The 57,671-nt window shown below is 44.5% G+C and carries 45 protein-coding genes and 1 tRNA gene (1 of these 46 cut by a window edge); 17 read left to right on the top strand and 29 right to left on the bottom strand.

Annotated features, from left to right (window positions below; translation table 11 throughout):
• Positions 1–24: 24 nt before the first annotated feature.
• From E7Z59_RS00660 to E7Z59_RS00625, 8 genes are all read right to left on the bottom strand, one after another.
• Positions 25–1,026, bottom strand: coding sequence for an XdhC family protein (locus E7Z59_RS00660; RefSeq protein WP_136334364.1), 1,002 nt, complete (start codon positions 1,024–1,026; stop codon positions 25–27).
• Positions 1,019–2,155 (bottom strand): vWA domain-containing protein, encoded by a 1,137-nt coding sequence (locus tag E7Z59_RS00655; RefSeq protein WP_136334363.1) that lies wholly within the window; start codon positions 2,153–2,155, stop codon positions 1,019–1,021. Before E7Z59_RS00655 ends, E7Z59_RS00660 begins: the two co-directional genes overlap by 8 nt.
• Before the next feature lie 29 nt (positions 2,156–2,184).
• On the bottom strand, positions 2,185–3,057 hold the full coding sequence (locus E7Z59_RS00650) for an AAA family ATPase (RefSeq protein ID WP_136334362.1): 873 nt from the start codon (positions 3,055–3,057) through the stop codon (positions 2,185–2,187).
• 67 nt (positions 3,058–3,124) lie between these two features.
• Complete coding sequence (locus tag E7Z59_RS00645; protein ID WP_136334361.1) at positions 3,125–3,595, bottom strand: SRPBCC family protein; 471 nt, start codon at positions 3,593–3,595, stop codon at positions 3,125–3,127.
• 90 nt (positions 3,596–3,685) lie between these two features.
• The gene (locus E7Z59_RS00640; protein ID WP_136334360.1) at positions 3,686–6,052 is read right to left on the bottom strand and encodes an aerobic carbon-monoxide dehydrogenase large subunit; all 2,367 of its coding nucleotides are present in this window, start codon (positions 6,050–6,052) and stop codon (positions 3,686–3,688) included.
• A gap of 18 nt (positions 6,053–6,070) precedes the next feature.
• Positions 6,071–6,562 (bottom strand): (2Fe-2S)-binding protein, encoded by a 492-nt coding sequence (locus tag E7Z59_RS00635; RefSeq protein ID WP_136334359.1) that lies wholly within the window; start codon positions 6,560–6,562, stop codon positions 6,071–6,073.
• 7 nt (positions 6,563–6,569) lie between these two features.
• Positions 6,570–7,439 (bottom strand): FAD binding domain-containing protein, encoded by an 870-nt coding sequence (locus E7Z59_RS00630; RefSeq protein WP_136334358.1) that lies wholly within the window; start codon positions 7,437–7,439, stop codon positions 6,570–6,572.
• Between the two features lie 373 nt (positions 7,440–7,812).
• Positions 7,813–8,994, bottom strand: coding sequence for an NTP transferase domain-containing protein (locus E7Z59_RS00625; RefSeq protein WP_136334357.1), 1,182 nt, complete (start codon positions 8,992–8,994; stop codon positions 7,813–7,815).
• A 126-nt stretch (positions 8,995–9,120) separates the two neighbouring features.
• Between E7Z59_RS00625 and E7Z59_RS00620 the strand changes: the two genes are divergently transcribed.
• Positions 9,121–10,305 carry a cysteine desulfurase family protein gene (locus E7Z59_RS00620; RefSeq protein WP_136334356.1) on the top strand — a complete coding sequence of 395 codons (1,185 nt, stop codon included), beginning with the start codon at positions 9,121–9,123 and terminating at the stop codon, positions 10,303–10,305.
• Positions 10,306–10,307: 2 nt separating this feature from the next.
• Here E7Z59_RS00620 and E7Z59_RS00615 read toward each other — a convergent pair whose 3' ends face one another.
• Complete coding sequence (locus E7Z59_RS00615) at positions 10,308–10,550, bottom strand: type II toxin-antitoxin system ParD family antitoxin (RefSeq protein WP_136334355.1); 243 nt, start codon at positions 10,548–10,550, stop codon at positions 10,308–10,310.
• Positions 10,551–10,636: 86 nt separating this feature from the next.
• On the bottom strand, positions 10,637–11,746 hold the full coding sequence (locus tag E7Z59_RS00610) for an XdhC family protein (protein ID WP_136334354.1): 1,110 nt from the start codon (positions 11,744–11,746) through the stop codon (positions 10,637–10,639).
• A gap of 152 nt (positions 11,747–11,898) precedes the next feature.
• Here E7Z59_RS00610 and moaA point away from each other — a divergent pair, with 152 nt between their 5' ends.
• Genes moaA through E7Z59_RS00595 form a run of 3 tightly spaced genes read left to right on the top strand, consistent with a single transcriptional unit; the run spans position 11,899 to position 14,570 of the window.
• Entirely contained in the window at positions 11,899–12,891 is a 993-nt protein-coding gene (gene moaA, locus E7Z59_RS00605; RefSeq protein ID WP_136334353.1) for a GTP 3',8-cyclase MoaA, read from the top strand.
• Between the two features lie 4 nt (positions 12,892–12,895).
• The gene (locus E7Z59_RS00600; RefSeq protein ID WP_136334352.1) at positions 12,896–14,110 is read left to right on the top strand and encodes a molybdopterin molybdotransferase MoeA; all 1,215 of its coding nucleotides are present in this window, start codon (positions 12,896–12,898) and stop codon (positions 14,108–14,110) included.
• Between the two features lie 4 nt (positions 14,111–14,114).
• A complete protein-coding gene (locus E7Z59_RS00595) occupies positions 14,115–14,570 on the top strand; it encodes a hypothetical protein (protein WP_136334351.1) in 456 nt (151 codons plus the stop codon).
• An 873-nt stretch (positions 14,571–15,443) separates the two neighbouring features.
• On the opposite strand, the gene E7Z59_RS00590 is transcribed toward E7Z59_RS00595, so the two are convergent.
• Both E7Z59_RS00590 and E7Z59_RS00585 read right to left on the bottom strand, forming a co-directional pair.
• Positions 15,444–17,318, bottom strand: coding sequence for a DUF3604 domain-containing protein (locus E7Z59_RS00590; RefSeq protein ID WP_136334350.1), 1,875 nt, complete (start codon positions 17,316–17,318; stop codon positions 15,444–15,446).
• Positions 17,319–17,576: 258 nt separating this feature from the next.
• A complete protein-coding gene (locus E7Z59_RS00585; protein WP_136334349.1) occupies positions 17,577–17,975 on the bottom strand; it encodes a hypothetical protein in 399 nt (132 codons plus the stop codon).
• A gap of 453 nt (positions 17,976–18,428) precedes the next feature.
• Here E7Z59_RS00585 and E7Z59_RS00580 point away from each other — a divergent pair, with 453 nt between their 5' ends.
• The 3 genes from E7Z59_RS00580 to E7Z59_RS00570 all read left to right on the top strand — a co-directional run bounded on the left by E7Z59_RS00580 (position 18,429) and on the right by E7Z59_RS00570 (position 23,045).
• On the top strand, positions 18,429–19,874 hold the full coding sequence (locus E7Z59_RS00580; protein WP_136334348.1) for an MltF family protein: 1,446 nt from the start codon (positions 18,429–18,431) through the stop codon (positions 19,872–19,874).
• 282 nt (positions 19,875–20,156) lie between these two features.
• Positions 20,157–21,683, top strand: a complete 1,527-nt coding sequence (locus tag E7Z59_RS00575; protein ID WP_136334347.1) for an arylsulfatase — start codon at positions 20,157–20,159, stop codon at positions 21,681–21,683.
• Between the two features lie 576 nt (positions 21,684–22,259).
• Entirely contained in the window at positions 22,260–23,045 is a 786-nt protein-coding gene (locus E7Z59_RS00570; protein WP_136334346.1) for an alpha/beta fold hydrolase, read from the top strand.
• A gap of 87 nt (positions 23,046–23,132) precedes the next feature.
• Here the strand turns inward: E7Z59_RS00570 and E7Z59_RS00565 are convergent, their stop codons facing one another.
• The 3 genes from E7Z59_RS00565 to E7Z59_RS00555 all read right to left on the bottom strand — a co-directional run bounded on the left by E7Z59_RS00565 (position 23,133) and on the right by E7Z59_RS00555 (position 27,511).
• Positions 23,133–24,152 (bottom strand): MBL fold metallo-hydrolase, encoded by a 1,020-nt coding sequence (locus E7Z59_RS00565; protein ID WP_136334345.1) that lies wholly within the window; start codon positions 24,150–24,152, stop codon positions 23,133–23,135.
• A 277-nt stretch (positions 24,153–24,429) separates the two neighbouring features.
• A complete protein-coding gene (locus E7Z59_RS00560) occupies positions 24,430–26,802 on the bottom strand; it encodes an alpha/beta hydrolase family protein (RefSeq protein WP_136334344.1) in 2,373 nt (790 codons plus the stop codon).
• Between the two features lie 636 nt (positions 26,803–27,438).
• Positions 27,439–27,511: transfer RNA gene (locus E7Z59_RS00555), tRNA-Phe, on the bottom strand.
• Positions 27,512–27,626: 115 nt separating this feature from the next.
• On the opposite strand from E7Z59_RS00555, the gene E7Z59_RS00550 reads away from it, so the two are divergent.
• The 7 genes from E7Z59_RS00550 (at position 27,627) to E7Z59_RS00520 (ending at position 35,346) form a co-directional block, all read left to right on the top strand.
• On the top strand, positions 27,627–28,361 hold the full coding sequence (locus tag E7Z59_RS00550; RefSeq protein WP_136334343.1) for a type III pantothenate kinase: 735 nt from the start codon (positions 27,627–27,629) through the stop codon (positions 28,359–28,361).
• Complete coding sequence (locus E7Z59_RS00545; protein ID WP_136334342.1) at positions 28,354–29,622, top strand: hypothetical protein; 1,269 nt, start codon at positions 28,354–28,356, stop codon at positions 29,620–29,622. Before E7Z59_RS00550 ends, E7Z59_RS00545 begins: the two co-directional genes overlap by 8 nt.
• A gap of 14 nt (positions 29,623–29,636) precedes the next feature.
• Positions 29,637–31,004, top strand: a complete 1,368-nt coding sequence (locus E7Z59_RS00540) for a tetratricopeptide repeat protein (protein ID WP_136334341.1) — start codon at positions 29,637–29,639, stop codon at positions 31,002–31,004.
• A 1-nt stretch (position 31,005) separates the two neighbouring features.
• Complete coding sequence (gene lptC, locus E7Z59_RS00535) at positions 31,006–31,566, top strand: LPS export ABC transporter periplasmic protein LptC (RefSeq protein ID WP_136334340.1); 561 nt, start codon at positions 31,006–31,008, stop codon at positions 31,564–31,566.
• A gap of 119 nt (positions 31,567–31,685) precedes the next feature.
• On the top strand, positions 31,686–31,877 hold the full coding sequence (locus tag E7Z59_RS00530; RefSeq protein WP_136334339.1) for a DUF6526 family protein: 192 nt from the start codon (positions 31,686–31,688) through the stop codon (positions 31,875–31,877).
• Between the two features lie 3 nt (positions 31,878–31,880).
• Positions 31,881–33,152: a hemolysin family protein gene (locus tag E7Z59_RS00525; RefSeq protein WP_136334338.1), complete on the top strand. Its 1,272-nt coding sequence runs from the start codon at positions 31,881–31,883 to the stop codon at positions 33,150–33,152.
• An 88-nt stretch (positions 33,153–33,240) separates the two neighbouring features.
• Positions 33,241–35,346, top strand: a complete 2,106-nt coding sequence (locus E7Z59_RS00520) for a peptidylprolyl isomerase (RefSeq protein ID WP_136334337.1) — start codon at positions 33,241–33,243, stop codon at positions 35,344–35,346.
• 69 nt (positions 35,347–35,415) lie between these two features.
• Here E7Z59_RS00520 and E7Z59_RS00515 read toward each other — a convergent pair whose 3' ends face one another.
• Both E7Z59_RS00515 and E7Z59_RS00510 read right to left on the bottom strand, forming a co-directional pair.
• Positions 35,416–36,357, bottom strand: coding sequence for a GYDIA family GHMP kinase (locus E7Z59_RS00515; protein WP_136334336.1), 942 nt, complete (start codon positions 36,355–36,357; stop codon positions 35,416–35,418).
• A gap of 5 nt (positions 36,358–36,362) precedes the next feature.
• A complete protein-coding gene (locus E7Z59_RS00510) occupies positions 36,363–37,688 on the bottom strand; it encodes a hydroxymethylglutaryl-CoA reductase, degradative (protein ID WP_136334335.1) in 1,326 nt (441 codons plus the stop codon).
• An 806-nt stretch (positions 37,689–38,494) separates the two neighbouring features.
• Here E7Z59_RS00510 and E7Z59_RS00505 point away from each other — a divergent pair.
• Together E7Z59_RS00505 and E7Z59_RS00500 are read left to right on the top strand one after the other, a co-directional pair.
• Entirely contained in the window at positions 38,495–40,705 is a 2,211-nt protein-coding gene (locus E7Z59_RS00505) for a S9 family peptidase (RefSeq protein WP_136334334.1), read from the top strand.
• A gap of 16 nt (positions 40,706–40,721) precedes the next feature.
• Positions 40,722–42,278 carry a peptide MFS transporter gene (locus E7Z59_RS00500; protein WP_136334333.1) on the top strand — a complete coding sequence of 519 codons (1,557 nt, stop codon included), beginning with the start codon at positions 40,722–40,724 and terminating at the stop codon, positions 42,276–42,278.
• Here E7Z59_RS00500 and E7Z59_RS00495 read toward each other — a convergent pair.
• Genes E7Z59_RS00495 through surE form a run of 5 tightly spaced genes read right to left on the bottom strand, consistent with a single transcriptional unit; the run spans position 42,275 to position 47,036 of the window.
• Complete coding sequence (locus E7Z59_RS00495; protein ID WP_136334332.1) at positions 42,275–44,248, bottom strand: ComEC/Rec2 family competence protein; 1,974 nt, start codon at positions 44,246–44,248, stop codon at positions 42,275–42,277. The two genes, E7Z59_RS00500 and E7Z59_RS00495, sit on opposite strands and share 4 nt — an antisense overlap.
• 30 nt (positions 44,249–44,278) lie before the next feature.
• Positions 44,279–44,845, bottom strand: coding sequence for a C40 family peptidase (locus tag E7Z59_RS00490; RefSeq protein WP_242015653.1), 567 nt, complete (start codon positions 44,843–44,845; stop codon positions 44,279–44,281).
• A 20-nt stretch (positions 44,846–44,865) separates the two neighbouring features.
• On the bottom strand, positions 44,866–45,978 hold the full coding sequence (gene lpxB / locus E7Z59_RS00485) for a lipid-A-disaccharide synthase (protein WP_136334331.1): 1,113 nt from the start codon (positions 45,976–45,978) through the stop codon (positions 44,866–44,868).
• 10 nt (positions 45,979–45,988) lie between these two features.
• Positions 45,989–46,270 carry a hypothetical protein gene (locus E7Z59_RS00480; RefSeq protein ID WP_136334330.1) on the bottom strand — a complete coding sequence of 94 codons (282 nt, stop codon included), beginning with the start codon at positions 46,268–46,270 and terminating at the stop codon, positions 45,989–45,991.
• On the bottom strand, positions 46,263–47,036 hold the full coding sequence (gene surE / locus E7Z59_RS00475; RefSeq protein ID WP_136334329.1) for a 5'/3'-nucleotidase SurE: 774 nt from the start codon (positions 47,034–47,036) through the stop codon (positions 46,263–46,265). Before surE ends, E7Z59_RS00480 begins: the two co-directional genes overlap by 8 nt.
• Positions 47,037–47,281: 245 nt before the next feature.
• Between surE and E7Z59_RS00470 the strand changes: the two genes are divergently transcribed.
• Complete coding sequence (locus tag E7Z59_RS00470; protein WP_136334328.1) at positions 47,282–49,396, top strand: carboxy terminal-processing peptidase; 2,115 nt, start codon at positions 47,282–47,284, stop codon at positions 49,394–49,396.
• Positions 49,397–50,033: 637 nt separating this feature from the next.
• Here the strand turns inward: E7Z59_RS00470 and rodA are convergent.
• The 7 genes from rodA to E7Z59_RS00435 all read right to left on the bottom strand — a co-directional run.
• Entirely contained in the window at positions 50,034–51,305 is a 1,272-nt protein-coding gene (gene rodA, locus E7Z59_RS00465; protein WP_136334327.1) for a rod shape-determining protein RodA, read from the bottom strand.
• Positions 51,302–53,287: a penicillin-binding protein 2 gene (mrdA, locus tag E7Z59_RS00460; RefSeq protein ID WP_136334326.1), complete on the bottom strand. Its 1,986-nt coding sequence runs from the start codon at positions 53,285–53,287 to the stop codon at positions 51,302–51,304. Before mrdA ends, rodA begins: the two co-directional genes overlap by 4 nt.
• On the bottom strand, positions 53,284–53,793 hold the full coding sequence (locus E7Z59_RS00455) for a rod shape-determining protein MreD (protein ID WP_136334325.1): 510 nt from the start codon (positions 53,791–53,793) through the stop codon (positions 53,284–53,286). The genes mrdA and E7Z59_RS00455 overlap by 4 nt, the downstream gene beginning before the upstream one ends.
• Positions 53,783–54,613 carry a rod shape-determining protein MreC gene (mreC, locus tag E7Z59_RS00450; protein WP_136334324.1) on the bottom strand — a complete coding sequence of 277 codons (831 nt, stop codon included), beginning with the start codon at positions 54,611–54,613 and terminating at the stop codon, positions 53,783–53,785. Before mreC ends, E7Z59_RS00455 begins: the two co-directional genes overlap by 11 nt.
• Positions 54,614–54,628: 15 nt before the next feature.
• Positions 54,629–55,657, bottom strand: a complete 1,029-nt coding sequence (locus tag E7Z59_RS00445) for a rod shape-determining protein (protein ID WP_136334323.1) — start codon at positions 55,655–55,657, stop codon at positions 54,629–54,631.
• Between the two features lie 53 nt (positions 55,658–55,710).
• On the bottom strand, positions 55,711–57,243 hold the full coding sequence (gene purH / locus E7Z59_RS00440) for a bifunctional phosphoribosylaminoimidazolecarboxamide formyltransferase/IMP cyclohydrolase (RefSeq protein WP_136334322.1): 1,533 nt from the start codon (positions 57,241–57,243) through the stop codon (positions 55,711–55,713).
• A gap of 101 nt (positions 57,244–57,344) precedes the next feature.
• Positions 57,345–57,671, bottom strand: partial view of a GAF domain-containing protein gene (locus tag E7Z59_RS00435; protein ID WP_136334321.1) — the 3' portion only. It continues 129 nt past the right edge of the window; the window shows 327 of its 456 coding nt (coding positions 130–456); its start codon lies beyond the right edge, outside the window; the stop codon is at positions 57,345–57,347.

Genomic DNA, 57,671 nt, shown 5'->3' with positions numbered 1-57,671 from the left:
CCACTCCCGACTCTCTACTCTCGACTAACGATTCATATACTGCTCCGGGTTCTTCTCAAAACTCACCTTACACCCATCACAACAGAAATACACCTTCTCATCCTTGTATTCGATCACGTGTTTGGGGTTCTTTTTGGATACAGGTACCCCGCAAACGGGATTGATATAATAGTCTTCTGCGAATTGTTCATTCACAGGCTCTTGAGCTGTTTCCATCTCTTCGCTTTCGCAGCGAGAGCCATAGCCTGTATTTGCCTTTCGGAAATCAGCGATCACATCGGCCAGGATGCTGATAGCTACTTCACTTGCCAGTTTGGCATTGATGTCTATACCAACAGGGCTTCGCAACTGGTTGATCCGTTCTTCCGGAATCCCTGCGCTGGTAAGGTAGGTCTTTATGTCATCCGACTTTTTAGCGCTGGCTACAAAGCCTACATACTTCGCATTGGTTTCCAGTGCCTTTTTCACCGAAAGCTCATCGTCTTCTCCCTGGGTGGTGACGATGATATAGGTGTTGGTGAATTTCTTGATCGTACTAAAGTCAACATGATCTTCCAGGCGCTGGGCAGAAGGAAACATTTGCACATCGGCATCGGAGGCCATGACGGTTACCCTGAAATCGGCAGCTGAGGCCAATTGCACCAGTTTACGGGCTATATTGCTTTTACCGACTACTATGAGTTCAGGTTGGGGTATTACGGGTTCTATCATAATTTCTACGGTTCCTTTACTTTGGCAAGACATAACATATTCTTTGTAGGTAGGCGTTTCTTTAGACCCGCCTTCAGGTGATATGCGAACTCTTCGGTAGCGTTTGGTCTTTATCACTTCCAGGGCTTCTTTGATCACGATACCCCGCACACAACCGCCGCCGATCCATCCGATGAGTTCGCCGGTTTCCAGAATAATAGCCTTGTCGCCCACCTTCCCGGAGCTTGGAGCAATGCGATCTACTACCTGGGCAATGGCAAAATCATCGCCTTCAGCCAGGTGTTTTTCTATCTGTAAAGCAAGTTCGTTAAACATCCATTAGTATTTTTTCAAGTTTTAATAAGCTGTCCAGGTTATGTGCCGATTCGAAAGCATCGAGATGCGGCATTACGTTCACGATACCCGTTTGAATGGGTTGGTATCCCTGCGTTCCCTTTAAGGGATTAAGCCATACCAGGGTCTTACACTTTCTCTTGATGGTTCGTACTGCTTCTTTAAGTTCGGCTACATTTCCGGTTTCCAGGCCATCGCTTAAAATGACCACCACATGTTTTTGGCTCAAAAACTTGCTGCCGTATACCGAAAGAAATTCGGTAAGCGAGGCGCCTATCTTTGTGCCGCTCGACCAGGATTGTACATTTTTCCCGATCTCTTTTAAGATCTCCAGCTCGTTATTTTGCCGCAACATGGGGGTTACGTGGGTGAGCTCTGTACTAAAGGTAAAGAACTCCAGGGTCTTAAAGTATTTTTTTAAGACCAAAATATAGCGCAGCAGGTAATAACTGTAGGTGTCCATAGATCCGCTTACATCCAGTATAAAAACGACCTTCCGTTTCTCTTTCCGTTTTCTCTTACGGGATAATTCCAGTAGAAGTCCCCCTTTAGAAATACCGTGCCTGATAGTATTTCGGATATCGATCTGTCCGCTGTTGGCACTTTCCAGCCTGCGCTTAAAGCGCATGCTCATTTGGTGAAAGAGTTCTTCGGCCAGTTCTTCGAACTTCTCTTTGTCGCCAACATCTACTTTTGAAAAATCGGTCATTCTTAGCCTCAGCGATTCATTGGCTCCAACGGTCTGCTTGGCTTCTTCCTGCTCCACCTTTTTTTTCGGGATCTTGAACTCCGTTCCCAGGAAGATAACCGTATCAACATCCTTTTCTTTTTTAAGCTGCTTGACCTGCTTTTTGCGTTGTTCCAGTTTTTCTTCGTAATACCGGCTCCAGAAGCGATCAAACATCTCATCAAAGCGGTCGTAGTGTTCTTTACGCTTGCAGAATATGGCCTTCAGGCTGTACTGAAAGAGCTTTCGGTCAAGCGCATATCCTCTTGAAGCGATCTCAAAAGCATCTCTTGTTTCCTGCGGACCGAGCATGAACTGTCTTTCTCGACAATACAGGGTAAAGTCGATAATACGTTCTTTGAATGTTTTATTTACAGCCTGCAATAGAAAATGATTTGGAGGATTAATAATGATCAGTCTATTGGTACAAGGAATTCCTGCACCGATCGGTTGGTTACGAATTCAACATCATCTTTGTGCTTGAGTACGCTTCCAATGGTGGTCTTGACGATCTCGTCGGTGATATTTTTCTGATTCATCAGCAATAGGGTCTTGGCCCAATCCAGTGATTCTGCTATGCCCGGGGGTTTGTGAAGGCTGGCTTTACGCAGATTATGGATAAAGGTAACCACCTGGGTGGCCAGTTGCTCGTCAATATCAGGGAGTTTTTTACTGATGATCCGGATCTCTCCGATCTTGGTGGGGAAATCTACCCAATGGTATAAGCACCTTCTCCTGAGTGCATCGCTGAGTTCCCGGGTTCTGTTGGAGGTCAAGATAACCAGGGGTTTTGTTCTGGCGGTGATGGTGCCAAGCTCGGGAATACTGATCTGAAAATCGGAGAGCAGCTCCAGCAGATATGCCTCAAATTCCTCATCAGCCCTGTCGATCTCATCGATCAGCAACACCACAGGTTTGTCAGCACTGATAGATTGTAATAGGGGGCGTTTCAAGACATAATCCATTCCGAAGATCTCCTTTCCCAGGGTCTTTTTATCGGTTTCCTGTTCAAACAATTTTATGTGAAGCAATTGTTTTTGGTAGTTCCACTCATAGATGGAGGTACTCACATCCAACCCTTCATAACACTGCAAGCGTATCAGGTCGGTACCGAGGTGTTGTGCCAGGGTTTTGGCCAGAACGGTTTTACCTACTCCCGGGCTTCCTTCCAGCAATAAAGGCTTCCCCAGGTTCTTTAACAGAAAAACAGAGGTGGCAAGCGCTTCATTCAGGATGTAGTCATGCTTATAGAAGTCCTTTATCAGATCGTCAATTTCTTTATTCAAGGCCCTTAAATTTAGAAAGCTATGCCATTTTATAGCATAGCTTTACTGTTATTAAATGGAGAAGTCATTATGCTGTAGCCTCGGCCTCTGCTAACTTCTTGGTGAAATTAGATGCAAACTGCTTAAAAAGCTGGTTGGATACCGTGGTAATAAGACGGGATCCGAACTGGGCTATTTTTCCGTTGATGGTCACATCCATCACAGAGTCAAGTTTTGTACCTCCGTCGTCTGCATCAGCGAGGTTAATGGTCATCATCATCTCGGCATTTCCTTTTCCTTTAGAGTCAACCCCGTCTCCGGTAATGATGATCTTACGGTTGTCTTTGTCGATCTCTTTATAGTAGATATCGGCATCGTACTGAACGCCCATCGGGCCGAACTTCATTCCTACTTTCCCCTTGTAGTGGTTGTCGCCCACTTTTTCATCAACTGATACCCCTGGTACGCAGTCCATAACTTTTTGAGGGTCTATCAGGTGTTCCCAGACCAGGTCGTTACCCTGGGGGACTTCAAAAGATTTTTCCAATTGTGTTTTCATAGTGCTTTTATTATTCCTGTATAGGAGTTTGTGTTATTTAAGCCCGGCCCGCTAATTCGAATCAGCGGGCCCTGACTCTGTGCTATAGCTTTACGCCTTTTGTTTTGCTTCCTGGATGGCATCCCACACTTTTGATGGGGTGATTGGAATATCCAGGTGTTTAATGCCTAATGGATAGAGGGCATCAATGATCGCATTGGCAATGGCAGGAGGCGCACCAACCGTTGGCGACTCTGCCACTCCTTTTGCTCCCAGCGGATGGTGAGGTGAAGGAGTAATGGTATGCCCGGTTTCCCACTTAGGCGACTCTACTGCTGTTGGTACCAGGTAATCCATGAAGGTACCGTTCAATACGTTTCCTTCATCATCATACTGAATGCCCTCATACATGGCAGGGGCTATTCCCTGTGTCAAGCCTCCGTGTACCTGTCCTTCAACGATCATGGGGTTGATAATATTCCCGCAATCGTCAATGGCAACGAATCGTTTCACATCAATGGCACCTGTTTCCTCATCAACCTCTACCACACAGATATAGGCGCCGTTCGGGAAGGTCAGGTTTGGTGGGTCATAGTAATGGGTGGCCTCAAAGCCCGGTTCCATTCCCGGAGGAATATTGGTGTATGAAGCAAATACCACTTCCTGTATGGTCTTCGACTTTTCAGGAGCACCCTTTACGGAATACTTACCAACTTCCCATTCAATATCTTCCTCACTCACCTCAAGAAGGTAAGCGGCGATCTTTTTACCCTTATCAACAAGCTTACGGGCAGCGATGGCTGCGGCTGCACCTGCAGTAGGAGTACTTCTACTGGCGTAGGTTCCTAATCCGTAGGGTGCCGTGTCAGTGTCTCCTTCTTCGATCTCAATATCGGAGTAGGGGATACCCAGCTCTTCTGCCAGGATCTGGGCATAGGTGGTTTCGTGTCCTTGTCCCTGCGACTTGGTACCGAAACGGGCCAATGCTTTTCCTGTTGGGTGTACCCTGATCTCTGCACTGTCGAACATGGCGATCCCCAGAATGTCGAAGTCTTTAGAAGGACCGGCTCCAACCACCTCGGTAAAGGTGCTGATACCGATACCCATGAGTTTCCCTTGGGCGCGTTTTTCGGCCTGCTCTTTTTTATAGTCGTCATACCCCAGCATGTCCATGGCTTTCTTGAGGGTAGCGTGGTAATCGCCACTGTCATAACTCCAGCCAAGGGGAGAGGAGTAAGGGAACTGCTCTTTCTTAATAAAATTTTCAAGGCGTAACTGGGCGGGATCTTTGCCGATCTCTGCGGCCAGCTTATCTACCATACGTTCTATGGCGTGCACCGCTTCTGTTACACGGAAGGAACAGCGATAGGCAACTCCTCCCGGAGCTTTATTGGTATACACTGCATCCAGTTCTGCAAAAGCGTGTTCGTAATCGTAAGACCCCGTACAAATGGAGAACATTCCTGTAGGATACTTTGACGGGTTAGCCGAAGAATCGGTATACCCATGATCAGCCAGGGTCGACACCTTAAAGGCCTGGATCTTTCCGTCTTTGGTGGCGGCAAGCTCGCAGTCCATATGATAATCACGGGCAAACCCGTTAACCAGGTTCTCCGAACGGTCTTCGATCCATTTCACCGGTTTTCCGATCAGGAAGGTTGCGGCAATAGCGATCACGTAACCGGGATACACGGGTACCTTACCTCCGAATCCTCCTCCGATATCCGGAGCAATGATCCTGATCTTTTCTTCTGACAATCCAACGTGTCCTGCCACCAGGGCCACGATGGTGCGAATGGCATGAGGTGCCTGTGAGGTCAGGTAGATCAGCATTTTTTCGGTGACCTTATCATAGGAAGCCACGACCCCGCAGGTTTCAATAGAAGCTACGTGAATCCTTGGTAAATGAATGCGCTCTTTTACCACCACATCGGCCTTGGCAATGGCCTCTTCTGTTTTGGCCTTGTCGCCGCGTTCCCAGTGATAAATATGATTGTTTTCCTGTCCTTCCTTATCCGGTCTCAACAAAGGTGCATCTTCATCCAATGCCTTAAATGGGTCTACTATAGCTTGCATGGGTTCGTACTCTACTTCCACCGCTTCGGCACCATCAACGGCAATATAGCGATCGGTAGCGATCACGGCACAAACCTCCTGAGACTGGTGCATGATCGTATCGGTAGGAAGTACCATTTGTGAGTCAGAGAGCAGGGTAGGCATCCAATGCAGATTGTATTGGGCCAGGTCTTCTCCCGTAATTACAGCAAGTACCCCGTCAATGGCCAGGGCCTTGTCTTTGTTAATGCTTTTGATCTTGGCATAGGCGTAAGGGCTACGCACCATAACCATATGCAGCATGCCGGGTAATTTTACATCATCTACATAATTTCCCTTACCGTGTAAAAACCTGGCATCTTCTTTTCTTTTTATAGAGTGGCCCATTCCGCCAACCTCCGGTGATGTTTTACATGAGAACATAATTTCTTTTTTAAGAGGTTAAACAGTGGTTTCTTTTTCTTTCTTCATTTCCTGGGCAGCCTGCTGTACAGCCTTAACGATATTGTTGTACCCGGTACACCTGCAGAGATTCCCTGAAATACCCCAGCGAATTTCTTCTTCTGTCGGGTCGGGATTGTTCTTCAACAGGTCAATTGAACGCATGATCATACCCGGGGTGCAGAAGCCGCAGTGTAAGCCGTGCTGATCGTGAAAGGCCTGCTGCAGCGGATGGTTGGTACCGTCTTCTGCAATCCCTTCTATGGTGGTGATGTTGGCGCCGTCAGCTCTTACAGCCAGGTAGGTACATGATTTTATGGATTTACCATCCAGTAAAATGGTGCAGGCCCCGCAGTTGGAGGTGTCGCAACCAATATGGGTTCCGGTCATGTCGAGATTTTCTCTGATAAAGTGAACAAGGAGCAAGCGGGAATCTACCTCGGCAGAAACGCTTTGTCCGTTGATCGTCATGGTGATATTGTGTTTTGCCATTTCCGTATTACTTTCTTGCCCTTTCCAGAGCTTTATTCAACATTCTTTTAGTGATCGTATTTACTATGGAGCGCTTATAGGCTTCTGAACCTCTCAGGTCTGAATCGGGTTCACAATCTTCACTGGCGATCTTTCCAACTTCTTCGATCAGTTCATCGGTGATTTTATTGCCGCGCAAAACTTCCTCTCCTCTTTCCAGACGCATCGGCATCGGACTCAGATTGGTTAAACCTATCCCAACTTCTGTGCATACGCCGTTATCATCCAGTTCAATATGAACAGCTACTCCGGCAGTTGCATAATCTCCTACTTTACGTTCAACCTTGTGATAGGCACCACCGCTATTGGGTTTGGCCTTCGGGATCTGGATTTCCGTGAGTATATCTCCCGGTTCAAGAGCCGTCATGTAAAAACCGTGAAAAAACTCATCTACCGGGATAGATTTTTCTCCATCCGGACCATGGGCTATAAAAGTGGCCCGTAATGCGAGCATCAGGGCCGGTTGGTCATTGGCAGCATCACCGTGGGCAATGTTTCCACCTATGGTTCCGCAATTTCTCACTGAAGGATCCGCTGTTAACCATACTGCATCCCCGAATATCGGATACTTACTTTTCAGAAGATCGTTGTGTTCCAACTCTGTTTGTGTGGTGAGTCCGCCGATCTTTAAAACATCTCCATCCTCTTTGATGTAAGAGAGGCCCTGGAGTTTACTGATATCAATAATGTCTTGGGGAGAGGCGAAACGAAGCTTCATCATGGGGAGCAGACTTTGTCCGCCCGACATGTATTTAGCTTCTTCGCCCAATTCTTGTGACAAGGCGATAGCTTCCTCTATCGTAGATGCCTTGTGATAATTAAAAGGTGCAGGGATCATAGAAATTAATTATGTGTTTAACGATTTTTTTCCTAACGAAGTGAACCCTAAGTTATTAAGAAAAATACCAACCCATTAATAATTACTATAAAAAAATCACAAATCCTTATAAATTTTAACTATCGATTAAATATTTGATAATTGCAAATAATACTTACAGATAATTCTGTATTCTCAAGCCTGTATAATCTTACTATCCCTCTCCCTCCGGGAGGGGGTGGCGCAGCCGGGGGAGGACCGAGCGTAAAAAAAAGGTCTGGTAGACCTTTTTAGCGAACCTGCCTGACGGCAGCCAGGGGGGCCAGATGGCGCGCTGGGCCAGGGTGGGGTGGTTGCAGGGTGGTTCCCGGGTACTCCTCAAGAGCGGAGTGAATTATAATTGACTTTTTTGTAACATCCCCAACGCCTTCTCCCGTTCATCCATCGTATTGGCATTCAGAAGCACTTCTTCATTTTCAAGCTTAACGACCTTTACGTCATTATTGATCAATACTTTACGGGCACAGGAATACCCCATAGACATATAGTGAAGCAGCACCGGGTAGGCCCGGGGTTCCCAGATAGTAATAAGGGGTTCCGGGAAGCCGGTTTCAGAATTGTAGAAGCAGGTGGCTAGTTTTGAAGGGTCACGTTGAGCTACCAATTTTTCAAGGGTGCTCTTATTTAAAAGAGGGACATCACAGGCCACGGAGAACCAGGCGGCATTGGGGTCTTGTTGAAAAGCCGAAAGGATGCCTCCATAGGCCCCCAGGTGTAAAAAAGTATCCGGTAAGGCAGTTGGAAAAAGTTCAGCCTGTTCCTCCCGGCAGGAAACATAGGTGGCCTCACATAGTTCTGCCAGCTCTTCCTTGAGGTATAGGTGTTGAGGTTTCCCGTGATAGTCTAAAAAGGCCTTGTCGACTCCCATCCGGGTACTTTTGCCCCCACCCAGGATCAATCCCTTGATCTTCGGTAACCGATCTATAAGGAAATTCGCTACCAGTTTCTTCATCCCGGCCCGGTCATCGATAGTAACAACCGGCAACTCCTTGTAATTAGGAATTAACTCTTTTATATATTCAGGTAATTCTCCTTTCTCTTCCTCACCCTCCTTCGTGCTCCGAAGCTTTGGCGAGGGAGTAGTCTCCAAACTCACTAAACCGATCACATGCGTCAGCTGTTCTTTTCTCTTTTCCAGCTTTGCTTCTTTTGAAGGATCAATGATCACAAGCTGATGCATTCCCTTTTCGTGATTTCCATTGACCATTGTAAGATGAGAAGCATTGAACATGGCAGAACGTTCAAAATCGGATACCCCGGCAGAAACATCCAACCGGTGATAGGAGATCTTATTGGTAAACTCCCAGGAAAATACTGATGGAGTGGTTTCTTCGTTTAGTGGAGATTTATGGTCCGCATCAATATAGGCGGCATCGCACAGATCTGATATTTCCTCAGCGATCATCCGGGCGAGTTTCCCTATCCGGTGGCAATTGCTTCCCAAAATGCTGATCTCATGTTGTCCGTACACCCCCTTATAAGGTTTTGTTAATTTGCTGTGTTGTTGATGCTTCATGTCTTGTGAATCCTGATAATTTTCTGAACTTTAACATTGGATTTATAAACCGCAGATGAAGTTAAAAAGAATGCTGCTAATAAAATCCTATAGAATTACTAATTTATCGGGCAACAAGCTTTAGGTATGACCTCAAAATACACCCGGATATATGCAGATTACAATGCTACCACACCCTGCGATCAGCGGGTGGTAGATACCATGATGCCTTATTTCAACATGCATTTCGGAAACCCATCCAGCAGTCATCATGCTCATGGGTGGCTGGCCATGGACGCCATTGATAGCGCTTCAGAAACTCTTGGTACTGCCCTGGGCGTATCCCCCGGAGAATTGGTATTTACTTCAGGATCTACAGAGAGTATTAACAGTATTCTCAAAGGATTGTATCTGAAAGGAAGAAGCAAAAGAAACCATATTATCACCTCGAAAGCGGAGCACAAGGCAGTGCTGGATACCTGCCAGGCGCTGGAGGCTGAAGGAGCTAAGGTTACTTACCTGGACGTGACCGCCAATGGCCTGGTGGATACGCAGCAATTAAAGCAACATATATCAGACACCACCCTGGTGGTGGCGATCATGCTTGCCAATAATGAGACCGGGGTGATACAACCTTTACAGGAGATCTCAGAGCTCTGCAAAACATACGGCAGCTTTTTGTTTTCTGATGCTACCCAGGCGTTGGGAAAAATCCCATTAGACGATTTCTTTGACCATGTTGATTTTGCCTGTTTCTCTTCCCACAAGGTATACGGTCCGAAAGGAGTAGGACTGACCTATATTAAAGATGGTAATGAGAAATTCCTCGAGGCCTTTATGCATGGGGGCGGACAGCAACGGAAGCTTCGCGGAGGTACCTATAATACCCCCGGAATCGTTGGTATGGCAAGGGCTGTCGAATTATCGGTTAAAAACTTGGAAGTAGAATTTGCAAGGTTGAGGGGGTTGAGGGATCAACTCCAGGAAGGTTTATCAGCAATAGAAGAAACCGTAGTCAATGGTGCAGCTGCTTCGAGATTACCTAATACTCTGAATGTATCATTTAAGTATGTGGATGGGGAAGGATTATTGCGCGCCCTGAGCAAGCAGGTGTCTGTGTCCAACGGTTCTGCCTGTAACTCGGCCAATGTGAATCCATCTCATGTGCTGACCGCTATGGGTATTCCTGAAGTGCTCGCCTTTTCAAGCATTCGCTTCAGCCTGGGGCGTTATACTACACAAGAAGAGGTGGAACAGATCATCGCCATTGTTTCCCGGGAGGTGGCCGCCCAACGGGAAGCTAATATTCTATGGGAGAGAAGGAAGAGGTAAGTTTATTTGAGTCTACTATGCAGCCTTTTAAGATGAGCTGCGGGGTCAAAATTTTCAATAAAGCCGCTTTCTTCCCCTATCTCAAGCGCTTTAATTAATTCGCTTTCCTTTTTTTCTTCACGTTCGAGTAATCTTAAGGCCGAGCGGATCACTTCACTTGCAGAACTGTAGCGCCCGGATTTAATCTCTTCCTTGATGAATGCTTCAAAATGATCACCAAGTGATATGGAAGTGTTTTTTCCCATGATGAAAAGGTATTTAACTGAAAATACCAAATCTTGGTATTTGTAGCAAGTATTTTGAAACGATCTAACCTGAGAATGCGGAAATATCAATACCGCTCATGAATAGGCTCCTGCTTTTCGCGAAGCATCCCGCCTTTTTTTCCGGAGAATACACTGAGGATCTCAGCGAAAATACTGGCAGCGATCTCTTCGGGAGTATTGGCACCGATCTCTAATCCGCAGGGTGCATAGATACGTTCCAGCTGTTCGGGTGTAAGCGGAGTGCCGCGATCTTCCAGTTCATTCACCATCTTTTTAAACCGTTTCTTTGGGCCCAGGCTGGCGATATAAGGGGTTGGCGAATTAACAAGGTTTATTAAATTCCTCAGGTCGGTTTTGTAGTCGTGTGCCATGAGTACCACGGCGGTTCTGTCGTCTATAAGAGGCTGTTCGGTATCATCTTTCTGATACAGGTCTTTTACAGCCCCCAGTTTATCCTTACGAAGTTTTTGTAGCTTCCCTACCAGGCTCACCTCCCAATCCATTACCTCCGCCAGGTTGATCATAGGATATACATCGTAATTATCCCCATAGATGGCTAAGTGAAATTGTGGGGGTATCAATTCGATGAAGGCACTTACAGACAAGGCGTTGAGGTTATAATGATAGATCTTTGATCTTTTAGAATCAAGAACGGTTTGGATATCTTTTTCCAAGGAAGCTTTCAGAGCTTGATGTTCAAAGTTCTCCAAGGTTTGTGTTGCCGTATCGTAATACCAGTTTTGTCCGAGCGCAATCACATCAGGGGTATTGGTGGCTGTGACCGTTACCAGGATATGGGCTTTTCGCGATGCTACACAGCGTTGCAACAGGTTCAGGGTGTTACCTTCCTGTGTGATCGGGGTAATAAGCACATCGATGACCCCATTACACCCTAAACCAACGCCGATCTGATTCTCATCGTCTTTTGAGGTGTCATAGGTTACGATGGAAGGCTCTTTTTTGAGGATGGCGATCTGTGAACGTTGCAGGGCATCGCCTTCCAGGCAGCCTCCGCTGATACCGCCCTCAAAGGTACCGTTCTCGAAAACGATCATTCGTGCCCCTTCCCGGCGATAGGAAGATTCTTCGACCCGTACCACCTGGGCGATGGCACACTTTTCTGTTCCCTGGCCGTAAGAATCATAGAGTTGTAATATAGATTTGATCTCTTTCATAACTTGCAATTTTCTTTGAGAAGCGGGTTATATTCGAATTAACTATCTCCATATAATGAAATAGTATTGCAGTAATTAGCTATAATGCAGTATCTTCACAGGTACAACCTTCTTTTTGATAAAAATATAAAATTACCTGCTAAATATTGAGCATGATGAAATTAAAGGACGGATTCGATAGAACGATTGACTATGTGCGCATAGGGGTGACCGATCGTTGTAATCTGAGATGCTTTTATTGTATGCCCAAGGAAGGTATTCCTTATGAACCCAAGGCTCATTTACTAAGTTATGAGGAGATCGTTCGTATTTTGAACGTGCTGGGGCAGTTAGGATTTCAGAAGGTACGTTTTACGGGCGGAGAGCCCTTTTTGCGGAAGGATTTTATCACCCTCCTGGAAAAAACGCATGCGTTGAATTACTATCCCAATATTTCGATCACTACCAACGGAACTTTTATTGTTAAGCATATTGAAAAGTTAAAAGAACTGGGCATTACCACGCTCAATCTAAGCCTGGATTCTTTGGATGCGGAACGATTCAAACAGATCACCAGGCGTGACGATTTTGAAAAGGTCATACATGCCTTTCACACCCTGATCGACCAGGGGTTTAATCTGAAGATCAATGCGGTGGTCATGAACGGGATCAATACCCGCGATATTTTACCTATGGCTGCCCTGGCAGAGCAATACCCGGTGAGTGTTCGATTTATTGAAGAGATGCCTTTTAATGGCGGTTACAAGCAAAATAAGACCGTTTACAGTGCAAAAGACATTCTGAATACCTTACAAGAACAGTACCCCACGCTGACCCGAAAATCAGGGAATCATGGAGATACTTCTACCAACTATGCCGTTGACGGTTTTGCCGGTGATGTCGGGATCATTCCTGCTTTTTCACGTACTTTTTGCAATACCTGTAACCGACTGCGTATTACCCCTAAGGGAGAGATCAAGACCTGTCTCTATGATGGTGGTGTATTCAGTATTCGCGATTTTATACGTTCGGGGGTTACCGATGAAGCTTTGGCCGAAAAGTTTATGGAACTGGTAAAAATAAAACCCAAAGATGGTTTCGCCGCTGAACAAGAAAAAGGTAAGTCGCTCATCAGAAAAGAAAGTATGAGTACCATCGGGGGGTAAAACCATGGAAAAAACATTTATTACATATCAAGAAGCCTTAAAGATCCTGGAGGAGAATAAGACGTCTTTTCCGGTCGCCGAGGTGTCTATTCACGATGCCGGCGGATTATTTCTGGCAGAAGACCTGGTGGCCGACAGGGATTTTCCTCCTTACCACCGGGTCACCATGGATGGAATCGCTATTCGCCACCGCACCTTTGAAAACGGTACAGTTTCCTTTCCTATTCAGGATGTGGCTCCTGCCGGGGCCCCTCAAAAAACTTTGCAGGATGCCAATGCCTGTATCGAGGTGATGACCGGAGCCATTTTGCCCAAGGATGCTGATACGGTGATCCGATATGAAGATCTGGAGATCAGTAATGGGTCGGCAACGATAAACGTCGATGCGGTGACCAAACGACAGAACATTCACTTTAAAGGCATTGATATTACCGAAGAAACCGTGATCAAAAATGCAGGAGAACGCATCTCCAGTGCCGAGATCAACGTGGCTGCCGCGGTAGGTAAGGATACCATCAAGGTGCGAAGAATGCCTAAAACGGTAATCGTTTCTTCGGGAGATGAGTTGGTGGATGTACATGAAAAACCGTTGGCGCATCAGATCAGAAGATCAAATGTATACGGTATTAAGAATACCTTGAAAGAATGGGGTATTCCGGCAGACTTAAAACATCTTCCTGATGAAAAGGAGGAAATGGAAAAGATCATTTCCGGACTGTTGGAAGCTTATGATATGCTGGTGATCACCGGTGGTGTTTCTAAGGGAAAGTTCGATTTCCTGCCGGAGGTACTCACCAAACTCGGAGTGGAAAAGCAATTTCACAAGATACAGCAACGCCCCGGAAAGCCGTTTTGGTTCGGTAAGAAGGATGAGAGCACCCACATTTTCGCCCTTCCCGGAAACCCGGTTTCGGCCTTTGTGTGTTTATATGTATATATCCGGTTCTGGCTGCAAAAGTCACTGGAGGTTGTAGATGGTCCCGTCTATGCCAAACTGACCGAGGATGTGATCTTTAAACCCGAGCTGATCTTCTTTACCGAGGCAAAGATCAGTTATGATCAGGAGGCCACCTTATGGGCTACCCCGGTCTTCGGAAACGGTTCAGGTGATTTTGTCAACCTGGTAAATACCGACGGATTTTTAGTGCTCCCACAGGAAAAGAACCTGTTTAAAAAAGGAGAAGTCTATCCCTTTATACCCTACCGAATGAAATTATAATGTAATGAAACCCGAAAAGACATCCTGTTGTAATGCTGAAAAGGCCGTGGCCGTAAAAAATGCCCCCACCTTTAAAAGCGGATTTATGTCTTTTTTGTCTACGGCGTTAATTATTATCATCCCGAAATGTCCGTTTTGTATCGCCGCCTATGCCGGATCCATACTGATGTTCTTCGATATTGAGATCATGGCCCTGCAACCCATCGTTGATCATGGAAAACCGGTCTTGGGTCTTATTATCATCGCCCTGATCGCTTTTAATTACAACGTAAAAAAATCAAAGGTGGCTTTGGGTATCGCCCTCGCTGCCATGACCGTTTTACTGCTCACCACCTACGGCAAGGTCTATATTGTTCCTGAATGGATGATCTACCTGGCCTTTTTCTTCGCGGCCTGGTACAACGGGAATTTTAAGTATTTCTATAGTTTTTTACGTAGAGGTAGACAGGTAAGCAGGTAGGCGGGTAAGCAGGTAAGAACGTCATTGCGAGGCAGACCTTCGGTCTGACGTGGCAATCTCCCTATTATTAAACGGAATAATAAATTTGACCGCCTTCGTCTTCGCGAGTTTTCCCTCATGGGGCAATGTGGCGATCTTTCAGTTTTACCTTAATGCTAAAAAAGAATTCATCATCTTATCAATGCGGTTCAATAGAAACCGTAATTATCCCCTCCTTTTAAAGGAGGGGTGGCGAAGCCGGGGTGGTTAATCCCGCTTCGGCGGGATGTGGCGATCTCCTGAATTAGAGTACTGAAGGTACTTCGGTTTAAGAAGCCCTCCCCGAGCTGTTATAAAAATCAACTGCTAAGTGTAGGCTCCCCCATCCGTCTTCAGGCCATAGCCTGAAGCCACCTTCCCCTGGGAGGGGAAGGTGAATTAATTACCCCTGGCAGACTTTCATGCATAAGGACCCTAACGAGAATTGGTGTTGAAGGATACATTACCCTTCCCCTTTTAGGGGAAGGTGATCACGCTTCCAGCGTGATCGGAAGGGGTGGTAAGTTGCACCACAAATTTTATGAAGGTAAAACCAAAGCTGGATGGGGGCTTCTTATACCTGATCTAAAAGAGCTTCAGAGTAAACTTCGGGAGACCTGTCTGCCGCGGCCTGCCAGGCAGGTCGCCACAGGCCTGCTTTCGCCTACGCGCCAGCTGGCTCCTTCGCTAAAATGGTTCACTGAACCATTTCTTCACCCTCGGCCCTGCAAAGACGTGTTATTTTAACTCTTGGTGTAACTCGTCCCCCGTCCCCCGTACCTCGTAACAAAAAAACCCGGCAAGCAGCTTATTTCCACCAACCGGGTCTTTTATCTTTACTCTTGATTCCTGGCTCTATTCCGCAGGAGTATACCATATCGGACTGCTCCAGGCGCGTTCCTGGATACTTACAGGAAGATCATCTCTTAATTCTCTGCCCAAGGCCTTGGCATCATAGGTGCTCCATCTCGGGGTCGGGATCTCTAACACCCGTGCGTAATACACGGCATAAAGAGATGGATCAAAATCCGGATCGGTCCACACCGTTTGTAGTTCTACGCCACCTATGTCGTTGGTATAGGTTGCCTCTGCTCCATTTACGGTATTACCCACCTCAGGGGCACTGCCATCAGCAGCTACTTCCCGGTCTCCGGAAAGGGCCACATTGTATATTTTTTCTTGTTGATTACCATCTGCATCAACCCATCCCTTAATGATCTGTATGCGGTCGAGGTTGGCACCATCGGGATCTTTCATCGCATGTATGATAAACGACGGGGCATTGGTTTCACCCCCGTAGAGATCTCCGCCCATAGGAACTCCACTATTGTATGCAGCTTCCAGCCAATTCGATTCGGCAAGGGTTTCCCGGGTAAAATCAAAACCTCCAAAGAAGCGTACCCTTAATCGCGGACCAGACGTTGCGAAGGTCTCTTTGCGCATGATCGCTTCAAAAATTTCTTCCCGGGTGTTTGATTTTGCCCATACTCCGGCAAGTCCTGCACTACCAAATCTCCTGACCTGGTTGGCTGATTTCTCATCAACTCCGGGAGGACCGTCAAGACGGTGTTCAGGGCTGTTCTCAAACCCAAATTTCCCGTGATAGTCATCCTCTTCTATTGGGGAATACGAATTATGGGTGTCTGAATCTCCAATGAAACCATATTTGAACGGGTTCCCGTTCCCTTCCTGCTCATATTTTAACGAACGGATCAGGGCCTCCCGCATATAGCCTCCTCGTTTATTTTTTGGAGCAATGGCACCGGCAGCCAGGGTGTAATCCCATATTTCAAAGTTTCCGAACTCATCATTCGGAGAAAGTTCAGGATGGGTTTCAGAAACCCCCTTAATTTGGATCAGCTCGTACACAGGCTCATTTCTCATACGTGTGGTGGCGTATTCTTTGCTGATCGTACTCCCTCCATATGACTCCCCGATAGGAAACATGATTCCATCACTGGCATTTCCATTGTGTGGTACCGCCAGAAGCTCATTGCCTTGTGAACGCTGATTGTCCATCCATTTCCATAGTTCTTCAGGCACACTGGAGTCAACGGCGGAAAAAGCAGCCTCAGGGACTTTTTTTGTGTCCTTGAACAATACGATACGGTGAATGTTTCTCCAGTCTGGGGCTGCCGTCCATTCAAAGGCAGCGAAGGTGGTAAATTTACCCGGCTTGTAATGTTTGTCAGCAATACCGACCATTTCTTTCCAGATGTTCGTTGCAAACTCAGGATCTCCTAAAATAGAATCTCTTCTTTGGTAGGTATATATACCATCTGAAATTTCACCATAGGCAGCAAAAGAAGCTGCCGGATCATCTCCGGTTATATCACCTGCAAGAGGGTGGGTACTCATGATGCTGTTCTCATCTTCCATATATGGCAAGGCTCCGAGGTATTCGGCATGGTCAGACACCGCGTACCAGTCAAGAGGTTTGGAGAGTTGAAGAGGTGTGCCGTCCCCTCCGCCGGGAATTGCCTGTCCCTGAGCCCACTGATAGGCCTCATCAGGACCTGTGGCAGCAGAATTTATATAAGCATCAAAAGACCATTTGGTATGCACATGCAGATTTCCGAAATAGGCCTCTTTCAGGGGGTTTTGAGCCACCTCAGTAGAAGTATCGGATGTTGTTGATGCCGGGTTAGTGGTGTCACCGGACTCTTTTTTATCAGTTTTGCAGGAAATTGTGAGGATCAGGGCGAAGAGGAGTGTAGTGATCCGTAACATTTTTCGTTTTTTATTTAAGCTAAGTTACTGAAAAAGAGTTGTTTGTAAAAAAAGTTTTCTATAGGGATATAGGGATGTAGGGATGTAGGTTACGCGCAAGCGCGTCAAAGATGGATGAAAATATCCCCCTCCTTCCCAAGGATGGGGATATTTTCATCCATGTTTTTGTATTCTCGCATAACCGCATAACTAAAAAACCCGGCAAGCAGATTCTCTCTACCCACCGGGTCTTTTATCTTTACTTTAAACTCTTTCGTCTTAATGAAATAACATCAACTGCTTCTCCTTCAGATACCAGAATACCCCGGCCAGTTGATTGAGAATTCCAAAGCCCAGGAAGACGTAGATATCGGGTTTGGCACTGCTGTAAACCACTAAAACAAAAATTAAAAAGAGGATACCGGGAAGTATGTACCTTATAAAAGGATTCACATTCCTTATAAAATACATCAGGTTGAAAAATGAACAGATCAGGGCGGTCATCAAGGTGCCGGCAGCACCTAAAAAGATCAGTTGGGCAACCTCATTTACAAAAGACAGCATGGTGAAATAAAACAATCCACTCATAACCAATACAGTAGCTGTATAGCGATAGGCTTTTGCTGCACTGATGTCATTCATAAATGAGATCACAGATCTCCAGTCTGTATTCTTCATAGTGGTATATAGTTTGGTTGTTTGAGTTAAAATATTGACAAACAATTGATTACGCTAAATAAATTGATGTATGGTGTAATATTTTGGATGTCAAGGATTTAGGGTACGGGGTGCGGGGTACGGGGTACGGGGTACGAGTTACTCGGTTATGCCCACCTTTGCTAAAGCTATGGTGGATGATAAGGTTAAGCGGTTATACGAAACAAGTAGGAGAGCTTTGTTTAGATTAGCATTCATAGTTTTATACTTATAAGTGGTCAACCTATATCAGTGACGTACACAGCCATTTATAATCTACAATTTACCATCTATAATTGCTCCCGCTGGCGGGAGCCCCACTCCCAACCTCGACTCTCCAGAAAAGATTCAAAACCCTGATTTTCAAGTAGTTCATCAGATAACTTTTTTGTTGTGAAAGTGGAAGAGTAACTTTTCATTCCTAATACCTTTATTATGAGACGCTGGTTCAAAAATACCTCCCCCCAAAGCTTCTCAAAACCTACCCCATCTGTTAGAATATTTGTCCTTGGATGTTTGTTCTTTTTCATTTCCGGGTTCTCTTCAGGGAGCGCCGAGCTCCTTTCTGTTGATCCGCCAAAAAAGAAACTCAGGGCCCTGGTCACTTATAATTCTACGAGTTACTTCATGTACAAGGGCAAGACCATGGGGTTCGAATATGAACTGCTGCAACGCCTGGCCGATAGCCTGAATATGGACTTAAAGGTGGTGGTTTCTGATGGGGTCAAAGAACTGATCCCCGATCTGCTGGCTGGGAAGGGAGATCTGATCGCTCACGGACTCAATGTAACCCCCGAAAGGCAGGCCCAGGTGAGTTTTACAGAACCGATCATAATGAGCAGGCATGTTTTAGTGCAGCGCAAACCCGAGGGTTGGCAAAAAATGAACGCCGACCAAATGAATTATGAATTGGTAAGGAGTTATGAGCCCCTGCTGGGAGATACCATTACGGTGGCAGAAGGGAGCTCATACGAAAAGCGTTTACAAGAGTATGTGAAGAATATTGGGGGTGGTATTCATATTCAAGTGCTGGATCCGACTTATTCTAAGGGAGAATTGATCGAGATGGTCAATGATGGGTTGATACGGTATACCATTGCAGAAGAATATATTGCCGGTATCAATGCTTCCTGGATGCCCGACCTGGATGTTTCTGTTGCCCTGACCGAAGAAGAACCCATTGCCTGGGCCGTCAGGCCTGAAGATAAAACCTTGCTTGCCCAGCTTAATGAAGCGGTGAGGCGCAGTCGTACCTCTACCTATTATGCTGTGGTATACAACAAGTACTTTAAAGACCGTAAAAATTTTAACGCCCGGGTAAAGAGTCCGTTGTACAGTCTCAAGAATAAGCAGATCAGTGCTTTTGATCCCATTGTAAAGGAAGAATCGGCCAAGGTGGGGTGGGACTGGCGCCTGGTAAGTGCCGCGATCTACCAGGAATCCAGGTTTAATCCGCAGGTAAAATCCTGGGCCGGAGCACAGGGGCTGATGCAGCTCATGCCAAATACAGCAAAATCATTGGGGGTGAAAGACCCTTTAGATCCAAAAGAAAATATTATGGGAGGATGTAAATACCTGGGCCGGTTATACAATCGCTTTAAAGAGGTTAAAGATCCTGAACAACGCCTGAAGTTTGCACTGGCCTCTTATAATTGCGGCATCGGCCATGTGTTTGATGCCCAGCGTTTGGCAGCCTCCAAAGGTTTAGACCGCACCCGGTGGGATGGGAATGTGGAGCAAAGCATTTTGGATCTTAGCGACCCTGAAGAATATCAAAAAGACATCATCAGATATGGCTATGTAAGGGGCAGGCAGCCCTATAATTACGTTCGGGATATCTTTGACCGCTATGAGCATTATTCGTTTTTCACAGATGAATAAAGATTCAGGAATAAAGAGTCAAGACGAGAAATTAAAGTATTTTGTAACCTAGTAACCTAGTAACCTAGTAACCTAGTAACCTAGTAACCTAGTAACCTAGTAACCTAGTAACCTAGTAACCTAGTAACGGCCCTTCCTATTTTCTTCACTTTGAAAGGCTTTACATCTGTCTTTAAGGTAATTCACTCTTTTAACGATTTTTTTGAAATAAAATTCACGTAAAATACTGTAAATCAGTATTTTAGAATGAGATTGTAAATTATAGTATATCAACAAAGTATTATGAAAAAACATGGTTTAACTGGAAAATGCCTCATGTTCTTACTGTTCTTTTCTTTTATTACCATTCAAGCCCAGGATAAACCAAACATCCTGGTGATCTGGGGAGATGATGTTGGATGGTACAATATCAGTGCTTATAACCTCGGAACCATGGGGTATCAGACCCCGAACATCGATCGGATTGCCAAAGAAGGGGCTTTGTTTACCGACTGGTATGCCCAACAATCCTGTACCGCAGGACGTGCGGCTTTTATCCTGGGGCAACACCCCTTCCGAACAGGGCTCTTAACCATAGGGATGCCCGGAGCCAAACAGGGTATTCAGGACAATCAACCCACTATTGCAGAGCTGTTGAAGCCGCATGGATATGTGTCCGGACAGTTTGGTAAAAACCACCTGGGGGATAGGGATGAGCACCTGCCCACCAATCACGGGTTTGATGAGTTCTTTGGAAATCTTTATCACCTGAATGCTGAGGAAGAGCCGGAATCGTATTATTACCCACGCGATAATAAGGAGTTTCTCGAAAAATACTCCCCTCGGGGCGTGCTGCATAGTTATGGTGATGGTCGTATCGAAGATACAGGTCCACTTACTATTAAGCGTATGGAAACAGCTGATGATGAATTTACCGATGCGGCTATTGCCTTCATAGAAAAAGCTCATGCCGATGGCAAACCCTTCTTTGTATGGTTAAGCGCTACCCGAATGCATGTGTGGACGCACCTCAAGGAGGAAAGCCAGGGCGTTACAGGAATAGGGTTGTATCCTGACGGTATGGTTGAACACGACAAAGCAATTGGTCGGGTTTTGGCTAAACTGGAGGAGTTGGGAATCATAGATAACACTATTATCATGTATTCTACAGACAATGGAGCCGAGAAGTTTACCTGGCCGGACGGAGGTACCACTCCTTTTGCAGGAGAGAAAGGAACCACCTGGGAGGGAGGATTCAGGGTGCCTTGTGCCATTCGATGGCCGGGCGTTATAGAACCAGGAACCATTTACAACGATATTTTCTCCCATGAAGATATGATGCCAACCCTGGTGGCTGCTGCCGGCGAACCGGAAGTAAAAGAGAAATTATTGAATGGGTATAAGGCTGCAGGCAAAGAATTTAACGTGCATCTTGACGGGTATAATATGATGCCTTATTTCAAGGGAGAAGTAGAAGAAGCTCCAAGAAAGGGAATCTTTTATTTCGATGCCGGAGGAAATCTGAATGCCATACGATATAACAACTGGAAGGTTCATTTCACCATCATGGAGGGAGCTATCAATGAGGCCTACAGAAAGTCGCCAAGTTGGCCAATTGTGGTAAATCTTCGAGCTGATCCTTTTGAAGTTGGATGGGAAGCAGCCCTTTATACCAGGTGGTATGCCGATAATATGTGGTTATTTGTTCCTGCGCAGGAACTTGCTGCCAAGTTCCTGGCTACTTTCGAGAAATATCCTCCTGTAAAAGGTGGTTCACTCTCTATAGATAAGGTGGTGCAGCAACTGCAGTATCAGCCCAGCAGGAATTAATCAAATAAGTTTTGTTTACGTATAGATACCCCTCCATTCGAGGGGTATTTTTAAATAAGGGATGTATAAGTTAGAATCCCAAATGGGTGTTTCCTACTGCATCCCTTTATCGCCAACGCACCGGCAGGCCCCCTTGGCTGCCGCCAGGCAAGTTCACTAAAAACAGCTACCGGCATTTTTTTTTATGCTAAGTCCTCCCCAGCGGGGGAAGAGTCGGTACTTTAGTTAAATTGGGAATACCAAATAGAGGAATTACTCCCTCCCTCTGGGAGGAGAAACCGTGCTGCAAGCACGGAGGGGAGGGCTTCTTAAACCGAGGTGAATTCATTACTTCATTTTATGAGATTGCCACGCCCCGATTGGGGCTCGCAAAGACGACGAATTCATCATCCATCACGCCTTTGTCGTGATTAATTCCTGCAGCCTGTTCTGGTTCCCTGTGGTTACATTCCAGACGCAGTCATTGATAATCCATCATCTGAATTTATCGCGGAAAAGCGATAAATTCAGCGTATTCAACTTTTATTCTGTTAAAACTGCTATCAACCCAAAAAACTATATTTAACTTCGCAAAGCATGTTGAATTATTACATTTATAACGATCCTAAACATACCGAGTGGGTAACATTCGTGCATGGCGCCGGAGGGAGTTCCAGTATCTGGTTTAAGCAAATTCGTTCCTTTAAAGAGCATTATAACGTTTTGGTGCTTGACCTGAGAGGGCATGGACGAAGCAAGCCAAAGTTCAGTGATGCTTTAAAAAGTACGTACACCTTTCAAGCCATTACCAAGGACATTATTGAGGTACTGGACCATTTGAAGATCGACCGATCTCATTTTGTAGGTATTTCATTAGGAACTATTCTCATCCGTAATCTCGCCGAGATCCATCCTGAAAGGGTGCAGAGCATGATCATGGGAGGGGCTATTCTGAAGTTAAATTTCCGTTCGCAGATCCTGATGCGTTTCGGGGTGATCTTTAAATCGGTAATCCCCTATATGTATTTGTACAAGCTCTTTGCCTTTATCATTATGCCTCGCAAAACACACAAGGAGTCGCGACTTTTATTCGTTAACGAGGCTAAAAAGTTGTACCAGAAAGAGTTTATCCGATGGTTCAAGATGGCTTCGGAGATCAATCCGTTACTCCGGTTCTTCCGATTGAATGATATTGGCATTCCAACCATCTATATCATGGGCGACCAGGATCATTTGTTTCTTCCTAATGTTCAGAAGGTGGTGCAGCAACACCGTCTGGCCACCTTGTTGGTGGTCCCTGATTGCGGACACGTGGTAAACGTACAGAAATCTCAGGTCTTTAATCAGGAGAGTTTGTCTTTTCTTAAGGGGTTAAGAAGCTAAGTGGTAAAGGAGTAAAGAAGCAAAGCAGCTATTTCACTCGAGAATGCAATCTTTGTTCTACCATCCTGGCTCTTGGTTCTGACAAAATTATTTTATTGTAAATACATCCCCTTCTTTAGCCAGGTGAAACGGACCATCAAAGGCTTTTAATTCTTTTTTATACAACCTTGTAATAAACCAATTTTCCGGCGCCGGTGCCAGGTGATTTAACACCAATTTTTTAACCCCGGCATTATTGGCTATTGCTGCCACCTCCGACGGACTGGTATGATAGTTTTGAATATCGTGAACAATTTCAGACCTCCTGGGATAATCATTGTTTGCTAAGGTTTCTGAAAGAATTTCTTGCACATCCATCAACATGACCTCATGGATAAGAAGGTCACAGTTTTGTGCCATTTTTTCAACCATCTCATTCTTTGCCGTATCACCGCTTAAGACTACTTTTTTAGCCTGGTATTCTATCACATAACCAACTGCCGGCCTGATGGGGTCATGATTCACGTCGAAGGCTGTTACTTTAACCCCGTCCTGGTCAAAAACCAGGACCTCCTCATTTTCAGAAATACTGAATTCTTTGGCAATGCCGTCAACTTTAGAGATATCCATAATCTCAGGACCATGGTGGTCTACCCGGTATTGATTTTCAATGGCTAAAAAATCATTGGCACCCTTTACGACCCTATTCAATCCCGTGGGTCCGTAAATGTTTAGTTCATGGGCTCTTCCCAGGGCCCATGATCGGTTAATGACATTGGGCAGGTCTAACATATGATCTGAATGGTAGTGCGTTAAAAACACCCCGTTCAGTTGATCTAATGGGAGCTGTGAATTTTCACATTGCTGAACTACGCCGGCGCCAATATCAAAAAGGAAAAAGTATCCGTTAGCAAAGATGGCCGTGCCGGTCTGCGCTCTTTCTCCCGGCAGCGGAGTTCCGGTACCCACCATGACAACCGTAATGCCTTCCTCGTCATTCACGAATTCCGGAGGAACCATTTTTTTAACCTGTTTATCGAGGGCACCGCGGAGCATTTTTTCAGAATTGCATGCGGTGGTGAGGGTAAATAGGAAAGCTATGAGGGGAAGTAACGTATTAACTTTCATAGTGCTTTTTTCTGTGATGTCATAGTATCTGAATGACACATAGCTATGAAACTTTTATGGTAAGACGATAAAATGAGGGGCAGTAATGAATTACAGGGAGAAACTCGATCCGGATCAGGGGTGGGTAACTGGTTCGATAAAATTACAAAATCTCGCTTTTGCATCAAAGCAGCTGTGAGGGGTGTATTGATTGAAACAGGGTTGGAGGTTAGGCCAGGCTGGATGAAAAAGTTTAACCAACCCGGCTGGCTCTGTATTTTCTGCCTCTGAAAGCAGGTTATAAGGGTTTCATAAATCCAATATTGTCCATAACGATCACCCCGCTTTGGTCTTTATTAAAAACAAAACTGATGTTTTCAATAACGGAAAGATCAAGCTTCGGATTGGTACTTTTAAAATCTTCGAGCGGGAAATAAAAGGTCTGAAACACCTTTTCAGATTGTTTGTCGTCTTTGATGAACCCTGTTTTCATGATCATAATTTCAATTTCCCGCTGCAGAGGAGAAAAGCTGCTTAAGGGCAGTGAGGCTTTTTGCCCGGTGGAGTCCCTTAGTTCTATAGTAAGATCGAAGGGTTTTTTAGGTTGATCCTCATCCTCATCCTCATCCTCATCCTCACCTTCCTCCTTGTCCTCGTCACTATCAACGCCATCATCATTCTTCAGGTTGTTAGTGTTGTCATCTTCCACCCATTTACCCTCTGACTTTGGGTCAGCAGATTCTGTTGATTCGGCCATGGAGAAAACTAATACTGATGTAGTATCTACAGGCTTTTTAGTAAGGGAGATCGTATACCTTGCCATGATGGAATCGGGTAGCGATTCCATCGTTTCCTGTTCGTCTTCAAGGTCATAATTCCAGCCAACAAAAAGTGCTCTGCTTCCTTTTTTCTGCCATTTGAGCTGAATCTCCTGTTCCCGCCAAACAGACAGATTTTCGGTATGAACCTCACCGTATTTTTGTGTTGTGGTAGATACATCGAAGTCTTCATCAAAATTGGCAATAGGCGAAAAGTTTGAATCTTCAAATTGGCTGAGGTATATCGTTTCAGGAAGCCATTCCCTGCCCTTTCTGGCATCTGTGAAAAGAGGCAGGTATTTGACATTATCTTTTAATGTGATATCGAGAAAAGAACTTATAAAAACTTTGGCTATCTGTTCCTGTTTTTCAGCAGGGAGGAGTTGTTTAAGGTTGAGGATTCCTGTAAATGGATTGCCTATATCGTTATTTCCCCAGCTGCTGTTAAACTGACCGTGGTTGGCTCCATAGGCATAAACCCCGGCTTTAAAATGATAAAGACTGTCCCGGAATGTTACTCTTTCGTATTGCTGAGATCCCATATAGGAACTAACATCTGCATCCTGCGCCCCATGTATCACCAAATAATTGACATCCTCGATTTTCGTCCTGCTGTCGCCCGGCTCGTATTGACCGTCCACCGGGGCTATGGCCACGATAGATTTAATGTTGTAGTTATAGTCAAAAGGTATGGATGCGTCATCAGGGTAAAAGGGAAGTTTATTGAACATGGCGGCATGAGCAACCGCCTCACCACCTCTTGAATGCCCGATCAAAGCGAGGTTAGACGTGTCGATCTTTTTAAAAAATACATGGTCTTTGGTCTCGTTCCACTGGTGCCAAACCTTTAAATGTTCCAGTAACAACCATCCGCGGGCATCATTTTCTTCCTCTAACCCTCCAAATATATCAGACCAGGAACCGTTGATAAAGTTTTCATCAACCGAGGCGAGGATAATGCCCCTGGAAGCAAGTAATTCTCCCAGATATGCGTATCCTGGATCCGAATAATCCTGCATACCGTGATTACCATGTACAATGAGCGCCAACGGAAAAGGTCCTTCTCCTTCAGGATACCAAACGCGGGCATTTATAGGTAGTGCCCTGGAATCAAATCCCCAGTACTTTTCACGCCACCATCCTCCAAAACCTTTCCAATTATCGATAAAGGCCAGGCCGTTCACTGAATCGGTTACCAGATCAACCTGGTCTCCATACTCAGGCCGATGCAGGTCTTTCCCGCTGCCATACGTTAATGTCTTTACAGGAAAAGGCCCGATCTCAGAAGGCGATTTAGCCTGGATGGGTGCAATATCAGATTCGGAAGAAAGTGCTGCATTAGTAATGGGAGTCACGTCAAAACCATCCCTGCCGTATAGTATTCCGGAGGCCACCAACCCGCCAAAACCAATAATAATTCCAATTACGGCAACTACTTTCTTGGGGCCGGATAAGTTTTTAAACCCGGTTTTTCTCAATACCAGAACAGCCGCCCCGCAATGAGAAGCTATGATGATGAAAATTAAAGGTATTATCCAGTCATTACTGATCAGGAAGAGTGTTGGGATAGCTATGAACAAAGCCAGTTTTAAAAACCTTGGTATCTTATATAAAAGATAGATGATCCATCGAATCAAAAAACCGGACAGGACAATGGTCAGAAGGTAAAGAAACCCTAATAGCAACACCCAGGCATCTCTGAGTTTAACAGTGTAGCCAATAGAATATGCCACCCAAAGTGCTAAGGAAACTATTAAGAGTCCTAAGGCAGCACCTCTTATGGCATGCTTACCCGGTGCAATACTATTGATGCGATTCTTGAGCCATGAAATTAGTCGGTGTAGTTTTTTCATAATTCGGTTTAACAGCTATCGACAAGCCTTAGGAAGGTACGTGCAGTAATCTTTTGATAGCGAGTCGTATAGTCTTGGTTTGTTTAGAAGATTAAGATAGGGAAATAACCGAAAAATTGTAAGTATTTGATTAAATCATGCGTCGTTAGGGGTAGTTTAATTTGAGGGGAGGAAGATTGGGGAGACCTGTCTGCGGTGGCATGCCGGGCAGGTCGCTACGGCCTTTATTAGGCCTGCCACTGATGGATTTAGATATTCTGGTGAAAAAGTATATAAAGTGTGGCTCCCCACCCTGGATAGGGAGGGGTGGCAGCGATAAAATCGCTGACGGGGCGGGTTGATTCAGGTTAACATCACATACAACCCCTTCCCCTCTCGCCTACAGCGAGAGTACCTTCCCCTAACTAGGGGAAGGAGCCCGTTTTTGTTTTATTTTAAAACCGTCATACCACTACACAAGAAATCAAATTTCAGGAAACTCGTAAAGACGATCAAATATCGTATGCTCGCATACCTGTCTGTCAAATAGTGGTACCTTCCCCTTCCCCTCAATGAGGGGAAGGTGGCCCCGCTTTTAGCGGGGGCGGAGGGGGTAAAAAACAAAAAACCCGAACGGAAACGTTCGGGTTTTTGCGGTGGTGCCTCCAGGAATCGAACCAGGGACACAAGGATTTTCAGTCCTTTGCTCTACCAACTGAGCTAAGGCACCAGTTGCTTGCAGTATTACTGCGATTGCGGGTGCAAATATAGATGCAAATTTAATATTTGCAAAAGGAATCTTGAAAAAATTCGCTTTTGTAAATTTACAACTTAAATAACAAATCATGAACCTTATTATAGATGTTGGGAATTCCTTTGTTAAACTTGCTGTTTTTAAAGGAAGTAGCTTGTTGAATGTAGACAGGGTAAGGGCTGACGAATTTTTAGCGGCCGTGGAAAAAAATTTTTCCGTCTATCCCGATATTCGCGATACGATCGTGTCTTCGGTTGGAAAACTCGATGAAAAAGATCTGCTGGCGTTGCAGGTCTTCGCGCCTGTTCATATTCTCACCCATCAGTCTAAGATTCCCTTCGACAACCGGTATAGCACCCCTCATACCTTAGGGGTAGATCGGCTGGCCTTGGTTACCGCTGCCTACTCCCGCTGCAGTATGACTAATTGTTTGGTGATCGACGCAGGAACCTGTATTACTTACGACATGATCACCGATCAGGGGGTGTATTTGGGTGGCGGGATTTCTCCCGGGGTCGATATGCGCTTCAAGGCCATGCACCATTTCACCAGGAAACTGCCCATGATTGAAAACCGCGACTTTGATGGCTTGATAGGTGACTCCACAGAGTCTTCAATGATTTCCGGTGTAATGAACGGGGTTGTCAACGAGATAGACGGAGTGATTACGGAATATTCAAAAAAATTCAAACTTTTAACAGTTATTTTAACAGGTGGCGATTCTCTATTTTTGTCAAAAAGATTAAAAAGTACCATATTTGCCCATTCTAATTTCCTCCTCGAAGGACTGAATTACATTTTGGAACTTAATAAGCGTAATGATTAAAAAGATTTTTGTTGTGGTAGCAATGCTGGCCCTAACCGCCGGTTTTGCTCAGGATGCAAGTGTTTCGCCCTATTCTTACTTTGGAACCGGAGACCTACGATTTAAAGGAATGGTGGAGAACCGAATGATGGGAGGTGTAAGTGTGTTTGCCGATAGTGTTCATATGAACATCAAGAACCCGGCGGCACTTTCAAAATTAAGGTTAACTAATTTTTCTGTAGCGGTTTCCAACCGTTATTTGTCGTTGGAAACGGAGGAGACCACAGAGTCTGCCGGACAGGTTAATTTTGATTACCTGACCCTGGGCTTTCCGTTGGCAAGAAGGTTGGCAGTGCAATTTGGGGTGCTACCCTTTAGCAGTACCGATTATAACCTTCGAAGCCTGAATCAGGATAACGACCCTATAGAGTTAAACAGGTTTAGTGGAAATGGTGGAATTAATAAGGTGTTTTTCTCTGCCGGTTGGGGACTGACAAGGAATATTAGTATTGGAGCAACGGTTAATTACAATTTCGGGACTATAGAGCGAACAGCCAGCAGGCAGCTCGATGGCGTGCAATATGCCAGTCGTGAAAGCTCGGTCTCTGAATATAATGGATGGGATTATAACCTGGCCTTGCATTATCAAGGGAAATTGTCTGAAAATTTACAGCTTCAAACGGCCTTTACATTTGCCCCTGAAGCTAACCTGACATCAGAGAACTTTACAGAAATATCTACTATCTTTGTAAATGCGTCCGGAAATGAACAGGTTAGAGAACGTTTTGAGGTTGATCTGGAAGCTGCAGGTCTTGACAATACAAAGGTTAACAGGCCTTATTCATACTCTGCAGCCTTAGGGATCGGAAAACCTTATACATGGTTTGTGGGAGGTCAGTACGAGTTTACGAAGTCAAGTGATTTTGTACTTGAATACCCGCTTAATGTGTTAGGAACCTATGAAGATGGTCAACTTATTTCAGTAGGTGGTTTTTGGATACCGGATTACGACTCCCTGACATCTTACTGGAAAAGAGCTACTTATCGTTTAGGTGTAAAAACCGAAGATACAGGTTTACTGGTTAATGGTAACTCACTTAGAGATTTTGGCATGACTCTTGGAGTAGGATTGCCATTGGGAGGCTTTTCTGATGCCAACATCGGAGTGGAGCTTGGAAGAAGAGGAGAATTATCAAACGGTGGAATACAAGAAAATTATATAAATGTATTTATTAGTCTGTCGCTTAGTGACAGATGGTTCGTAAAAAGTTTAATTAGATAACTAAAACTAATAAGATGAAAAAGAAACTTTCAACGATGTTCGGTCTTTTAGCGGCAGTGTCGTTTGCTTTTGGTCAGGCTCAAAATCCTGAGTGTATGCAAAACCTGTCTATTTTTGCCGAGCACGCCAAAGTGAAAAATTACGAAGCGGCTTATGAGCCATGGAAAATGGTATTTGAAAACTGTCCGGATCTTCACTATGCAACCTATGCTTACGGAGAAAAGATCCTGAAAGACCGTATCGAGAATGATGAAGCAAATAAGCCTGTTTATATTGAGTCGTTAATGACTGTTTATGAAAAAGGTCCTGAGTATTTCCCTAAGCGTTATACCAAAGCGGGAAGTATGATCGATGTGGCCTTGTTGAAGTTTGACAATGACATGGCCGAAGATGAAGAACTCTTCAGTTTACTTGATGAGGCTTTCAAAGAAGATCAGGCGAACTTTAAGAATCCTAAGGCGATGTACCTTTACTTCTCTACCCTGGTAGATCTTCATAATGCAGGTAAAAAAGACTTGCAGGAAGTGTTTGATACCTATGATGCCGTAACCGGTAAGATCGACGCAGAGAACAGAGAGCTGGCAGAGATCATTCTTAAGTATGTAGAAAAAGACTCTGCAGGTACCCTTACTTCTAAAGAGGCCAGAGCCCTTAAGAATGCTCGTATCAACGGAGAGTCTTACGAGAAGATCAGTGGAAGTATCGACAGTAAGCTTGGTGCTCTTGCCGATTGTGAGAACCTGATTCCGTTATACGAGAAGAATTTCGAAGAGCGCAAAGGAGATGCTGATTGGTTAAGAGGAGCTGCAGGTCGTATGGACGCCAAAGGGTGTACCAGTGATGCGATGTTCGTAAAACTGGTAGAAGCGCTTGATGCTATTGAGCCTTCTGCTTCTTCTAAGTACTTCCTTGGGTCGCTTTACGAAGAAAGAGGAGAGACTAGCAAGGCGATGGATTACTTCAAGCAGTCTATTGACCTTGAAACTGATAAGTTCAAGAAGTCTAACAAATTGCTGAGTATTGCAACCAAGGCCAAGAAAAGAGGTCAAAAGTCTACTGCTAATAATTATGCACGTCAGGCATTAAGTGCAAACCCTTCTGAGGGTAGAGCCTATATGCTGATCGCAAGCCTTATTGCTGATAGTGCAAATGAATGTGGGTCTACGACCTTCGAAAAAAAGGCAGTATACTGGAGAGCAGCAGAGATGGCCAGAAAAGCCGGACAAGTTGACCCTTCCATGGGTAATAGTGCTGCAAAAGCTGCAAGTGCTTATGAAGGAAGAGCGCCCAGCAGATCAGAGATCTTTAACTCAGGTATGCAAGGGCAGTCTATTAAATTCAATTGTTGGATTGGTGGTAGCGTGAAGGTTCCTTCTCTATAATATGAGAAACAGATTACCGAAATATATCTTATACAGCATTGTCACAGTTTTTACTGTGACAATGTTTTTTTCATGCCAGGGTGACAACCTTCAGGAGGTTAGAAGAATGTCAGAATATCGACATATTCCTGTAGGAGAAGCTACAAATTTTGAGCTTCGATATACCGATTCTCTGGTGTTGCGTGCCATTGTAAAAGGGAAGCGCTACAGAGATTTTACCAACCTGGACTTTCCGTATCAGGAGTTCCCTGAAGGGGTACGCGTAGATTACTTTAATGAAAGCGGAGATACCAGTACGGTGACGGCAAATTACGGTGTCATATATCCGCAAACCAAACTTATCGACCTGCAAGGCGATGTGAATGTGATGACTTCAGACGGCAAGCATTTAAAAGCGCCTCAATTGTATTTTGACCAGATCAACAGCTGGATCTTTACTGAAGGTGATTTTGAGTTTGTAAGTGAAGACTACAATATGACAGGTAGGGGCATCGATTTTAATCGCGACTTTACCCAGGTGCGGTTTAAGGGAACCCGTGGCGATGCCGTGCTTAAAGAATAATGACACTGAACACCTGTAAAGGCCTCCCTGATGGAGGTCTTTTTTTCTTCTATGGATATTGCTGGGTATTACTACCAACTTTTGTTTATTTTTGATAAGTAGTTATGATAAAAAAATCAATGAAATATTTCAAGATCTTCGAAATTGCCTACCTGGTAATTGCAGTGGTTTCTTTTTATGAGGTGGTTGTAGAATGGAATGTTGACCGCAACCGGGCATACCTGTTCCTGTTCTTCGCAGTATTCTCACTCTTTATGTTCTTTTTCCGCAGACGCTACCGAAAGAAATTTCAAAACAGGAATAAAAAGTAGCGCATGACGTTAAGCATCGTCATTATCATCTTTTCCCTGATCTTGTCAGCCTTCTTCTCCGGAATGGAGATCGCCTATGTTTCTGCCAATAAGATCCATATTGAAATTGAAAAGAAGCAAGAAGGGGTCTTAGCGAAGGTTTTAACAAGACTAACCAGGAAGCCCTCCAAGTTTATTGCTACCATGTTGGTGGGTAATAATATCGCCTTGGTGGTTTATGGGATCTATATGGGAGACCTGATCGTGACCCTGCTTTATCCTGAGTATGCAGGCCTGGCCCTCCCGTTTAACATTATATTGGTGCAGACGGTAATTTCTACCCTGATCATATTGCTTACAGCAGAGTTTTTGCCCAAGGTATTCTTTCAGATCTACTCCAATAAGCTGGTGATCTTTTTTGCTATACCTGCCTATCTTTTTTATCTGCTGTTCTCATTTATTTCTGAGTTCATTATGTGGATCTCAGACATTATACTGAAATACCTGTTTAAGACAGAAGGAGATGAAGTACAACTGGCTTTTACCAAGGTAGAGCTGGGGGATTATATTTCTGAGCAGGTGGAGGCTGCCGACGAAGAGGAGGAGTTAGATACCGAAATTCAGATCTTTCAAAATGCCTTAGAATTTTCTGAAGTGAAGGCCAGGGAGGTCATGATACCCAGAACCGAGATCACCGCTGTAGAATTACACGAGAGTCCTCGTGCCCTTTCTGCTATGTTTACCGATACGGGTTACTCAAAGATCCTGGTGTTTAAGGACACAATTGACGATATTATCGGGTATGTTCATTCCTTTGAAATGTTTAAAAAGCCCAGGACGGTAAAAAGTGTGATGCTCCCTGTAGAATATGTGCCTGAAACCATGTTGATAAGTGATGTGCTAGAATCTCTGACAAAGAAAAGAAAAAGCATTGCTGTAGTTCTCGATGAGTACGGTGGTACCTCAGGTATCATCACCGTTGAAGATATTGTTGAAGAGTTATTTGGTGAGATTCAGGACGAGCATGACAGTGTTGAGTTGGAGGAAGAACAGATCGGAGAAGATAAATATCGTTTTTCAGCACGGCTTGAGGTCGACTACATTAATGAAGAATACAAGCTTGATCTTCCGGAAAGTGAAAATTACGAAACCCTTGGAGGTCTGGTTGTCAGTCACTTGGGGGATATTCCCGAAAAGGGTGAAATACTGCGGATAGATCAGTACGAGTTTACCATTCTCGAGGTTACCAATACCAAGATAAATTTACTTCAGCTCAAAGTTCTGGGAGAGGCTTAAAAGAAGCGCAATAATTGTTTTTTCAGGTTTTGTTTATTGCAAAAAAATGGTATTTTCGCCCACACTAATTTGATAAATTGATTGATAGATGGCAATTCTAGAGAAAATAAGAAGCCGTTCCCTGTTCCTGATTTTGGTAATAGGTCTGGCTCTTTTTGCGTTTGTAATTTCCGGGGTATTTACCAATGATACCGGAGCCGGAAAGTCTGTAGTAGGAGAGGTAAATGGTGAGTCGATCGCTCGGGAAGATTTTGCCCTGAAGGTGGAAAATGCTTCGAGACGATTTGGTGCCGGTGCATCTACCGTACAGGTGGTGAACCAGGTGTGGAACCAGGAGGTGAGAAGCCTTATTCTTGCTCAGCAATTCGAAGAGCTTGGAATCAGCATTGAGAAAGATCAGATACTCGAGGTGATCAAGGCCAACCCGGCTTTTGCCAACGACCCGAACTTTCTGAATGAAGCCGGTGTTTTTGACGAGCAAAAATTTGTTGACTTCATCTATCAGTTAAAAACAAATAATCCCGGAGCATACATGCAGTGGCAAGCTCAGGAAGATGCCCTGATCAGTGCTGCCGAAGAGAGCTCTTACTTTAACCTGATCAAGGCAGGAGTAGGAAGTACATTGAAGGAGGGAGAGCTTAACTATCATATCGAAAATGATAAGGTGAGCATCAAGTATGTTGAGATACCTTATACAGCGATCGCTGATACTGCAGTAACAGTTTCTGAGTCCGAAATTGAGGCCTATGTAAAGGCGCATGAAAATGAGTTTACTCAAGAAGCTTCAAGAAGTATTCGTTATGTATTTTTCAGCGAGAAAGCTTCTGAAGAAGATATTACCAGTATTAAAGAAGAGCTGACCGCTCTTAAAGAAAGCAGAGAGGTATACAATGAGGCTGCAGGTGCTAAAGAAACGCTTCCCGGATTTGGTGAGGTAGAAGATGTAGCTGCTTTCGTTAATGAGTATTCAGATGTTAATTTCGACTCTACTTATGTTGTAAAGAACAGTATTGCCGCTGCGGTTGCTGATGATATTTTTGGCCTTGAGGAAGGTGCTGTTTACGGTCCGTATGAAGATCAGGGGTACTACAAGCTTACCCGCATGATGGATAAGAAAGATAATGGTTCTGTAAAGGCCAGTCATATTCTTATCTCTTATGATGGAGCTCAGGCGCAGGCCAAAGAGCCAAGAACCAAGGAAGAGGCGAAGGCTAAGGCTGAAGAACTTCTTGCTGAGGTTAAAAGAAACCCTGAGGATTTTGCAAGACTTGCTCTTGAAAACTCTGAAGATCCTGGTTCAGCTACCCGTGGAGGTACTTATGATAACATCACACCCGGACAAATGGTAGCTCCTTTTAATGACTTTATCTTTGATAACGCCATTGGAGCAGTAGGTGTTGTTGAGACTGATTTTGGTTTTCATGTCATCAAGGTTGATGATAAGTATGATGCCGTTCAACTGGCTACTATAGCAAGAAAGATCGAGGCATCAGAGAAAACACTAAGTGATGTATTCACTGAAACTACAAAATTTGAAATGGCAGCCGGAGAAGGAGACTTCAGCGAAGTTGCCAAAGCTTCAGAATACCTTGTGCGTCCGGTAAATAACCTGAATGCCATGGATGAAAATATTCCTGGTGTAGGTAGCCAGAGATCTTTGGTACAGTGGACTTTTAACCCTGATACTGAGGTTGGAGATGTAAGACGTTTTGATACTCCTGATGGTTATGTTGTTGCCCAGCTTACCGCAAAGCGTAAAGCAGGTCTTGCAAGAGCTAAAGATGCTGCTCCCCGGGTAACGCCTATTTTAAAGCGTCAGAAAAAGGCAGCTATGATCATGGAAGAGAATGCCGGTAAAAATATGACAGAACTGGCAGACGTATACGGAGCAACCGTTAGAACTGCTAGTGATCTTACTATGAAAACACCAACCATCCCCGGAGCAGGAAGAGAGCCATTCGTTGTTGGAACTGCCCTTGGAATGAGTGAAGGTGATGTTTCTGACATGATCGAAGGTCAGAGTGGTGTTTATATTATCGAGGTAACAGCAAAGAGTATCGCTCCTTCTCTTGATAATTACGCTACTTACGCTAATACGCAAAAGACATTGAACAGAAACAGAGTATTTTCTGCAGCCTACAATGCATTGAAAGATGCTGCTGAGATCGAAGATGAAAGAGCAGATATCTACTAAGAGATTTATCGAGAATTATAGAGAAAAGGCTTCCCGGAAACGGGAGGCCTTTTTTTATTTAATCAGTGTCTATAAAATAAGGTCAGTATAGGCCAGAACAGTGTTGTATCCTTCACTGTGAAAATAGCGGGTGGGATCGTTTTCAGAGGTTGCAAGAATGAAATCTCCTCCCCAGGCGCCAAGGCTCTTAATACAGCCGTTAAAATCAGGGAATAGTTGTTCTTTAACCGTTGGCCGCGATAGCAGTTTGCTTATAATATGCTCGTGTTCTGAAATTAATTCCTGAAATACCTTTAGGGAAGAGCAGGTGGCAATCGCTTCGCTGATCTCACTGATCCGTCGTATCTCTTCTTTTTTACCGCCGCCGAGATTTCTGTATTTTGAGATGCCATCACGGCTGTTTTGCTTTTTGTTGAGATAAATAAAGTATAAATCGTCCTTAAATTCCGGGTTGAAGCTAATGGGTTCAACCTTTGGTCGGGGAGCGACTTTAGTATAAAAAAGAGGTCCTGCAGCATTGGCACAGGCCAGGTCATAACCACTACCCCCTAGGCTTGCTTCCAGAATTTGGTACGGATCGGTTTTGCTCCATAATGCCAGGTTATTGATGAAGGTAGATGAAGAACCAAGTCCCCAGTCTCTCGGGAATTCAAGTGTAGAGGTAAGTCTGTATCCCTGTTCATTTTTGAAAAAAGATGGATCTTGTGCTGCGATATTCCTGAGCATGCTGAGTAAATGGGCTCCCGCAGCCTTGTTGGTGGTTTCAAGTATGACCGGTATGTCACCTTCGGGGGTGTTGACTGTTAATGCCTTCAGGTTGACGATGGCCTTAAACCACGGTTTACCGGTATGATCCAAACTGATGAATTCAAGTACGGGGTCCGGCAGGGGGTCGGCCGATAAACCCTGACCCGGCCGGGTAGGTAATGCCAGTGCTTTGGCACCATCTAACACCAGGTATTCTCCGGTGAGTAAAAGTTTGCCATAACTGTGGAAGGTGCCCGTGCTCATACCTGTTAGTTTTGAGCCTTACGGTAGTTTTCCACGGCGCTGATCACATCGCGATGGGTAACCACTTTGTCCTGGAAATATTGCGTAAAATAGGTCTTCTCTTCCTTGCTGGCATCCATTTGATTCAGGATGTTCATCAGATGCATTTTCATGTGACCTTTTTGTATTCCTGTGGTGATGAGCGATCTTACCGCAGCAAAATTCTGGGCTAATCCGGCAACCGCCACGATCTGCATGAGATCTTTTGCGGTAGGATCATCAAGAATTTCAAGAGAGAGTTTAACCAGCGGGTGAAGTTTGGTTAAGCCGCCAACCGTTCCAAGGGCCAAGGGTATCTCTATGCTGAACACAAATTCATCATCGATGATCTCTGCCTTGCTCAGGCTTCGATACTGCCCATCGCGGGCCGCATAGGCGTGTATTCCTGCCTCGACAGCTCTGAAATCATTACCGGTTGCCAGAACCACTGCATCGATTCCGTTCATGATCCCTTTGTTGTGAGTAACCGCTCTGAAAGGCTCTACCTGGGCAATATTCACCGCTTGTACAAATTTATTAGCAAAGCTGGCCGGGGTTAATTCCTTGTCTTCATTTAATGCAGCTACCGGGCATCGTACTTCAGCCTTTACCCTGCAATCAGGAACATAATTTGAAAGGATGCTCATGACTACCTGGATGTCTTTTTCATCGTCATTAAAATCGGTGTGCTGATCGGCCTCCTGCTGAAGCACATCGGCAAGCCTTTCCAGGCAGGAATTGATGAAGTTTGCCCCCATGGCGTCGAGGGTTTCAAAAGAGCAATGCAATTGAAAATAGTCTGGCATGGCATCGGTTTTATCAACCAGCTCGATGCCTGTAATTCCTCCGCCCCGTTTTCTCATGTTAACGGTGAGGTCTTCCAGAGAAGCGAAGAGGTGAGGTTTGATCTTGGTGAAGAACTGTGATAGTTTTCCTTTATCACCCCGGTAGATAAAATGCACCTGTCCGATCTTTTCTGTAGCGATTACCTTGGTGTGAAATCCGCCCCGGTCCATCCAGAATTTAGCGGCCCTGCTCGCTGCAGCAACCACTGAGCTTTCCTCTATGGCCATGGGAATGGTGTAGATCTTTCCATTGATCATAAAGTTGGGTGCCACTCCTAATGGCAGGTAATAATTGGAAATGGTGTTTTCGATGAACTCATCGTGAAGTTGTTGCAGACGCTCATCGCTATTCCAGTACTTCTTCAGTACATCAATGCCTTTTTCCTTATCGTTAAAATAGTGTTCTGAAAGCCAGGTGATCTTCTCTTCCTTGCTTAGCTTGGAAAATCCCTTTACAGGTTTACTCATGGTTAAAAACAGGATCAAATTTTACACAAATATAAGAATTAACCCCGGCAGCAGTTACAGCTGAAGTATTGTGAATGGTTTTTTCAAGAATGAGCTATTGTTCATTTTGCCTTGATGCAACGGCGAAGCCCTCATGAGCACCTCTAGAACAATAATAAATAGGCGAATAAAACGAACCGTAATACTTAACTTTATTTCCCGGCGCGCCTTCTGGCTCCCCTGGCTGCCGTCAGGCAGGTTCGCTAAAAACAGCCACAGGCTGTTTTCTTAACGCTCGGCCCTGCTGCATGCTCCGCACTTCCGATTGGTTTACATCCAACCCACCATCTGGCCCCTCACTATGCAAGGTTTTTAACCTTGCATAACCGTTCGGTCCTGCTGTAAATATTCGTTCCTTTCAAATCAACATCACGAATAGGATTAACTGAGTTATATTCTTTCTATGAATTAAATGCCGTCCTCAGGTTCTGGCAGGCCAGGACCCGCTTGATGAAGTTGCCGTGAAAAGCCAGGTGCTGTCTGAGCCACGCCGAGGGCGTGGTGAGTTCAGCTGGCTTAGGCAACAAATCTTTAGCGGATGGCCGAAGAACCAGGACTAGACTTTTTTGTTACTTTTTTGGGCAATGCAAAAAAGTAAGGGCTAATGATTCATGGGAAGCTTTATTAAACAAGTAGATGAGGGTTACCACGCCATAGGTAGTAACCGTAGGGTTTAATAACGTTTTGGGTACAATCTTTAACAAAAAATAGGGGGAATAATGAGAATAATTTACTAAACTTGGGCGCTTTCATAAAAAATCTTATCAATGAAGAAAACAGGTTATACCTTATTGCTGTTTTTAGGGCTCACTACGGTCCTTTTGGCCCAGGATCAAAAATTTACACTTGAAGAAATATGGGGAGGTGCCTTCCGGACTGAAGGAATGGATGCTCTTCACTCCATGGACAACGGGAAACAATATACAGTACTCAATTACGACAGAAGTACCCGAAGCACTGCCGTGGATAAATATGATTATGCCACTCTGGAAAAGATTGAAACCATTGTTTCTTCTGCAGATCTTGAGGGTATTCAGAATTTCAGGTCTTATCAATTTAGTGATGATGAACAAAAACTGATGCTTGCCACAGAGGTGGAATCGGTTTTTAGAAGATCAACCCTTGGGAAATATTTTGTTTACGATCTGCAAACGAAATCACTCTCACTGATCTCAGAGAACCGTATCCAGGAGCCTGCTTTTTCTCCTGATGGCAGCAAGGTAGCCTACGTTTTTGAAAATAATATTTATATCAAAGATCTCCAGTCAGGTCAGACCATGCAGGTAACCACCGATGGGAAGAAGAATGAGATCATTAATGGGGTAACCGACTGGGTTTATGAAGAAGAGTTCTCTTTTGTAAGAGCTTTTGACTGGAATGCTGATGGGTCAGAGATCGCTTTTATTCGCTTTGATGAAACGGAGGTGCCTGAATTTTCAATGGATGTTTTTGGTCAAAGTCTTTATCCTGACCAGCAGGTTTTTAAATATCCGAAGGCAGGTGAGAAGAATTCTGAGGTAAGTCTCCATGTTTACGATCTTGCTGCTCAAACAACCAATGATGTCGCTTTGGAAGATGCTTATTACATTCCAAGGATAAAATGGACTCCGGATGCTGATGTGCTGAGTATTCAGGTGATGAACAGGCATCAGAACGATCTTAAACTATATTTCTATCACAGCGATAAAAAAGAGCTTGATCTTGTTCTTCATGAAACAGACGATGCTTATGTAGACATTACTGATAACCTGACCTTCCTGGCTGACAATAGTTTTATCTGGACCAGCGAAAGAGACGGGTATAACCATATCTACTACTACGATAAGAAAGGAAAACTGAAAAACCAGGTGACTGAAGGCATGTGGGAGGTAACCAATTATTATGGTTACGATGCAGATTCAAAAAAGATCTATTATCAGTCTGTAGAGAATGGGTCTGTGAACAGAGACATTTACAGTATTCGTCTCAATGGTAAAGGGAAGAAGCGTCTTTCTTCAGAAGCAGGAACCCATAATGCTACCTTTAGTACCGATTTCACCTATTATATCAATAGTTTTTCAAGCGCTTCCACGCCTTATCGCTACACTCTGAACGATGCTGAAACCGGGAAGGTGATCAAGGAGATCGTAAATAACAACCAGTTGAATGAAGTGTTGGCTGGGTACGAGATGTCAGAAAAGGAATTCTCCACTATTTCGGTTAACGGTAACGAATTGAACATGTGGATGATCAAACCTGCCGACTTTGATGCAGGAAAAGAATATCCACTTTTCATGTTCCAATACTCAGGCCCGGGTTCTCAATCGGTGGCCAACCGCTGGAATAGCAGTAACGATTACTGGTACCAGATGCTGGCTCAAAAAGGTTATATCATTGTTTGTGTTGATGGGAGAGGAACCGGATTCAAAGGGGCTGATTTTAAGAAAGTAACTTACAAGGAACTTGGTAAGTACGAGGTGGAAGATCAGATCGCGGCGGCAAAGAAGTTAGGAGAACTTTCATACATTGATCAGGAACGTATTGGTATCTGGGGATGGAGTTATGGCGGCTTTATGAGTTCCAACGCCATTCTTAAAGGTAATGATGTATTCAGCATGGCTATTGCTGTAGCGCCGGTGACCAGCTGGAGATTCTATGATACGGTATATACTGAAAGATATATGCGCACACCACAGGAAAACCCTTCAGGGTATGATGATAACTCCCCTATTAACTTCGTGAACAACCTCAAAGGCGATTACCTTCTTGTTCACGGTACTGCTGATGATAATGTACATGTGCAAAATACCATGCGTATGGTGGAAGCCCTGGTACAGGCCAACAAGCAATTTGACTGGGCTATTTATCCGGATAAGAACCACGGAATCTATGGTGGAAATACCCGACTGCAGCTTTACACAAAAATGACTAACTTCATCGACGAGCATTTGGGAGATAGGATCAATGAAGATTTTATGGCTAAACAACAACTAGACTAACTATAAACTACATTATATGGAATTTAAATACGGTGGTTCAGAAACGAACCAACGAACGGTGCTGGGGCACCCTTCAGGATTGTTCGTGCTTTTCTTTACCGAAATGTGGGAGCGATTCTCCTACTACGGGATGCGTGCTTTACTGGTTCTATTTTTAACTTCTGCCCTTTTAGATGGTGGCTGGGAATGGAGTAACGCCGATGCACTTAAGCTTTATGGTATTTATACAGGGTTGGTCTACCTGACCCCTATCCTGGGTGGTTTGGTAGCCGATAAACTTATGGGTTATCGCAAGGCTGTAGCCCTGGGGGCTCTGGTGATGACCCTGGGTCATGCTTCCATGGCTTTGGAAGGGATCACAGGTTCCTTTTTCTATCTCGGACTAGCTTTGTTAATAATTGGAAACGGACTTTTTAAGCCGAATATTTCTTCTATCGTAGGTCAATTATATAAAACTCAGGGGAAGGAAAAGGATGCAGGATACACCGTGTTCTACATGGGTATTAATGCCGGTGCCTTCCTTGGAATTTTACTTTGCGGGTATATCGGGGAGCAGGTAGGATGGCATTATGGATTCGGACTTGCAGGGATCTTCATGTTCTTCGGGATGCTGCAGTTTTGGTATGCACAAGGTATTTTTGGCGACATAGGTTTGAAGCCTGTTAAAGGAGAGGTTAAGATGGTTGGAGAGGTTAGTAAGGAAGAGGCTGAACATCCTGATCATGTATATAGAGATCGTGGAATTGTAATCGCTGTTTTTGCCTTATTCACCGTATTCTTCTGGTGGGCATTTGAGCAGGCCGGAGGTTCCATGACCATTTTTGCCAATAATTTTACGAACCGTGTTTTAGAAGGAGATGCCGGTATGGCCTTTAAGGTTATCAATTCTCTTATCGCTATTGTGCCTATGGCCATCATTACATGGGTGCTGGTACTGCTTTTTAAACAAACCTTTGCGAAATATTCACTTTCTAATATCCTTTTGGCAACAAGTTTTGTGATCATCTGGGGTATCGTATTATGGATGCTCGGCAGACAATTTCAAGACGATGCACCTGAGGTTCCTGCTTCGTGGTTCTCGGTGTTAAACTCCTTGTTCATCATTCTTTTTGCACCTTTATTCTCAAAGATCTGGCAGAATGTAGTAAACCCCTCAGGTCCGGTGAAATTCGCTATCGGATTATTCCTGGTAGGTGTTGGTTTTGCCTTTTTAGCTTATGGAGCATCGAATATTCCTCAAGGAGCTGAAACAGCTGCCGTAAGTATGATATGGCTTATCCTGGCTTATCTTTTCCACACCCTTGGAGAGCTGTGTGTATCACCGGTGGGATTATCATATGTTAGTAAACTTGCCGCTCCTAAATGGGTCGGAATGATGTTCGGTATCTGGTTTATGGCCAATTTCGTTGCTAACACTCTTGGTGGATTTACCGGAAGTTATATTGATCAGATCTCTGAAGAATACGGCCTGTCTACCTTCTTCCTGATATTTACGCTGATCCCTATTGGGGCAGCAGTGATCATGTTGTTGATAACCCCTGTTCTTAAAAAGAAAATGCACGGAATTCACTAATCTCCGTAGCTCGTTTTGATAATATAGTATCCCTTTTCACCCGTGTAGTGAAAAGGGATATTTTTTTGCATACAACTGAGTCTCCAGCGAGATACCAGCTCAGGATAATTACTTCCGTCAGCGATCACCCGAGACGGGCGAAGATCGTTCAAAAGGCGGTCCATGTTGATTTGGGTAGAATTTGTTAAAAGTATCTGGGAAGAGGTGGGCAGATCAGGAAACTTAAATTGATTGGTCGTGATCACCAAAAGAGATTCATTTCCTATTTTGAAGAAATATTCTTTACTGTCTGCTATGTCAAAGGCACTGCCTTCCCGGGAATAATGATGGCTCTGTTGCAGCCCGTTGCGGGTAATGTTTACTTCACTTTTTTTATAGTGATGGCTGATAACAAGTTGGTCGGGTTTTCGTAGCAGATTTTCGCTTAAATGCCGGATTTGAATAAAAATAATGCACATCGGGATGAGCATAAGATATTGTTTGCGGTAGACAGACCTCACCACTATAAAAAGAAAAGCATATAACACAAGTACCTGAACGGGCTGCAGGTTGATTACATATTCGGAGAAGACGGATTCAAATTGCAGGGCCCCGGTAATGTAATTTATGATCCTCGCAAGGTAGTTTATGAGCAATACGAATAGGCCAGGAACAATTCCGCCTATAAAAGCCAAGGAACCAAGGTAGGCAACAGGGAGAAAAAGCATAATCAGGGGGGTAAGCATCAGGTTGGTGAGAAGGAAAGCAACGGGAAATTGATGAAAGTAGTAAAGGGTTAAGGGTGCGGTGAACAATTGGGCAGGAAAGCTAATGGTGATCAGTCCCCAGATAAATCGTATTACCCTGTTTTTCGGTTTCCATATGCGGTCAAAGATAGGGCGAAGGAGAAATATTCCTGCCAGTGCCGCATAGCTGAGCTGAAAGCCTACGTCAAAAAGATACAAAGGGTGAAACACCAGAAGTATAAAAGCAGAAGTTATGACGGTGTTCAAGGCAGAAATACGGTCCTGAAGCAGTATGCTAAATGAAAGAAATACGCACATGACTCCTGCGCGTACCACAGAGGCAGAGGCTCCAACAAGAAAGATATAAAACGTAAGGAAAACGGAGAGCAATACAAAGTGAATGCCCCCTCCGTTTTTAAATCGTCTTAAAGGCCATAGCAAGAAACTTGTAAAGCTGACAAGAATACCAATATGGAGCCCGGAAAGGGCTATCAGGTGTGCGCCCCCAATAGCTCTGAGAGAATTATAAAATTCCGGACTTAGCTCAGATCTGTCGCCTAGAATCAACGCTTTTATGAGTCCAAGAGTTAATGGGTCGAGGGACTGATCTTCTATTAGACCGGTGAGATGATTTTTTAGCCGAAACATCCAAAATCGTACAGGGGATGGTTTTCCGGTTTCCGAAACGGAAGCGGGGTTTATTTCTGCAATAAGATGAATTCCTTTTTTTCTAAGATATTCCCGATAATTAAAAGCGATAGGGTCGGGTGGAGGGGCCGGGTAGTTCACTCGTGCAACCGAGAGGTATTTAAGTCCGGGTGTTAGTGACTGAACGTTTTTTGAGGTTTTAGGAATTTCCAGGATGGCCTGTAGAGGGCTTTGAGAATAATGTATGGGATTAACAGTTCCAATATATCTGTAGCGATATTTGGTGGCAGGTAATTCTTGCTGCACATAAATATTCGCAGCGATCGGTTTGTTGATGAAGGTGGCTATGAACGACCGGGGAGGGGTAAGCTGTGTCTGGCAGCTGTAAATGCCTATGGTTAGAAATAAAAGACCGCAAACTACTTCAAAATAGTGTTTACGGTTGTAGAGAAATGACAGGGCCAGGATACAGCAAAGAAATGCACCAACAGGAATGACGGGCATGGTGTTTATAGCTTCGGGTAAAAGATACCCGGCCATAATGCCCGAGGTTAGGTAAACAAGAAGTTTTAGGAGTGCAATGTTTAGTAACTTCATAACTAAAGTTACTAAAATATAGAAAATATTCTACAATATTCTTCTTGCGTGATGAAAGGCATGGTTCCAGTACCCCTCGCGTAATGATGAAACCATCACCCCTCGGGAGGTCGTGGCGTGAATGAACCGGATGTTATCATTGTTAACCTCTACGACTAATCCTACATGATTAATACGCTCATTACTTCTCCCGGTAGTAAAGAAAAGCAGATCACCTTTTTTTACCTCAGTTACTTCAACAGGTTCACCCTGGGTGGCCATGGCGGCAGAAGATCGCTGCAAAGGAATGTCGGCACTTTGGAAACTTGTGTATATGAGTCCGGAACAATCCATTCCTTTTTTAGAGGTTCCTCCATATTTATAGCGTGTTCCGTTGTAGGAGAGCGCCGTGTTTATGATGCCATTGACCAGGGGATGAATCTCAGGTACATCGAGGTTTTTGGATGCATCATTGGGTATTTCCTTAGTGACCGGGACTTCAGCTTGGTTATCGGCCATGATACGAACATGATTCCGGTTAGATTCTGCTGAGCGCTTTGAGGAGCCACAGGAGACCAGGAAGGCCGCAACGATGAAAGTAATAATAGGTGCTCTCATAATATTTGGGTTGCCCTAAATTATGAAATTTTTTGAAAGATCAATTGGGCTCCTTTTTCGCTGGCCCCTACGCCGCCCAGCTTTTGTTCCAGGGTATGGTAATCATCAAATATCTTTTTGCGCACCTCAGGATCCATTATTTTTTCAAATTCTTTCTGAAGTTCCTTTTCATTGAATTTATCCTGAATCAGTTCAACGACCACCTCCCGGTCCATGATGAGATTCACCAGGGAAATGTATTTCAGGGTAATGATCCTTTTGGCGATCTGGTAACTGATCCAGTTGCCTTTATAGCAAACCACCTGCGGGACTTTTAAAAGAGCAGTTTCCAGGGTTGCGGTACCGCTGGTAACCAGGGCGGAAGTTGAGGCATTCAGCAGGTCATAGGTTCTGCCGGAAACAAGAGAGATATTGCTTTTGCCAATGAACTGTTGGTAAAATTCACGATCCTGGCTGGGAGCCCCTGCAATAACAAATTGATAGTCAGGGTTGCGTTGGGCCACCTTGAGCATGACCTCCAGCATATTCGTGATCTCCTGTTTTCTGCTTCCGGGTAGAAGGGCAACGATCTCCCGGTCATCGAGGTTGAACTCTTTTCTGAAATCTTCGGGTGAGGTGCGTTCCTGTTGTGCAATAGCGTCGAGCAGTGGGTGTCCTATGAAGTTAACGGAATACCCGTGTTTTTTCTCATAAAATTCTTTTTCGAAGGGAAGGATGACAAACATTTCGTCAATGTCACGTTTAATAGCCTTTATACGTCCTTCCCTGGAGGCCCATATTTGCGGAGATACATAATAGAAAGTGCGGAATTGGTTTTGTTTGGCCCATTTGGCAATGCGAAGGTTGAAACCGGAATAATCAATAAAAATAATAACATCCGGCTGGTAGGCGGCAATATCATCTTTGCAAAACCGTATGTTGCTGAAAATAGTGGGAAGGTTTTTGATCACCTCAAAAAAACCCATGAACGATTGTTCTTTGTAGTGCTTTACCAGGGTGGCCCCTGCCGCAGCCATAAGGTCGCCGCCCCAGCATCGAAATTGTGCATCAGGGTCTTGTTTGGCCAGGGCCTTGATCAAATTCGAGCCATGGAGGTCTCCTGAGGCTTCTCCTGCAATCAGGTAATATTTCATGGAAGAGAATTTAAAAAATTTTAAGCAGTAGAATTACAAAGGCACTGATCAGGGTTGCTATTAATACCCCTTTGGCACGGTGATCTCTTTTAAGTTTTAAAAACCCAAAAAATGCTGCCATGTTCAACAGGGCTCCCAGGGCTATAACACTGCCCAGGTGGTCTTGTTGCCGGGCTGCAATGAGACTGTCTTCAATATTCATTTCAGAAAAAAGCAGCAGGTACAAAATAATTCCAAGGCAATTGGCGATGAGGCCTACCGCTATTCCGGTAGTGATTTCTTTTTTAATCATTAAGATTCCAGGTGTTAAGGTCTTGTATGCTATGATGTGCGGTCAGGTCAAACTGAACAGGTACCACTGAAACGTACCCGTGCTCTAACGCCCATTCATCAGTGTCTTCCCCTTTATCAAGATTGACGAATTTTCCGGTAAGCCAGTAATAGTCCTTCCCCATGGGGTTTGTTCTTTTGTCAAACTCCTCTACCCAGTTAGCTTTGGCTTGCCTGCAAACCTTGATCCCTTTGATCTCATTTTCAGGAAGTTTTGGGAAATTAACATTGAGTACAACGCCTTTAGGGATCCCGTTCTCAAGAGCTTCTCTGGTAATGGTTTCTACAAAGTTTCTGATCGGTTCAAAATTGGCATCCCAGGAATAATCGCATAAGGAAAAACCAATAGCCGGAATGCCTTCAATGCCGGCTTCAACGGCAGCACTCATGGTTCCGGAATAGATCACATTTATAGAGGAATTAGATCCGTGGTTGATCCCACTTACACAAATATCCGGTACTCTTGGCAGGATCTCTCTCACGGCCAGCTTCACACAATCTGCAGGAGTGCCACTGCAGCTGTATTCATCGTGTTCCTGTCCGTTCTTATATGGAGTGCAATACAGGGTTGAATTTACCGTAATGGCATGCCCCATGGCACTTTGTGGTTTGTCTGGTGCCACCACCACTACATCACCGATCTTTTTCATGATGGAGATCAGGGTTCTTAGCCCGGGAGCGGTGATGCCATCGTCATTGGTAACCAGGATAAGCGGTCTCTTCTTCATAGGGTAAAAACTTAGCTGCTAAATTAATGATTTTATGGTTTATGAATTCTGTAGGTTCTATTTAACAAAAAATTAGTTGGCACCGGAACGTATGGCATGATTTTTTCCTTATTTTAGATGTTCTCCGCTTTGAGCAGGGCTCATTATTAAAGGACTGCCCGGTTTTTGGAGATTAATAAAAATACCCGGTTTTAAGATGCCGGTAAATGATGCCGCCGAGTGCGGATCTAAAAATAACGAGATCTATGAAAAGGAAATTTGTTTATTTATTGGCAGCAATGCTGATCTCTGCTGCTTCATGCAGTTTTACCAATAAGAATTTCGATAATCCTGATAAGGATAAATTATTGATCGACCTGATTAGTTATGTGCTTGAGAAAGGACACTACAATCCGCAGGATTTTGATGATGATTTTTCCAGCAGGGTGTTTGACAGCTATATCGAAAATCTTGATCCGGCGAAAAGATACTTCTTAAAGGAGGATATTGAAGAATTTGAAGCATACAGGGAGGCGATCGATGATCAATTAAAAACTTCAGACCTGAGCTTTTTTAACCTGACCTACGAACGCCTTCTGAAAAGAATGGATGAGTCTAGTGTGATGTACAAGAAAGTGCTGGAAGAGCCCTTTGATTTTACGAAAGATGAGGTCATCAATCTTGATTTCGAAAACCTGGACTACGCTAAAGACAGGGATGAACTTTGGGAGCGTTGGAGAAAGCAGCTTAAATGGTACAGCCTGGAGCGGGTAGTTTCTTCAAAGCAGGAGAAGGAAGAGAATAACGAATCTTATGACCTTGCAGAATTAGAGGTGTCGGCACGAGAAGGTGTTGCTGAGATGTTGGATGATAATTTCGATATCTACGACGATATGGAACGTAAAGACTGGTTTGGGGTATACCTGAATGCAGTTGTTGAAGAATTTGATCCGCATACGTATTATTTTGCGCCGGAGGATAAGGATAAGTTTGATATGTCGATGTCCGGTAAGTTTGAGGGTATCGGAGCGCGTCTGGAGAAACGAAGTGACAATATTCGTATTGTTGAGATCATTTCCGGAGGCCCTGCCTGGAGAGGAGAGCATCTTGAGGTGGGCGACGTGATCACTAAGGTTGCCCAGGGAGGTGAAACTCCTGTAAGTGTTGTGGGCATGCGACTCGATGATGCGGTTAAACTTATCAAAGGGCCAAAAGGGTCGGAGGTGCGCTTGACTGTGAGACGAGTAGATGGTACTACTGATGTGGTTTCCATCACAAGAGATGTGGTAGAGATCGAAGAAACCTATGCCAAGTCGTCCGTTATTGAAAGGAACGGAAGAAAATACGGGTTGATCAACCTGCCGAAATTCTATGTAGACTTTAAAGATTACGACGAGCGGAATGCTGCAACCGACGTGGCTACAGAAATAGAGCGCTTGAAAGAAAGTGGTGCTGAAGGTCTGGTAATGGACCTTAGAAACAATGGGGGTGGATCTTTGAAGACCGTTGTTGATATTGCCGGCTTATTCATAAAAGAAGGTCCTGTGGTACAGGTGCGTTCAACAGGCCGTGGAAAAGAAGTGCTGGCCGATGAGGATGACCGTATTCAATGGGACGGACCCCTGGTTATTCTGGTGAACGAGCTTTCTGCCTCAGCCTCAGAGATCCTTGCCGCAGCTATGCAGGATTATGGAAGAGCTATCATTATAGGTAGTAAACAGACCTATGGTAAAGGAACCGTACAAAACCTTATCGATCTGAATCAGTTCCTCAGAGGAGGAGATGAGTTCGGTGACGTAGGGGCGTTGAAATTAACCACTCAGAAATTCTACCGTATCAATGGTGGGTCTACCCAATTGGAAGGGGTGAAGAGTGATGTGGTAGTTCCGGACAAGTATAGTTACAGTCCCATTGGAGAAAGAGATCAGGAGAATCCGCTGCCTTGGGATAAGATAGATGCAGTGCCTTACCAAAAATGGAAAGGATATATGGATATTGAAGCTACAGTGGCCCGATCAAAAGAGCGTATGGCTACGAATGAGCAGCTTGACCTTATTGAGGAAAATGCACTTTGGATCAAGGAAAGAAGAGAAGAGAAGGAATTCTCTCTGAACCTGTCCCAGTTCGAGGCTGTATTGGAGCACGATGAGGAAGCTGCCAAGAAGTTCAATAAGATCTCAGAATATGAAACGGGACTTACCTTCAAGCCTCTCGCTTACGAGATCGCGCTGATGGAAAAGGATTCTGTGCTTAAACAGAAAAGAGAGCGCTGGTATAAAGACCTGGCAGGAGATGTGTATATGGAGGAAGCTATTAATGTATTAGAAGATATTAAAGTGAATAACATCAAATCAGGTAAACTGGCAGATGTTAAGAACTAAAGAGAAGATTAAATTATAATTCTAGAAGCCCCGGTTGTTCGTTCATCCGGGGTTTTTTTATGTAGAGATATAGGGATATCGGGATGTACGGAGCTAAGAGCCAGCTGGCGCATTGGCCGGATATGACGTAGTTTCGGGGATATAGCTGGATAATCTTTGGGGACGAGCCTGCCTATCGGAGGCAGGTTTGAGTGGCGAGTTTTGTGCACTCGTCTTTGCGAGTCTACCTGTCGGTAGACAGGACCGCTGAAATTTGATTTCTTGTGGAGTGGGATGACGATGAACTACTCTAATGAAAAGTCAAATTTTAAATCCGTCAGTGGTAGGCCATAAATTGGCCGTGGCAATCTCCCGAATCTGGTAATACAGCTAACTTACCACCCTTCACTTATCATTTCATCCACGGAAAGGAAAGTCCTGAGCCCTGTATTATAGGGTGAAGGATCTTCTGAAGTAACCTCTTACCTAATTAAGGTGACATCTGTGTTCACCCTCATCAAGAAATGTAATTTCACATGTGTTTTAATCCTTAGAGGAGTGTTGAATTTAAGCAGATTGCTTCGTAGCCCTTCGGGCTCCACGCAAAGACACTGCTATCTGCAAACCTGCCTTCCGGTAGGTAGGCTGCAAACTGTTCTTACAGCCACTCATTGATCCGGTTAGAGTCGAGTTTGAGGAAAATAAAGAGCAACATGGTAAAGCCCAGTAATCCGGAGCCTCCGTAGCTGAAGAAGGGCAGGGGAATCCCGATAGTGGGAAGCAGCCCTATCACCATGCCGATATTGATGGCAAAGTGAAAGAATAGAATAGAGGCCACCCCATAGCCATACATGCGGCTGAAGGATGATTTTTGCCGTTCCGCCAGATAGATAAGCCTCAATATGAGAATGGCAAAAAGCACCACGACGACGGTTGAGCCAATAAAGCCCCATTCTTCGCCCACAGTACTAAAAATGTAATCGGTATGTTGTTCCGGTACAAAGTCACCCTTGGTGCGGGTGCCTTCCAGGAAGCCTTTTCCTTCAAGGCCTCCTGAACCAATGGCGGCCTCACTCTGATAGGTGTTGTACCCAATGGTTTTGCGTATTTCATCAAGTTTGGCAGGGTCGTCCTCCAGGCGCAGCCAAAGGCTGAAGCGGTCACGGTGGCGCTGCTCAAAGACATTTTCAAAAATAAAGTTTACCGAAAAAGTGGTTAAGGCAGTCCCGATAGCTATCGCAATAAACAATAGCGGACTCGCCTTTTTCTTTTTACGGTTCATGAAGTAGTAGATCAGTCCCAAAAGCGCTGAGATGCCCAGGATGACCACTAATGGTCCGTATATGAGGGTAAGGGCAAAAAGGATTACGCCATAGATGCCTACATAGAGATAGCCGGCAGAAACACCTTCTCTGTGAAGAACAAAGAAAAGCGAGGCGTATACCAGGGCACTACCCGGATCGGGCTGTGGGATGATCACCAGGGCCGGCAGTAACATGATACCTACAGCTTTTATCAGGTCTTTAAGATCGGTAATATTGGTTTGTATGTCACTCAGATACTTTGCGAGGGCGAGTGCTGTGGCAGCCTTGGCAAATTCCGAAGGTTGAAGCGTCATCCCTCCTATAGCATACCAGGAGGTGGCTCCATTTACATTTTTCCCAAAAATAAAGAGGCCCAGTAATGACAGGATAGAGGCCAGGTAAATGACTCCTGCAAATCTCTCATAAAATTTGGCTTCAATCGAAAGGAGTACGACCGCAAAAGCAAGACTGACACCAATAAACATGAATTGTTTCCCGTAAAGGGTTCCGATATCAAAAATGGAAGTGGAGTCTCCTGTATAGGTTGCCGAATAGATGTTAACCCAGCCGATAGCTACCAGCAGGATGTATATCAATATGCTTAGCCAGTCAATCTTGTTACTCATTCGCTTGTTTCGGTCGATTTGGTAGTTGGGGTTGTTTTTGTCGAATCGATTACGGTTGTTTTCCTGGTGGGTTTTGGCTTGTATGGTCCGTAGCCCGGAGGGTACATCATTTTCGATCCGTCGTTAATACTGAAAGGTTTTCCGGAAAGAGGCTTTTGGTATTCTTCTTCCAGGCTTCCTTCCAATACATATTCTTCCATTCGGGTGCTTTCTACCTCTCCCTTCAGGTATTTCTCGATCATGAGACCGGCAATTCTACCGGCCCAGCGACTTCCCCAATACCCGTTCTCAACAAAAACAGCCATAGCGATCTTCGGGTTGTCAACCGGCGCAAAGGCAACAAAAATGGAGTGGTCAGTAAGCTGTACCCTTACACTGTCTATTTTCGTGAAGTTCTCTGCGGTTCCCGTTTTTCCGGCGATCTCTATCCCGGGAATTTTGATCCATTTTGCCGTACCCTTGTTGTATACGTCGTTCATACCCTGTATAACAGGTTCAAAATGTTCCGGATCAATAGTGGTTTCGTGTTTGATCTCGTATTTAGACTTTTCAATAGTGTCATTCTCGATCTCCCGGATAATGTGAGGAGTGTAGTAATATCCTTTGTTCGCAATGATGGCGGTAAGGTTGGCCAACTGTATGGGTGTAGTAAGCACCTCTCCCTGACCAATGGCGTTGGATAAGGTATTGGTGGCAAACCAACGGTTTTCACCATAATAACGGTGGTATAATTCCGGCGACGGTACTTTACCGGGTTTACCGTTGGGCAGGTCGTACCCGAGGTAACTTCCAAGGCCGAAACTGCGAACGTGTTCCTCCCAGCGCTTCATTCCCTCTGAGGCATTGGGGTATTTCTCTATGATTCTTCGGTAAACATTCGCGAAATAAGCGTTACAGGATTCATAGATACCACGGTTAAGATTGTTTCTTGACCCTGAATTACAGTGGCAGCCCATAAAAGAATTTCTACCGTAGCGATACCCGTGGTAGCAGGTAAAAGTGGTCTGTTCGTCAATGACACCTTCCTGAAGGCCTATAAGGGCGTTCAAGGTTTTAAATGGTGATCCCGGAGGATATTGCGCAATGAGTCCTCTGTCGTAAAGGGGTTTGGCAATAGAATCGTAATAGAGTCGGGTATAATTTTCTGAACGCTGGCGGCCAACTAATAGCGACGGATCATAACTTGGTGCAGAAACCAAAGCCAGGATCTCTCCCGATGAAGGTTCCAGAGCTACGATACCCCCTCTTTTATTTTGCATGAGTTTTTCACCGTATTCCTGCAGGTCAATGTCAATGGTTAGGGTAATGTCCTGCCCTTGAACCGGCAGGGTGTCATAGATGCCATTCTTGTATGGTCCGATCACCCGGTTAAACCGGTCTTTCTGAATGAATTTCACGCCTTTCTGGCCCCGAAGTACCTCCTCGTATTGTTGCTCCACTCCCTGTCGGCCTATGAGTTCTCCCGATTGGTAGTAGGGGTTGTTCTTCAGGTCACGTTCATTTACCTCACTGATATAGCCGAGAAAGTTGGACCCCGCATGCGTTTGGTAGTGTCTGAGCGATCTCTTTTGAATGTAGAAGCCCTCGTACTTTCGCATTTTCTCCTGCAAGCGGGCGTACTCCAGTTTTGAAAGTTGAGGTACGAATACGGAGGGTAGTCGTGGAGAATAGGTGTATGCTTTTTTGAACTTTCTCTTAAAATCTTCTTCTGTAATACGCAATAAGTTGCAAAACTCTATAGTGTCCAATGGTTTTACGTCTCTGGGAATAACCATGACGTCATAGGAGGGTTGGTTGGCTACCAGCAGGTCGCCATCACGGTCATAGATATGACCTCGCTCCGGGTAATCATAAACCGCTTTGATAGCAGTGTCTTCTAAAGGGTTTTTGTTACTGCTGTCAATTAGCTGTAAATACGACAGCCGGCCAATGTAGGTAATGGCCGTGATAAGAATAAAGGACGATAGCAGTAGTTTCTTCATGTTTTCTTTTTACTGAATAGCGATATGAAGATCAAACTAAGTATAAGCGTAAAAATTGCCGAGAAAATAGTTTTTTTCACAATACTTACCAAGTGCGCAAAACTAAATATCTCCAGGCTATAAAGCACTAAATGGTGTGTTAAAATTAACAAGGTCAAATAGTTAATACGCTGCCCGAAGGTGGTCTTGCTTATTTTTATAGTGTGATAATCATAGCTAACCCCGAACGACCAACGCATGAGCACCGGCCTGAGATAGGCTGCTGTAAGGGTTGCTGCAGCATGAACGCCGCCGCTGTCACTGAAAATATCAATGCTTAACCCCAGTAAAAAAGATAAGAAGATAAAAATAATGGTGTTGTCCCGGTCATAGGGATAATACACCAAAAAGATGATATAGATGTAAGGGTTGAGATACCCCAAAAAATCGATCTGGTTGAATAAGGTGGTCTGTAAAAAGATGAGCACCAGGAAAAAGATGATATTTGAGAGGCTGCTATTGTTCATCGATAGTGCTTTCAAGTTTCAGGATCTCCTCTCTGTTTAAGTTTTCCAACACATAAACATGGTCAAGGGTTGCCATGTCATTAAAGAGATTGACATTAATGATATAGTAATTCTCAGAAACATCCAGGCTAAAGTCTTTTATCGTTCCGATAGGGATGCCTTTCGGGAAAATGCTCGACATACCTCCGGTAATAATAGTGTCTCCTTCTTTTATGGGGGCTGCTCTCAGAATGTCTACCAGTTGTACTACGTTAAGCGACTTTCCATCCCATTGCAGTGACCCGAAATTATTGGTGTGCTTTACACTGGCATTGATCTCAGACAGCGTGTTCATGACCGATTGCACGGTGGCGTAGCCCGAAGAGGTATTCTCAATGATACCTACAATACCCTGACTGGTAATGACTCCCATGTCTTGTGAGATGCTGTCTTTTTCACCCCGATCTATAAGGAGGTAATTTCGCTGTTTGGAATATGAATTTTTAATGACAGAGGCATTATATACCCTGTAGTCATTCAAAAGGCTGTCCTTTCCAAAGCGGGGTTTTGCCTGTGCGGTGTCTACACCGGCATTGAGCAGCATGCTTCGAAGTACCCGGTTTTCTTTGACCAGTTGTTCGTTGTAGCTCTTTAAATGGAAATAATCGGTAATGGCATCGGAGGTATTATAAATGCCTCCGGTAAGCCAGTTTGCCGAATTTACGAATTTAGTATTGTGATAGGAGTGGGCATTAAATGTTAATCCCAGGGCAATAAACAGAAGCACCAAGTATGTAATAAAGGTTTTGTTCCTTATTAGAAAATTGATGATCTGTTGCATGTATCAGCTGTTCTCCTATTTGATAAGAATCGGTTTGTATTTTTCCAGGTTTTTCAGTGCAATACCGGTACCTCTAACAACAGCTCTCAGCGGATCTTCTGCGATGTAAACCGGGAGGTCTGTTTTTTGTGAGATTCGTTTGTCCAGTCCTCGCAGCATAGATCCCCCACCGGCCAGGTAAATACCGGTATTGTAGATGTCTGCAGCAAGTTCAGGAGGAGTTTGAGAAAGGGTTTCCATAACGGCATCTTCAATTCGAAGGATCGATTTGTCAAGCGCTTTGGCAATTTCCCGGTAAGAGATCTGCACCTGCTTAGGCTTTCCTGTAAGGAGGTCTCTACCCTGAACACTCATTTCTTCCGGCGGCACCTCGAGGTCTTCTGTTGCGGCTCCGATGGCGATCTTAATGTTTTCAGCAGTGGTTTCCCCAACGTAAAGGTTGTGTTGGGTTCGCATGTAGTAAATGATATCATTGGTAAATACATCTCCTGCGATCTTTACCGATTTGTCACATACGATTCCTCCAAGGGCGATCACCGCGATCTCTGTGGTACCACCACCTATATCAACGATCATGTTTCCTTTGGGTTGCATGATATCAAGTCCGATACCAATAGCTGCAGCCATGGGCTCGTGTATCAAATAGACTTCTTTACCGTTAACGCGTTCTGCAGATTCCTTTACCGCTCGCATCTCCACCTCTGTAATCCCTGAGGGTATACAGATAACCATACGCAGGGTAGGCTGGAGAAATTTCTTTTTAAGCGCGGGAATTCCTTTGATGAACATATTGATCATCTTCTCAGAGGCATCAAAGTCAGCGATTACTCCATCCTTAAGCGGACGAATCGTTTTGATGTTTTCATGGGTCTTCCCCTGCATCATATTCGCTTCCTTTCCAACTGCAATAATTTTCCCGGAGATACGATCTCGGGCAACAATGGAAGGACTGTCTACCACCACCTTGTCATTATGGATGATCAGGGTATTAGCAGTACCAAGATCTATAGCGATCTCTTCGGTTAAGAAGTCAAAAAATCCCATGGATAAAATTTGGTATTAATTTGGATGTAATCTAATCTTCCAAATGTAATAAATTAATGTTTAAAATGGCGGGTTCCTGTAAACACCATGGCCATATTATTTTCATTGCAATAATCAATGCTCAGCTGATCCTTGATCGAACCCCCCGGCTGTATCACTGAAGTAATACCTGCCTTGTCTGCAATCTCCACACAATCAGGGAATGGGAAGAATGCGTCGCTGGCCATGGCGGCCCCATTGAGGTCAAATTTAAAGGAAGCTGCTTTTTCTATTGCTTGTCTGAGTGCATCCACCCTGCTGGTCTGTCCGGTGCCACTGGCACATAATTGCTTGTTCTTTGCGAGTACGATGGTGTTAGACTTGGTGTGCTTACAGATCTTGGAGGCAAAGATCAGATCTTCTAAAGAAGAATCTCCCGGCTTTGCATTGGTTACATATTCCAGGTCTTCTACAGTGTCGGTTTTCAGGTCTTTGTCTTGTACTAAAACACCATTCAGGCAGGTTCTTACTGTGCTCTGAGGAAGTTCAACGTCTTTTTGGACCAGAAGAATTCTGTTCTTTTTTCCTTTCAGCAGCTCAAGTGCCTCGTCTTCAAAAGCAGGAGCGATAACCACCTCGCAGAATAATTTGTGAATCTCCTCTGCGGTAGCGGCGTCAATGGTGGTGTTTGAGATAAGGATTCCTCCAAAAGCCGACACAGGATCTCCCGCGAGGGCGTCAATGTAGGCTTCTTTTATGGTAGATCTCGTGGCAATACCACAAGCATTGTTGTGTTTCAGAATGGCAAAGGTGGGGTCGTCATTTTTGAACTCACCAATAAGATTCACTGCGGCATCTACATCAAGCAGGTTATTGTATGAAAGCTCTTTTCCATGAAGCTTGTCGAACATGGCTTCAAGGTCACCAAAGAAAACACCCTTTTGGTGTGGGTTCTCTCCATAGCGCAGCTCTTTTCCTTTGTCCTGGCTGATCTTTAGGACAGTTTCTTCAGCATCTCTGTTGAAATAGTTAAAAATAGCCGTATCGTAGTGAGATGATACATTAAATGCTTTGGCGGCAAAACGCTTACGGTCATAAAGGCTGATGCTGCCTTCTGCCTGGTTCAGAATGTCTAAAACTTCACCGTATTGCTCCATCGAAGAGACACACCATACGTCTTTGAAGTTTTTAGCTGCAGCCCGAATTAATGAAATACCACCAATGTCGATCTTTTCAATTATGTCTTGTTCTCCGGCGCCACTGGCAACGGTTTTTTCAAATGGGTAGAGGTCTACAATCACAATATCCAACTGAGGGATCTCGTATTTTTGCATCTCAGAAACATCTCCTTCGTGGTCTTGCCTGTTCAGAATACCTCCGAATACCTTTGGATGCAGTGTTTTAACCCTGCCACCCAGAATAGAAGGGTAGCTGGTAACGTCTTCAACGGCGATCACATCGATTCCCAGATCCTTGATAAAAGCCTCGGTACCACCTGTAGAATAAATAGTTACTCTCAGCTGGTCAAGTTTCCTCACAATGGGTTCAAGCCCCTCTTTACTAAATACGGAAATTAAAGCAGATTGTGCCTTTTTAATATCACTCATTTGAATTGCGTTGTTTAAGGGTGCAAAAATAAATTTTTTTGATAAGAATCATTGCAAATAAGGTATTTAAATACCTTATTATTTTAAACAACGCCCGAGCATTAAAGTATGGTGGCCACCTGCCGGTTCACGTATTCCAAAAAGGCTTCGTCTTCAGGGGTAAATGGATCAGGAGTATGAGAATCAATATCGATCTGGCCTATGTTCTCACCATTAACGAACAGGGGTATGACCACCTCTGCTTTTACATGAATACTGCAGGCAATATAGTTGTCCTGTGCTTTTACATCAGGTACCACAAAATTCTCATTTGAAACAGCCACCTGTCCGCAAATTCCTTTTCCAAAAGGAATAATCGTGTGGTCTGTCGGTTCTCCGGCATAGGAGCGTAGTTTTAATTCCTCTTTATCGCCATTCTTAAAGTAAAA

It is taken from the genome of Robertkochia marina (assembly GCF_004799345.1).
Classification (GTDB): Bacteria; Bacteroidota; Bacteroidia; order Flavobacteriales; family Flavobacteriaceae; genus Robertkochia; species Robertkochia marina.
The sequence above is the reverse complement of the archived record's forward strand: the minus strand, read 5'-3'. Positions and strand labels throughout refer to the sequence as shown.

Excerpts from the sequence above, each read along its gene's own strand:
- E7Z59_RS00590 (WP_136334350.1), bottom strand. The coding sequence starts at position 17,318 with ATGTTACGGATCACTACACTCCTCTTCGCCCTGATCCTCACAATTTCC.
- E7Z59_RS00495 (WP_136334332.1), bottom strand. The coding sequence starts at position 44,248 with ATGAAGTTACTAAACATTGCACTCCTAAAACTTCTTGTTTACCTAACC.
- E7Z59_RS00545 (WP_136334342.1), top strand. The coding sequence starts at position 28,354 with ATGATTAAAAAGATTTTTGTTGTGGTAGCAATGCTGGCCCTAACCGCC.
- surE (WP_136334329.1), bottom strand. The coding sequence starts at position 47,036 with ATGAAGAAGAGACCGCTTATCCTGGTTACCAATGACGATGGCATCACC.
- mrdA (WP_136334326.1), bottom strand. The coding sequence starts at position 53,287 with ATGAAGAAACTACTGCTATCGTCCTTTATTCTTATCACGGCCATTACC.
- E7Z59_RS00480 (WP_136334330.1), bottom strand. The coding sequence starts at position 46,270 with ATGATTAAAAAAGAAATCACTACCGGAATAGCGGTAGGCCTCATCGCC.
- E7Z59_RS00515 (WP_136334336.1), bottom strand. The coding sequence starts at position 36,357 with ATGAGCACGGGCACCTTCCACAGTTATGGCAAACTTTTACTCACCGGA.
- E7Z59_RS00580 (WP_136334348.1), top strand. The coding sequence starts at position 18,429 with ATGAGACGCTGGTTCAAAAATACCTCCCCCCAAAGCTTCTCAAAACCT.
- E7Z59_RS00550 (WP_136334343.1), top strand. The coding sequence starts at position 27,627 with ATGAACCTTATTATAGATGTTGGGAATTCCTTTGTTAAACTTGCTGTT.
- E7Z59_RS00445 (WP_136334323.1), bottom strand. The coding sequence starts at position 55,657 with ATGGGATTTTTTGACTTCTTAACCGAAGAGATCGCTATAGATCTTGGT.
- E7Z59_RS00525 (WP_136334338.1), top strand. The coding sequence starts at position 31,881 with ATGACGTTAAGCATCGTCATTATCATCTTTTCCCTGATCTTGTCAGCC.
- E7Z59_RS00455 (WP_136334325.1), bottom strand. The coding sequence starts at position 53,793 with ATGAACAATAGCAGCCTCTCAAATATCATCTTTTTCCTGGTGCTCATC.
- rodA (WP_136334327.1), bottom strand. The coding sequence starts at position 51,305 with ATGAGTAACAAGATTGACTGGCTAAGCATATTGATATACATCCTGCTG.
- E7Z59_RS00500 (WP_136334333.1), top strand. The coding sequence starts at position 40,722 with ATGGAATTTAAATACGGTGGTTCAGAAACGAACCAACGAACGGTGCTG.
- lpxB (WP_136334331.1), bottom strand. The coding sequence starts at position 45,978 with ATGAAATATTACCTGATTGCAGGAGAAGCCTCAGGAGACCTCCATGGC.
- E7Z59_RS00615 (WP_136334355.1), bottom strand. The coding sequence starts at position 10,550 with ATGGGAAAAAACACTTCCATATCACTTGGTGATCATTTTGAAGCATTC.
- E7Z59_RS00470 (WP_136334328.1), top strand. The coding sequence starts at position 47,282 with ATGAAAAGGAAATTTGTTTATTTATTGGCAGCAATGCTGATCTCTGCT.
- E7Z59_RS00570 (WP_136334346.1), top strand. The coding sequence starts at position 22,260 with ATGTTGAATTATTACATTTATAACGATCCTAAACATACCGAGTGGGTA.
- E7Z59_RS00530 (WP_136334339.1), top strand. The coding sequence starts at position 31,686 with ATGAAATATTTCAAGATCTTCGAAATTGCCTACCTGGTAATTGCAGTG.
- E7Z59_RS00595 (WP_136334351.1), top strand. The coding sequence starts at position 14,115 with ATGAAACCCGAAAAGACATCCTGTTGTAATGCTGAAAAGGCCGTGGCC.
- E7Z59_RS00625 (WP_136334357.1), bottom strand. The coding sequence starts at position 8,994 with ATGAAGCATCAACAACACAGCAAATTAACAAAACCTTATAAGGGGGTG.
- E7Z59_RS00520 (WP_136334337.1), top strand. The coding sequence starts at position 33,241 with ATGGCAATTCTAGAGAAAATAAGAAGCCGTTCCCTGTTCCTGATTTTG.
- E7Z59_RS00565 (WP_136334345.1), bottom strand. The coding sequence starts at position 24,152 with ATGAAAGTTAATACGTTACTTCCCCTCATAGCTTTCCTATTTACCCTC.
- mreC (WP_136334324.1), bottom strand. The coding sequence starts at position 54,613 with ATGCAACAGATCATCAATTTTCTAATAAGGAACAAAACCTTTATTACA.
- E7Z59_RS00540 (WP_136334341.1), top strand. The coding sequence starts at position 29,637 with ATGAAAAAGAAACTTTCAACGATGTTCGGTCTTTTAGCGGCAGTGTCG.
- E7Z59_RS00635 (WP_136334359.1), bottom strand. The coding sequence starts at position 6,562 with ATGGCAAAACACAATATCACCATGACGATCAACGGACAAAGCGTTTCT.
- purH (WP_136334322.1), bottom strand. The coding sequence starts at position 57,243 with ATGAGTGATATTAAAAAGGCACAATCTGCTTTAATTTCCGTATTTAGT.
- E7Z59_RS00575 (WP_136334347.1), top strand. The coding sequence starts at position 20,157 with ATGAAAAAACATGGTTTAACTGGAAAATGCCTCATGTTCTTACTGTTC.
- E7Z59_RS00610 (WP_136334354.1), bottom strand. The coding sequence starts at position 11,746 with ATGAAAGAGATCAAATCTATATTACAACTCTATGATTCTTACGGCCAG.
- E7Z59_RS00660 (WP_136334364.1), bottom strand. The coding sequence starts at position 1,026 with ATGTTTAACGAACTTGCTTTACAGATAGAAAAACACCTGGCTGAAGGC.
- E7Z59_RS00585 (WP_136334349.1), bottom strand. The coding sequence starts at position 17,975 with ATGAAGAATACAGACTGGAGATCTGTGATCTCATTTATGAATGACATC.
- E7Z59_RS00600 (WP_136334352.1), top strand. The coding sequence starts at position 12,896 with ATGGAAAAAACATTTATTACATATCAAGAAGCCTTAAAGATCCTGGAG.
- E7Z59_RS00510 (WP_136334335.1), bottom strand. The coding sequence starts at position 37,688 with ATGAGTAAACCTGTAAAGGGATTTTCCAAGCTAAGCAAGGAAGAGAAG.
- E7Z59_RS00620 (WP_136334356.1), top strand. The coding sequence starts at position 9,121 with ATGACCTCAAAATACACCCGGATATATGCAGATTACAATGCTACCACA.
- lptC (WP_136334340.1), top strand. The coding sequence starts at position 31,006 with ATGAGAAACAGATTACCGAAATATATCTTATACAGCATTGTCACAGTT.
- E7Z59_RS00640 (WP_136334360.1), bottom strand. The coding sequence starts at position 6,052 with ATGTTCTCATGTAAAACATCACCGGAGGTTGGCGGAATGGGCCACTCT.
- E7Z59_RS00560 (WP_136334344.1), bottom strand. The coding sequence starts at position 26,802 with ATGAAAAAACTACACCGACTAATTTCATGGCTCAAGAATCGCATCAAT.
- moaA (WP_136334353.1), top strand. The coding sequence starts at position 11,899 with ATGATGAAATTAAAGGACGGATTCGATAGAACGATTGACTATGTGCGC.
- E7Z59_RS00645 (WP_136334361.1), bottom strand. The coding sequence starts at position 3,595 with ATGAAAACACAATTGGAAAAATCTTTTGAAGTCCCCCAGGGTAACGAC.
- E7Z59_RS00505 (WP_136334334.1), top strand. The coding sequence starts at position 38,495 with ATGAAGAAAACAGGTTATACCTTATTGCTGTTTTTAGGGCTCACTACG.
- E7Z59_RS00630 (WP_136334358.1), bottom strand. The coding sequence starts at position 7,439 with ATGATCCCTGCACCTTTTAATTATCACAAGGCATCTACGATAGAGGAA.
- E7Z59_RS00490 (WP_242015653.1), bottom strand. The coding sequence starts at position 44,845 with ATGAGAGCACCTATTATTACTTTCATCGTTGCGGCCTTCCTGGTCTCC.